Source organism: Alteromonas sp. OM2203 (assembly GCF_048517045.1).
GTDB classification, from domain to species: Bacteria; Pseudomonadota; Gammaproteobacteria; order Enterobacterales; family Alteromonadaceae; genus Alteromonas; species Alteromonas gracilis.
Genome location: NZ_CP183209.1, coordinates 403,701 through 461,371, shown reverse-complemented (window position 1 = coordinate 461,371; position 57,671 = coordinate 403,701). Strand labels below are relative to the sequence as shown.

General features: G+C 45.3%; 48 protein-coding genes (2 of these 48 cut by a window edge). 31 read left to right on the top strand and 17 right to left on the bottom strand.

Annotation, left to right across the window (positions count from 1 at the left end; genetic code table 11):
• The 8 genes from argB to ACM0P2_RS01975 form a co-directional block, all read left to right on the top strand.
• Window positions 1–136, top strand: the final stretch of a protein-coding gene (argB, locus tag ACM0P2_RS02010; RefSeq protein ID WP_159119685.1) for an acetylglutamate kinase. 695 nt of this gene lie to the left of the window's left edge; 136 of the gene's 831 nt are visible here — the last part of the coding sequence; the start codon falls outside the window, past its left edge; the stop codon is at window positions 134–136.
• Window positions 133–1,044, top strand: coding sequence for an ornithine carbamoyltransferase (locus ACM0P2_RS02005; protein ID WP_159119684.1), 912 nt, complete (start codon window positions 133–135; stop codon window positions 1,042–1,044). The genes argB and ACM0P2_RS02005 overlap by 4 nt, the downstream gene beginning before the upstream one ends.
• A gap of 38 nt (window positions 1,045–1,082) precedes the next feature.
• Window positions 1,083–2,288 (top strand): argininosuccinate synthase, encoded by a 1,206-nt coding sequence (locus ACM0P2_RS02000; protein WP_105930522.1) that lies wholly within the window; start codon window positions 1,083–1,085, stop codon window positions 2,286–2,288.
• A 74-nt stretch (window positions 2,289–2,362) separates the two neighbouring features.
• On the top strand, window positions 2,363–3,745 hold the full coding sequence (gene argH / locus ACM0P2_RS01995; RefSeq protein ID WP_014997128.1) for an argininosuccinate lyase: 1,383 nt from the start codon (window positions 2,363–2,365) through the stop codon (window positions 3,743–3,745).
• An 18-nt stretch (window positions 3,746–3,763) separates the two neighbouring features.
• On the top strand, window positions 3,764–5,074 hold the full coding sequence (gene argA, locus ACM0P2_RS01990; RefSeq protein ID WP_159119683.1) for an amino-acid N-acetyltransferase: 1,311 nt from the start codon (window positions 3,764–3,766) through the stop codon (window positions 5,072–5,074).
• 59 nt (window positions 5,075–5,133) lie between these two features.
• Window positions 5,134–5,436, top strand: a complete 303-nt coding sequence (locus tag ACM0P2_RS01985; protein WP_236547157.1) for a hypothetical protein — start codon at window positions 5,134–5,136, stop codon at window positions 5,434–5,436.
• Window positions 5,437–5,564: 128 nt separating this feature from the next.
• On the top strand, window positions 5,565–6,137 hold the full coding sequence (locus ACM0P2_RS01980; protein ID WP_159119682.1) for a TetR/AcrR family transcriptional regulator: 573 nt from the start codon (window positions 5,565–5,567) through the stop codon (window positions 6,135–6,137).
• 345 nt (window positions 6,138–6,482) lie between these two features.
• On the top strand, window positions 6,483–7,010 hold the full coding sequence (locus tag ACM0P2_RS01975) for a hypothetical protein (protein WP_159119681.1): 528 nt from the start codon (window positions 6,483–6,485) through the stop codon (window positions 7,008–7,010).
• Between the two features lie 122 nt (window positions 7,011–7,132).
• Here the strand turns inward: ACM0P2_RS01975 and yghU are convergent, their stop codons facing one another.
• The 4 genes from yghU to ACM0P2_RS01955 form a co-directional block, all read right to left on the bottom strand.
• Entirely contained in the window at window positions 7,133–7,990 is an 858-nt protein-coding gene (yghU, locus tag ACM0P2_RS01970; RefSeq protein WP_159119680.1) for a glutathione-dependent disulfide-bond oxidoreductase, read from the bottom strand.
• A gap of 200 nt (window positions 7,991–8,190) precedes the next feature.
• On the bottom strand, window positions 8,191–9,177 hold the full coding sequence (locus tag ACM0P2_RS01965) for a DUF4382 domain-containing protein (protein WP_419227201.1): 987 nt from the start codon (window positions 9,175–9,177) through the stop codon (window positions 8,191–8,193).
• 320 nt (window positions 9,178–9,497) lie between these two features.
• Complete coding sequence (locus ACM0P2_RS01960) at window positions 9,498–11,189, bottom strand: NAD-dependent malic enzyme (RefSeq protein ID WP_105930529.1); 1,692 nt, start codon at window positions 11,187–11,189, stop codon at window positions 9,498–9,500.
• Between the two features lie 80 nt (window positions 11,190–11,269).
• Window positions 11,270–13,933 carry a penicillin-binding protein 1A gene (locus ACM0P2_RS01955; protein WP_419227200.1) on the bottom strand — a complete coding sequence of 888 codons (2,664 nt, stop codon included), beginning with the start codon at window positions 13,931–13,933 and terminating at the stop codon, window positions 11,270–11,272.
• A gap of 135 nt (window positions 13,934–14,068) precedes the next feature.
• Here ACM0P2_RS01955 and pilM point away from each other — a divergent pair, with 135 nt between their 5' ends.
• The 9 genes from pilM (at window position 14,069) to ACM0P2_RS01910 (ending at window position 23,222) form a co-directional block, all read left to right on the top strand.
• On the top strand, window positions 14,069–15,136 hold the full coding sequence (gene pilM, locus ACM0P2_RS01950) for a type IV pilus assembly protein PilM (RefSeq protein WP_173360151.1): 1,068 nt from the start codon (window positions 14,069–14,071) through the stop codon (window positions 15,134–15,136).
• Window positions 15,124–15,705 (top strand): PilN domain-containing protein, encoded by a 582-nt coding sequence (locus tag ACM0P2_RS01945; protein ID WP_120963445.1) that lies wholly within the window; start codon window positions 15,124–15,126, stop codon window positions 15,703–15,705. Before pilM ends, ACM0P2_RS01945 begins: the two co-directional genes overlap by 13 nt.
• On the top strand, window positions 15,705–16,316 hold the full coding sequence (locus tag ACM0P2_RS01940; RefSeq protein ID WP_120963446.1) for a type 4a pilus biogenesis protein PilO: 612 nt from the start codon (window positions 15,705–15,707) through the stop codon (window positions 16,314–16,316). The genes ACM0P2_RS01945 and ACM0P2_RS01940 overlap by 1 nt, the downstream gene beginning before the upstream one ends.
• Complete coding sequence (locus ACM0P2_RS01935; protein WP_419227199.1) at window positions 16,313–16,840, top strand: pilus assembly protein PilP; 528 nt, start codon at window positions 16,313–16,315, stop codon at window positions 16,838–16,840. Before ACM0P2_RS01940 ends, ACM0P2_RS01935 begins: the two co-directional genes overlap by 4 nt.
• Before the next feature lie 2 nt (window positions 16,841–16,842).
• Window positions 16,843–18,615 carry a type IV pilus secretin PilQ gene (locus ACM0P2_RS01930; protein ID WP_159119674.1) on the top strand — a complete coding sequence of 591 codons (1,773 nt, stop codon included), beginning with the start codon at window positions 16,843–16,845 and terminating at the stop codon, window positions 18,613–18,615.
• Between the two features lie 271 nt (window positions 18,616–18,886).
• Window positions 18,887–19,402: a shikimate kinase AroK gene (gene aroK, locus ACM0P2_RS01925; RefSeq protein WP_105930536.1), complete on the top strand. Its 516-nt coding sequence runs from the start codon at window positions 18,887–18,889 to the stop codon at window positions 19,400–19,402.
• 30 nt (window positions 19,403–19,432) lie between these two features.
• Window positions 19,433–20,500 (top strand): 3-dehydroquinate synthase, encoded by a 1,068-nt coding sequence (gene aroB, locus ACM0P2_RS01920; protein WP_159119673.1) that lies wholly within the window; start codon window positions 19,433–19,435, stop codon window positions 20,498–20,500.
• A gap of 161 nt (window positions 20,501–20,661) precedes the next feature.
• On the top strand, window positions 20,662–22,125 hold the full coding sequence (locus ACM0P2_RS01915) for an SPOR domain-containing protein (protein WP_159119672.1): 1,464 nt from the start codon (window positions 20,662–20,664) through the stop codon (window positions 22,123–22,125).
• 215 nt (window positions 22,126–22,340) lie between these two features.
• Window positions 22,341–23,222: a Dam family site-specific DNA-(adenine-N6)-methyltransferase gene (locus ACM0P2_RS01910; RefSeq protein ID WP_159119671.1), complete on the top strand. Its 882-nt coding sequence runs from the start codon at window positions 22,341–22,343 to the stop codon at window positions 23,220–23,222.
• An 85-nt stretch (window positions 23,223–23,307) separates the two neighbouring features.
• On the opposite strand, the gene ACM0P2_RS01905 is transcribed toward ACM0P2_RS01910, so the two are convergent.
• The 3 genes from ACM0P2_RS01905 to ACM0P2_RS01895 all read right to left on the bottom strand — a co-directional run bounded on the left by ACM0P2_RS01905 (window position 23,308) and on the right by ACM0P2_RS01895 (window position 24,726).
• Window positions 23,308–23,508, bottom strand: a complete 201-nt coding sequence (locus ACM0P2_RS01905; RefSeq protein WP_159119670.1) for a DUF2970 domain-containing protein — start codon at window positions 23,506–23,508, stop codon at window positions 23,308–23,310.
• 9 nt (window positions 23,509–23,517) lie between these two features.
• Window positions 23,518–23,826, bottom strand: coding sequence for a hypothetical protein (locus ACM0P2_RS01900; RefSeq protein ID WP_105930541.1), 309 nt, complete (start codon window positions 23,824–23,826; stop codon window positions 23,518–23,520).
• Between the two features lie 171 nt (window positions 23,827–23,997).
• Window positions 23,998–24,726 carry a TorF family putative porin gene (locus ACM0P2_RS01895; RefSeq protein ID WP_159119669.1) on the bottom strand — a complete coding sequence of 243 codons (729 nt, stop codon included), beginning with the start codon at window positions 24,724–24,726 and terminating at the stop codon, window positions 23,998–24,000.
• Window positions 24,727–25,122: 396 nt separating this feature from the next.
• Here ACM0P2_RS01895 and rpe point away from each other — a divergent pair, with 396 nt between their 5' ends.
• The 8 genes from rpe (at window position 25,123) to ACM0P2_RS01855 (ending at window position 34,174) form a co-directional block, all read left to right on the top strand.
• Entirely contained in the window at window positions 25,123–25,800 is a 678-nt protein-coding gene (rpe, locus tag ACM0P2_RS01890; RefSeq protein WP_159119668.1) for a ribulose-phosphate 3-epimerase, read from the top strand.
• Window positions 25,801–25,865: 65 nt separating this feature from the next.
• Window positions 25,866–26,873 carry a tryptophan--tRNA ligase gene (trpS, locus tag ACM0P2_RS01885; protein WP_120963454.1) on the top strand — a complete coding sequence of 336 codons (1,008 nt, stop codon included), beginning with the start codon at window positions 25,866–25,868 and terminating at the stop codon, window positions 26,871–26,873.
• A 104-nt stretch (window positions 26,874–26,977) separates the two neighbouring features.
• A complete protein-coding gene (locus tag ACM0P2_RS01880; RefSeq protein WP_159119667.1) occupies window positions 26,978–27,562 on the top strand; it encodes an anthranilate synthase component II in 585 nt (194 codons plus the stop codon).
• Between the two features lie 290 nt (window positions 27,563–27,852).
• Window positions 27,853–29,019 carry an HDOD domain-containing protein gene (locus ACM0P2_RS01875; protein WP_419227198.1) on the top strand — a complete coding sequence of 389 codons (1,167 nt, stop codon included), beginning with the start codon at window positions 27,853–27,855 and terminating at the stop codon, window positions 29,017–29,019.
• Between the two features lie 462 nt (window positions 29,020–29,481).
• A complete protein-coding gene (locus tag ACM0P2_RS01870; protein ID WP_173360149.1) occupies window positions 29,482–30,690 on the top strand; it encodes an aspartate aminotransferase family protein in 1,209 nt (402 codons plus the stop codon).
• Window positions 30,691–30,710: 20 nt separating this feature from the next.
• The gene (astA, locus tag ACM0P2_RS01865) at window positions 30,711–31,748 is read left to right on the top strand and encodes an arginine N-succinyltransferase (RefSeq protein WP_120963458.1); all 1,038 of its coding nucleotides are present in this window, start codon (window positions 30,711–30,713) and stop codon (window positions 31,746–31,748) included.
• 14 nt (window positions 31,749–31,762) lie between these two features.
• Window positions 31,763–33,232, top strand: coding sequence for a succinylglutamate-semialdehyde dehydrogenase (gene astD / locus ACM0P2_RS01860; protein ID WP_159119665.1), 1,470 nt, complete (start codon window positions 31,763–31,765; stop codon window positions 33,230–33,232).
• Between the two features lie 135 nt (window positions 33,233–33,367).
• Window positions 33,368–34,174 carry a DUF1338 domain-containing protein gene (locus tag ACM0P2_RS01855; RefSeq protein WP_159119664.1) on the top strand — a complete coding sequence of 269 codons (807 nt, stop codon included), beginning with the start codon at window positions 33,368–33,370 and terminating at the stop codon, window positions 34,172–34,174.
• Window positions 34,175–34,288: 114 nt separating this feature from the next.
• Here ACM0P2_RS01855 and ACM0P2_RS01850 read toward each other — a convergent pair whose 3' ends face one another.
• From ACM0P2_RS01850 to parC, 3 genes are all read right to left on the bottom strand, one after another.
• Window positions 34,289–36,457, bottom strand: a complete 2,169-nt coding sequence (locus tag ACM0P2_RS01850; RefSeq protein ID WP_173360148.1) for a putative bifunctional diguanylate cyclase/phosphodiesterase — start codon at window positions 36,455–36,457, stop codon at window positions 34,289–34,291.
• Between the two features lie 11 nt (window positions 36,458–36,468).
• A complete protein-coding gene (locus ACM0P2_RS01845) occupies window positions 36,469–37,005 on the bottom strand; it encodes a heme NO-binding domain-containing protein (protein WP_120963462.1) in 537 nt (178 codons plus the stop codon).
• 63 nt (window positions 37,006–37,068) lie between these two features.
• A complete protein-coding gene (gene parC / locus ACM0P2_RS01840) occupies window positions 37,069–39,354 on the bottom strand; it encodes a DNA topoisomerase IV subunit A (protein WP_173360147.1) in 2,286 nt (761 codons plus the stop codon).
• A gap of 306 nt (window positions 39,355–39,660) precedes the next feature.
• Here parC and ACM0P2_RS01835 point away from each other — a divergent pair, with 306 nt between their 5' ends.
• Window positions 39,661–42,780 (top strand): hybrid sensor histidine kinase/response regulator, encoded by a 3,120-nt coding sequence (locus ACM0P2_RS01835; protein ID WP_159119661.1) that lies wholly within the window; start codon window positions 39,661–39,663, stop codon window positions 42,778–42,780.
• 4 nt (window positions 42,781–42,784) lie between these two features.
• On the opposite strand, the gene ACM0P2_RS01830 is transcribed toward ACM0P2_RS01835, so the two are convergent.
• From ACM0P2_RS01830 to ACM0P2_RS01820, 3 genes are all read right to left on the bottom strand, one after another.
• Entirely contained in the window at window positions 42,785–43,480 is a 696-nt protein-coding gene (locus tag ACM0P2_RS01830; protein WP_159119660.1) for a DUF2982 domain-containing protein, read from the bottom strand.
• A gap of 164 nt (window positions 43,481–43,644) precedes the next feature.
• Window positions 43,645–46,791 carry an efflux RND transporter permease subunit gene (locus tag ACM0P2_RS01825; protein WP_159119659.1) on the bottom strand — a complete coding sequence of 1,049 codons (3,147 nt, stop codon included), beginning with the start codon at window positions 46,789–46,791 and terminating at the stop codon, window positions 43,645–43,647.
• Window positions 46,791–47,933, bottom strand: coding sequence for an efflux RND transporter periplasmic adaptor subunit (locus ACM0P2_RS01820; protein ID WP_159119658.1), 1,143 nt, complete (start codon window positions 47,931–47,933; stop codon window positions 46,791–46,793). The genes ACM0P2_RS01825 and ACM0P2_RS01820 overlap by 1 nt, the downstream gene beginning before the upstream one ends.
• A 122-nt stretch (window positions 47,934–48,055) precedes the next feature.
• Here ACM0P2_RS01820 and ACM0P2_RS01815 point away from each other — a divergent pair, with 122 nt between their 5' ends.
• From ACM0P2_RS01815 to ACM0P2_RS01800, 4 genes are all read left to right on the top strand, one after another.
• A complete protein-coding gene (locus ACM0P2_RS01815) occupies window positions 48,056–48,697 on the top strand; it encodes a TetR/AcrR family transcriptional regulator (RefSeq protein WP_105930558.1) in 642 nt (213 codons plus the stop codon).
• 239 nt (window positions 48,698–48,936) lie between these two features.
• Window positions 48,937–49,950: an aspartate carbamoyltransferase gene (locus ACM0P2_RS01810; protein WP_105930597.1), complete on the top strand. Its 1,014-nt coding sequence runs from the start codon at window positions 48,937–48,939 to the stop codon at window positions 49,948–49,950.
• Between the two features lie 4 nt (window positions 49,951–49,954).
• On the top strand, window positions 49,955–51,235 hold the full coding sequence (gene hemL, locus ACM0P2_RS01805) for a glutamate-1-semialdehyde 2,1-aminomutase (RefSeq protein ID WP_120963467.1): 1,281 nt from the start codon (window positions 49,955–49,957) through the stop codon (window positions 51,233–51,235).
• 173 nt (window positions 51,236–51,408) lie between these two features.
• The gene (locus ACM0P2_RS01800) at window positions 51,409–52,485 is read left to right on the top strand and encodes an adenylate/guanylate cyclase domain-containing protein (RefSeq protein ID WP_105930560.1); all 1,077 of its coding nucleotides are present in this window, start codon (window positions 51,409–51,411) and stop codon (window positions 52,483–52,485) included.
• 33 nt (window positions 52,486–52,518) lie between these two features.
• On the opposite strand, the gene ACM0P2_RS01795 is transcribed toward ACM0P2_RS01800, so the two are convergent.
• The 4 genes from ACM0P2_RS01795 to glnK form a co-directional block, all read right to left on the bottom strand.
• The gene (locus ACM0P2_RS01795) at window positions 52,519–53,445 is read right to left on the bottom strand and encodes a Dyp-type peroxidase (RefSeq protein ID WP_159119657.1); all 927 of its coding nucleotides are present in this window, start codon (window positions 53,443–53,445) and stop codon (window positions 52,519–52,521) included.
• 184 nt (window positions 53,446–53,629) lie between these two features.
• Window positions 53,630–55,321 carry a gamma-glutamyltransferase gene (gene ggt / locus ACM0P2_RS01790; RefSeq protein ID WP_159119656.1) on the bottom strand — a complete coding sequence of 564 codons (1,692 nt, stop codon included), beginning with the start codon at window positions 55,319–55,321 and terminating at the stop codon, window positions 53,630–53,632.
• A gap of 216 nt (window positions 55,322–55,537) precedes the next feature.
• Window positions 55,538–56,785 (bottom strand): ammonium transporter, encoded by a 1,248-nt coding sequence (locus ACM0P2_RS01785; protein ID WP_159119655.1) that lies wholly within the window; start codon window positions 56,783–56,785, stop codon window positions 55,538–55,540.
• A 32-nt stretch (window positions 56,786–56,817) separates the two neighbouring features.
• Window positions 56,818–57,156 (bottom strand): P-II family nitrogen regulator, encoded by a 339-nt coding sequence (gene glnK, locus ACM0P2_RS01780; protein WP_105930564.1) that lies wholly within the window; start codon window positions 57,154–57,156, stop codon window positions 56,818–56,820.
• A gap of 281 nt (window positions 57,157–57,437) precedes the next feature.
• On the opposite strand from glnK, the gene ACM0P2_RS01775 reads away from it, so the two are divergent.
• Window positions 57,438–57,671, top strand: partial view of a hypothetical protein gene (locus tag ACM0P2_RS01775; protein WP_159119654.1) — the 5' end (the start) only. It continues 609 nt past the right edge of the window; 234 of the gene's 843 nt are visible here — the first part of the coding sequence; the start codon lies at window positions 57,438–57,440; the stop codon falls past the right edge of the window.

Sequence of the window (57,671 nt, the reverse complement as noted above, 5' to 3'; positions counted from 1 at the left end):
CATCGCAAGCTGGGCAGCTGATATCAACGACATTTTAAATAAAAAAACGGGTACACAAATTCTGCCCGCAGCGCTGGCAAACACAGAGTCCACAAACGCTGCTCTAACAAAAGGCAATGCCGGAGAAGTACAATGAAACAGGACCTACTCACCTTTGCAAACTGGACACCCGAGGCAATGAAAAACTTGCTGCAATTGGCTGTAGAAATTAAACAAGCGCCAGCAAGTTACAGTAATGTGCTAGCGGGAAAATCAATTGTTGCCCTGTTTGAAAAGCCATCTTTGCGAACACGCGTTAGTTTTGATATTGGTATCAACAAGCTTGGCGGCCATATGGTGTATTTAGATGTGCAGTCGGGCAACTTAGCAGGCCGTGAAGATGCAGTAGACACCGCTGCTAACCTTGCGTGCTGGGCCGACGCTATCGTGGCTCGCGTATTTTCTCACGAAACGCTAGAAACCTTTTCAAAGGCGGCGAAAGTGCCGGTTATTAACGCTCTGTGTGATAAATACCATCCGTGCCAAGGCCTTGCTGACTACCTTACTATGTTTGAACGCTTCGGCAAAACTGAAGGTCTTACCATGGCCTATGTAGGCGACGGCAACAATGTAACCCATTCTCTGTTAATTGTTGGGGCGCTTCTAGGTTGCAACCAAGTTGTAGTCACGCCAGAGGGGCACGAAGCGGCACCTGAAATTGTGGCGCAGGCAAAAGCGATTGCCGAGAAAACGGGTGTATCGATTGTTGAAAGCACAGAGCTTAGTGCTGCTAACGGTGCAGACGTTATCTATGCAGATACATGGCTTTCAATGGGTGACGAGACGCCACTTGAAGTGATCAAAGAAAAGTTCATGCCTTATCAGGTGAACGAAGCGTTGATGGAAGCAACCGGTGCTAGCTACGTTATGCACTGCCAACCTGCCCATCGCGATTTAGAAATTACCGGCTCGTTGATTGATAGCGATAAATCGCTATTAATGCAGCAAGCCGAAAATAGAATGCATGGCCAAAACGCCATTCTTACTCAATTACTTAACGCTTAATAAAGACGCCTAAAAAGACGCTTAGAAGGATTATTTAGATGCAAAACGTTAAAAAAATCGTGCTGGCCTATTCAGGCGGGCTTGATACATCAGCCATCATTCCATGGCTTAAAGAAAACTATGGCTGTGAAGTTGTCGCGTTTGCGGCAGATGTGGGCCAAGGTGATGAAGAACTAGAAGGGCTTCACGAGAAAGCTATCGCGTCTGGCGCAAGCGAATGCCACATTGTTGATTTGAAAGAAGAGTTCGTAAGCGAATATATCTTCCCAACTATTACTACAGGTGCAGTTTACGAAGGTGAATACCTACTGGGTACGTCAATGGCACGCCCGGTCATCGCTAAAGCGCAAGTTGAGATTGCGCGCAAAGTAGGTGCCGACGCACTATGCCACGGCTGTACAGGTAAAGGTAACGACCAGGTTCGTTTTGAAAGCACTTTTGCCGCCCTTGCTCCAGACCTTACTGTTATCGCGCCTTGGCGTGAGTGGGATATGGTAAGCCGCGAAGACTTACTTGCATACCTAGCTGAGCGCAATATTGCGACAACCGCCTCAGCGACAAAGATTTACAGCCGTGATGCAAACGCATGGCACATTTCACACGAAGGTGGCGAGCTTGAAGATCCATGGCAAGAGCCTACCAAGCAAGTGTGGACGCTAACGGTAGATCCAGAAGATGCGCCAGATACACCTGAGCGCGTAACCCTGTCTTTTGACGAAGGTAAGCTGACTCATGTTGATGGTGAGGCACTATCGCCTTATCAAGCGCTAGTTAAACTTAATACTGTAGCTGCGGCGCATGGTGTTGGACGTATCGACATTGTTGAGAACCGCCTTGTAGGTATGAAGTCTCGTGGCTGTTATGAAACACCAGGAGGCACCGTACTGCTTAAAGCGTATAAAGCCCTAGAAACTATGGTGCTAGATAAAGCTGCGCTTAAATACCGTGAGCAGATTGGTCTTGAGTTCTCACACGTGATGTACGACGGTCGTTGGTTTACGGCTCTTAACGATGCATTACTTGCAGGCGCTGCGTCTTTTGCCAAAAAAGTTACGGGCGATATCGTGGTTAAGCTTTACAAAGGCCAAGCTACGGTTACACAACGCCGCTCACCAAACAGCCTTTACTCTGAAGACTTTGCTACCTTTGGTGCTGATGATGTTTACGACCAGAAGCATGCTGAAGGCTTTATCCGCCTATTCAGCCTTTCAAGTCGTATTGAAGCACTAAAAAAACAAGGTTAGTCGCATACCGTGCGTAACTCTACCTAGTTACGCGCGGATAGCGATGGCATTAAACAGCATTTAAGGAGCATCACATGGCGTTGTGGGGTGGCCGGTTTGAATCCGGTGCAAGTAGTATGTTTAAACAGGTTAACGACTCGCTGCCGTTTGACCAGGTTATGGCAAGCCAAGATATTCAAGGCTCTATCAGCTGGTCGCGCGCACTGCAAAAAGCAGGCGTATTGACCGTTGACGAACAAGCCCAGCTTGAATCCGCACTGAGCGAGTTAAAAGCGAAAGCTGATGCAGGTGAATTAGACTTTAACGCATCTAGCGAAGAAGACATTCACAGCTTTGTTGAAGCTGCGCTTATAGAGAAGCTTGGCGACATTGGTCGTAAACTTCATACTGGGCGTAGCCGAAACGATCAGGTTGCTACCGACTTTCGCCTGTGGGTACGTGAACATATTGCCTCACTTCGCACTGATGTTTTGGGTGTAATAAAGTCGCTTCTTAATGCCGCTAGCCGTCATCAAGAAGCAATTATCCCAGGCTACACGCACTTACAGCGTGCACAGCCTATTCACTTTGCCCACTGGTGCTTAGCTTACGTTGAAATGCTAAAGCGTGACTTAAGCCGTTTAGACGACCTAAAAGTGCGCATGAATCAGTGCCCTTTAGGTTCAGGCGCATTGGCAGGCACTACTTTCCCTGTAGACCGTCATGCCATTGCTGAAGAGCTGGGCTTTGACTCTCCATGCCTTAACAGCCTAGACGCTGTGTCGGACAGAGATTTTGTGCTAGAGCTTTTGTTTGTAGCCAGCACCAGCATGATGCACTTGTCACGTCTTGCCGAAGACATGATTTTTTATAACTCTGGCGAAGCAGGATTCTTACAGCTTGGCGATAGCGTAACCTCTGGTTCATCGCTTATGCCGCAGAAGAAAAACCCTGATGCACTAGAGTTAATGCGTGGCAAATGTGGCCGTGTGTTTGGTTCTTTGCAGGCACTATTGGTTACCATGAAAGGCCTTCCTCTTGCGTACAACAAAGACATGCAAGAAGACAAAGAGGGCGCTATTGATACGGTAAATCAGTGGCACATTTGTTTATGCATTGCCAGCGAAGTGCTTGACTCACTGCAGCTAAACGAAGAACGCTGCCGCGTTGCAGCAACCCAAGGTTTTTCTAACGCCACTGAGCTTGCCGATTATTTGGTAGGTAAAGGTGTGCCGTTTAGAACAGGCCACGATATTGCAGGGCGCGTTGTACTTCAGGCCATCGACAAAGGCTGTGCCATTGAAGATTTGCCATTAAGCGACATGCAGGCGATTTGCGACAAAATTGAAGACGACGTATACCCAGTACTACAGCTAGAGTACGGCGTTAATCAACGCAATATCTTGGGCGGTACCAGCAAAGAAACGGTGACAAAAGCACTGTATCAGGAGCTGGAAGACTTGGACAAGCAAGGGTAGCGACAAGGAACTGCTTAGATGGTATTAGCGCATCATGACGGCATAAAACTGTTTCGCAGTTCACTGCCCTATATTAATGCTCACCAGGGAAAGACTTTCGTTTTGATGTTCGGTGGCGAAGCCATTGAACATCCTAATTTCCCTAATATTATTCACGACATTGCACTGCTTAACAGCTTAGGCGTGCGCGTAGTTGTAGTACACGGTGCCCGCCCGCAAATAGATCAGCGTGTTGCCCTACGCAATATTGAAGGTCGCTTTGACAGCGGCGTGCGCATTACCGACAAGCAAACCCTAGAGTGCGTAAAAGATGCCGCCGGTTCAGTTCGCTCTCAGGTTGAAGCCTTGCTTACTATGGGCTTGCCTAACTCACCTATGCATGGCTCGCAAATACGCGTGTGCTCGGGGAACTTGGTGGTTGCTAAGCCGATGGGCGTGCGAGGCGGTGTTGATTTTGAAAACACCGGTTTAGTGCGCCGCATCGATACCACGGGCATTAATGATCACCTAAACGATGGCTCAATTGTGCTGCTTTCGCCTATGGGCTATTCATCAACGGGGGAAGTGTTTAACCTGTCACATGAAGATGTAGCCACACAGGCGGCTATTGCCCTTAAAGCTGACAAGCTTATCGTGTTTTCAAACTTCGATGGCATATACAATCGCGAAGGTCGATTGCTTCGCACCATTGAACGTCCTCAGTTAGAGCAACTGATCATGGCGGGAGACATCACCACCGAAGATACCGTATTGAGCGCCCTTACCACCAGCGTTGCAGCTGGCGTGCCCCGCGCCCACTGTATCAGCTATGAAAAAGACGGCGCATTGCTGCAAGAGTTGTTCACGCGTGACGGTACCGGCTCTTTGGTAATGGAACACCACTACGAACAATTACGTGCAGCTACTATCGAAGATGTGGGCGGTATCTTAAAGCTGATAAAACCGCTAGAGGAAAGCGGTGTGTTAGTTAAGCGCTCTAGAGAGCGTTTAGAGAACGAAATCAACCAGTTTATCGTGATAGTGCGAGACGGCATGATCATCGCGTGCGCAGCTTTGTATTTATATCCTGAAGACGGCTGTGCCGAATTAGCTTGTGTGGCTACCCACCAAGACTATCGCGGCAAAAACCGTGGCGAACGGATTTTAGATGAAGTGCGCGCCCGTGCTAAAGAAGCAGGTATTGAGCGTATTTTTGTGCTTACAACCGTTACTGCCCATTGGTTTTTAGAGCAAGGCTTTGAGCCTGCTGACATCAGCGCGTTGCCGGCGGTGAAAAAAGAGCTGTATAACTTCCAGCGGAACTCGAAAGTATTCACGCTACCTGTTTGAGTCATTACTTTTTAAATCGCGAGTGCTATGGCTTATCTATCCCAGCTAAGCGTTAGCATTTGCGTACTAACAACTTATCTACTTGCCATTGCTTAGCCATTATCATTAGTAAAATAAACAATCGGCATCACTACGACACAATTCAGATACCTTCTAAGTGGCTACTCGCCAACGACGATGACATTGCTAATATTCGTAACGTTCACGATATGCTCAGCGTGTTCCCTAATATGGACTCTGAAATTGAAGCGCTTGAACCAAAAGCACTAAACGTAAATGAGATAGGCCATATGAAATTCTTTTCCAGAAAGTGTCAGCACTTGTGGCCCAAAGTAACAGACTATTTTAAGCGCTACATGTAGGCAGGCTTTCCTGAGTTTGCGCAAAAAAACAGAGCGATAAAAATGTAGAGACGGTTGCGCAACTCGTGAATTCTTAATCTATAGTTATAACTGCGTTATAGGCCATAACTTCTACTCGATAAAATAATATGAATAACAAAGAAAAAATACTGCAGGCGGCATCTGAACTCTTTAGCGAGGAGGGGTACGATGCTTTGAGCGTGCGCAACATTGCGAAGCACGCCAATTTATCAACCATTGGCATTTACAGTCACTTTAAGGGCAAACAGGGTATTCTTAACGCTTTGTGTCAACAAGCTTGCGAAGTGCTAACCCAAAGCATTTTGCGTGCTAATGGAAATACAGCCTCAGATAAGGTCCTTGATGCCTGCGAGAATATATTAAACTACGCCGAATTTAATACGGCACACTATCAATTAATATTTGGCGGCAGTACCTCATTTTTTTCGATGACCGAAGAGACGAGAGCAGCCAAATCAACATTAATCGTAGCAATGGCAGGGTTATGCAAAACGCTTCCCAAAAACCAGGTATCAAGTGACAAAGCCGTGACAATCGCAACACAAGTCATGGCCTTAACTCATGGTTATATTCAGTTTTTTCAAAGCAATCACTCACCAGAGATTACTCAGACCAATTGGAAAGATAAAGCACTCCAAGCTGCACGGCTTCATGTTTACGCAATAGTTGCTACCCAATAGCATATTGCGAAGATTGCAGTTATAGGCATGCCACCTGTAACCACACCGTACGTTTTGCTAGAACTTAGCTAGAACAATGGGGTTGGGTAGTTTTCCTAAAACTAACTCTGACCCCATTTGCTTTATCTACTGGCTACCGCCTTTCTGACACGAGCGCCATAGTCACTATCCGCCAAATCGTATTGCACCAACATGGCTTCTTGTACGTCTTGTGTCGCTTGGCTTAGTCGCTGAACGAACATTTACTTACTCGAAAAAGGTAACACCATTACTTTTTTGCAATTTAAGTCTGATAAATGTCCGCATACGTAAGAGACAGACAAAAGCTCTGCCAATAAGAAAACGATGACTAAGCTGCTGATATATATAACCGGGGCCGTGATGCTATGTATTATCGCCATAGCATCGTGGAAAACCTTTACTTTTTTGATGCAAATTGATGATAAGAATCATGAACTTACTTTTATGGGCAGTTCTGGTTGGCAGTGGCACGACAAAAAACAGGGTATTCAAATCAAACGTGTAGAAGCTCAGTTACCCGCGTTAAGAAAAGTGTCAGAAAATAAAGAATATGCATCTCTTGTAACCATTACGGAGAATGGAAACTATCGTGGCTTTGTATTTTTCAACGAGGCATGTGAGGAAGGTTCAATCGTTTCTGAACGACTCACCTATAATCAAACAGAGCAACCTAAGCTTGAAGTGTTACATTGCCTTCACGGTAAACTGGTGTATATGAAAACGTGGACGTCTGTACCTGCCATAAAATGGCAGGGCCGTGTGGGCAACTTTGAATTTGATGAAGATTTGAACGAATGGGATTTCACCCCACTCCAACAAGCATACTTAAAAAGTGTGGCAGAGCTTATCTGAAAATCAGGGTCAGAGTACTTTTCGTCGATGCCCTTTTTAGGCATTGTGATGCTAAGAAGATGATTAACATAACTTAAGTACACTGACCCCGTCATTTGAGTAATGTACTCTGACCCCATTATTTAGGTGTTGGCGAGCGCGTTGTCGATATCTTTGGGGCTGTGGCGGTTTTCTAACTGGCCATCATCGCCCCAAGTCTTGTTAACAATACGGCCACGCTTTACTCCTTCGCGCTGCTCTAGCTGCTTAGCCCAGCGAACTAAATTAGTATACTCATGCACCTGAAGAAACTTGGCTGCATCGTATAAGTTCCCCAGTACGAGGTTGCCGTACCATGGCCAGATCGCTATATCGGCAATGCTGTATTCGCTGCCTGCCATGAACTCATTGTTCGCTAAGTGTTTGTCTAGCACATCGAGTTGACGCTTGGTTTCCATGGTAAAGCGATTGATTGGGTATTCCATTGGATAAGGCGCATAGCTATAAAAGTGGCCGAACCCCCCGCCTAGGTATGGCGCTGAGCCCACCTGCCAGAATAGCCAGTTAAAGCATTCTGCTTTCGCGTGGGCGTCTTGCGGAATAAATTTTCCGAATTTTTCTGCCAGGTAGACCAAGATTGAACCTGACTCGAACAGCTTGGTTTCTGGCGACGTTGTTGTGTCGACCATCGCAGGGATCTTGCTGTTTGGGTTCACGTCCACAAACCCAGAGGAAAACTGATCGCCCTCGCCAATGTTTATTAGCCACGCATCGTATTCTGCTTCGCTGACACCGGCAGCCAACAGTTCTTCAAGCATAATAGTCACTTTCTGCCCGTTAGGTGTAGCTAACGAGTATAGCTGTAAACCATGTTCGCCAGTGGATCGCGCTTTTTCGTGGGTCGAACCTGACACGGGGCGGTTGATACTGGCCCACTTGTTGCCATCATCTTCAGCCTGCGTCCAAACGTCAGGGGGTGTGTAGTTACTTTCTGTCGACATAGCGATTCCCTTAAATGATTTTTAGGTGAAGGAGACATACTTCATATCTATAGAGAACGGCTTTTAAAGGCGTATGGCTCACTATGTCGACTAATAAACAGCACTGCGCGATTACTGACATAAAAAAGCCGCGCTATGCAATAAAACAGAGCGCGGCTTTGTGAATAAAAGGCGAGCAGTCCTTTGCCCGCAAACTGGTACTATTCGATAGTTACCGTAGTAGTGTCACCTGCTACAACAGTGGTGGTATCGATAGTTTGTAAAAAGAAACCGTCCTCTTCATCTTCATCCGTTTCCGGCTCGTCAAACAAAGCTACACATGAAAAGGCGAGTGAATAATCGCCTTGAGGCATGAAGCCCGCGGTAAAATTGAATGTTTCATCAGACTCGTCGTAGGTTACAGGCACCACAGTAAAAGGGCGTAACTCGGTATCATCGAAACCGACCTCTGCGTCGTCACCAAGAGTATCGAGAACATTTTGCTCACCTTCATAAATGTAAACCGCATTACCAGAAAACATGTCAGATTTAACAGCACACTTTTCGTTCATCACAAGCGTACTATCTACCGTGCCGTTAAGCGTTCCAACATCGTCGTTTAACACTAGGCGAACACCACGGGGTTTTAACATGATGACTTCTTGCCCTACTGGGTCGACTAAACTTTTTCTTAAATCGAACTCAACAGTATAGGCTGCGTCAAAGTTAGGCTGTGCAGTGAAACCGTCTAGCTTCAGCTCGCCACTTGGCACGCGAATAGGATATGTGCCTTCGTTAGTCACGATGTACGACTCGTCAGTGACGCTAAGGCGTAGTTGGTTGTAGTCACCTATCGGTATTTCAGTATCTTCAACAATCACTTCAAATTGTTCGCCAGGCAAAGACAGTAAGTCAATGCTTCGAGGATCACCGTTCTCATCTTCAACAGAAAACGTGATTGGTGAATCGTTACCAATTAATTCAACCTCATCGAAATACACTACCACTTCACTGGCGTTATCAACTGGGGCATCTGAAACCGAAAGAGAAAAAGTACTGGTAGTTGGTGTGGGCTGGTCGTCTACGCTATCACCAGAACCGCCACAAGCACTTAGTGTAGCAAGTGCGGCCATAACCATTGATGTTGAGAAGGAGCGCTTAAGAGCTCGTGAGTACAATGAATTAAATTGAGTTTTTGTTTTTTTCATTTATAACACCTACTTTTTCTTTTATATGCCAAGGGTAGTTATCAATGTTTATGCCAAAACAAAATAAGCATTATTTTTCATATATTTAGAACTAAAAAACCCATATTAACGATAGGGTAAAAATAGGAAATGTTGCGCATAAGCAACACCTTTTTACATAAAACAGGTTTGAATAAACTGAGATGCCGACATCAGAACAAGGGGCAAGGGGCAAGGGGCAAGGCTATTGTGAATAAATTATCTCAAACCGAGTATAAGGTTGACTTCTATGCCCACAAAAAAAGCAGGCAAGGCCTGCTTTTTTAAAACGTCAGCGTTAGTTAAATGCTAACCCGTTTATAAGGGCGGTACTCAGCTTTCCAGAAGTTTCGCTCTATACTTTCAAGCAAAGCGTCATCCGACATCTCAAGGGCAAGCCCCTGCTCCATCGCTACCCTACCCACTTCAAAGGCAATCTCGCGACTTATTTGAGCTATTGCAGATAGCGGCGGCAATAACGAACCTTGCCCCGTGTTGACTAATGGCGACGCTAAAGCAAGCGCGTTACTTGCAGCCATTAACATTTCGTCGCTAATTAGTTTGGCTTTAGAGGCGACAACGCCAAGACCAATACCGGGGAAAATGTACGAGTTGTTGCATTGTGCAATAGGGTAAATTTCACCTTTATACTCAACAGGTTTAAATGGGCTACCCGTCGCGATAATAACTTCACCGTCGGTCCATTCAATAACCTGCTCTGGTCTTGCCTCAACTTGGCGAGACGGGTTACTCAGTGGGAATATGATTGGTAACTCACATCCTTGCTTCATGGCGCGGATCACTTGCTCAGTAAACAAACCAGGCTGACCTGAAACGCCAATCAGTACGTCTGGCTGCGCGCAGTGCATCACGTCAAGTAGTGATGCGTAATCACCACTGAATGTCCAATCAGCTAAGTCTGCATTTTTTTGCTGAAGCTTTTGTTGGAAGTCACGTAAGCCTTCCATACCTTCAGTGACTAAGCCGAAACGGTCAATCATAAACACTTGCTTACGCGCTTGTTCGTCAGTAAGACCTTCAAAGACCATTTGTTGAATAAGCATTTCAGCAATACCACAACCTGCTGAGCCCGCGCCCACAAATACAACCTTCATGTCGCTAAGCTTTTGCTGCTTAGTTTTACATGCCGCGAGTATAGTGCCGAGCGTAACTGCAGCAGTACCTTGAATATCGTCGTTAAAGCAGCACACATCGTTTCGGTAGCGATTAAGTAACGGCATTGCATTGGGCTGCGCGAAGTCTTCAAACTGGATCATCACATCTGGCCAGCGTCGTTTCACCGCATTAATGAACATATCTACAAATTCATCGTATTCTTCTTGCCCAATACGAGGATGACGCGCGCCCATATACATAGGGTCGTTTAACAGTTTCTCGTTATTGGTGCCGACGTCTAGCATAACGGGTAGCGTGTAAGCAGGGCTAATTCCGCCACATGCGGTATAGAGCGACAGTTTACCGATAGGGATCCCCATACCGCCAATACCCTGGTCTCCCAACCCAAGAATACGCTCACCGTCAGTCACAACAATCACTTTTACTTTGCGTTTTGTGGCATTGCGAACAATGTCGTCTAGCTGATGACGCTCTTCATATGACACAAACAATCCACGGGAGCTACGGTAGATATCAGAAAACTGTTCACATGCATCTCCTACCGTTGGGGTGTAAATAATGGGCATCATCTCATCGATATGCTTTTGAATGAGACGATAGAACAAGGTTTCGTTGTTGTCTTGAATAGCTCGAAGGTAAATATGCTTATTTAACGCTTCGTCGAAGCTGCTATATTGCATATACGCTCGTTCAACTTGTTCCTCAATGGTTTCATATCGAGGCGGCACCAGACCGGTTAGGTTGAACGCCGCTCGCTCGCGGGCGGTAAAGGCACTGCCTTTATTCAGTAGGGGCGTTTCTAGCAATGAAGGGCCAGCGTGAGGGATATATAGATATCGTTGTGAGTCTTCTGACATTGTTTTTCCGAAAATGTGTTCAGGCAATTACATCGCTCAAGCCTAAAGAAGCGACACGTCAGCGACGTGTCTTCTTATAATTAGAATATTTCTTCTGGCTCTGGCGCAGTAGTTTCATCCTGCGTGGCGGGATCCAACACTTCGTCATCACGAACATAAGTTGTCGGTTCAGTGCCTTGCAGGAAATATTCAAATAGTGTCGTATGGTCTGTCCGTCGGGTCAACTTTCCACTGGTACGATCAATGCGAACTCGCACTATATTTTCTGGTACGGGCATTGGCGTATGCGGTTTACTTTCAAGCGCATATTCCATGAATCTGATCCATGCAGGCTGTGCTGCTTTCGCGCCATCTTCAATACCTATCATGGCATTGCCTATCCAATTAAATTTTTCAGGATCTTTGTTGATAAGATTTTGGTTGCGTGTTGCACGGCCGAGTTGTCTTCCCATATTGTCAAAGCCTACCCATGCAGTGGCAACAATATCCTTGTGAAAGCCGCTGAACCAGGTGTCTCGTGAATCGTTAGTGGTACCAGTTTTACCCGCAATATCCGTGCGCTGAAGTATATTACGAGCACGCCACCCGGTTCCCAACCAATAGGTTTTTTTGCTCCAATTACCGTTTGCTCGAACAGCGGTACGCATCATTTCACCGACTAAAAAGGCGTTTTGTGCCGTGATCACTTGAGGTGCTATCACTTTCTCGGTATTTTCATCGTCGCCGGAATCACCTAAGAGTATGTCTTGATTGAGCTCTGCGGCTAACAAGGCTTCAACATCGGCTTCCTCGTCTTCCGGTAATATGTCGGCATCACTTTGGCTTTCGCAACGATTACATGCCCAAACCGGATTGGCTTTCCATAGTTCATCGCCATTTTCATCCAGCACTTTGCTTATGAAGTGTGGATTTACCAGATATCCACCGTTAGCGATAACCGACATCCCTCTCACGACCTCTAGAGGAGTGTGCGAACTAGAACCCAACGATACGGTTTCATCCAATGGAATATCGTCTTTATTAAAGCCGAAGCGGGTTAAATAATCTGCGGTTTCTCTTAATCCAACCCCGCGAAGTAATCTAACCGAGACTACGTTTTTAGATTTCCCAAGGGCTTTTCGCATTCTGATAGGGCCATCGTACTCAGCGGGTGAGTTTTGAGGGCGCCACGCTACGCCCGTGGCTGCATTCCATTGGTTAATCGGCGCGTCATTGATAATAGATGCCAGTGTGTAACCGCTGTCTATAGCTGCTGAGTACACAAAAGGTTTGATGTTTGAACCAACCTGGCGCTTCGCTTGCGTCGCTCGGTTAAATTGACTTTGGTAGAAGCTATAACCACCAACCACCGCTTCGACCGCGCCGTTTTGTGGGTCAAGTGCGATAAAGGCTCCACTCACTTCGGGTATTTGCGAAATACGCCACTGATCATCTTGCTGCCTTATGTAGATTACCGCGCCTTCTTGCGTGACATCACTGGCTGTTTGCGGGTCGCTGCCTTGTCTGAAATCAGTAATGTAGCGACGGGCCCAATCCAGACCACCCCACTCTATCGTCCGCACTTGCTCATCAACTGACAACACTTCTATTGATTGTTCGTTGACCTTTGTTACGACAGAGGGAATAAGAGGCTTGATATGAGGAATCTCTGCTAACACTTGCAGCATTGAAGCCTCATCCCATTCGTCCCTTGAGCTTTTATTACTGACGTCGAAACTCAATGACAACTGAGGGATAACATCATCTTTACTTTCTGGCTTAGGAATATTCCATAAATATCCAAGAGCACCCTTGTAGCCGTGACGCTCATCGTAATCATGAAGGTTTCTTACCACCGCTCTTTGAGCAGCAAGCTGCATATCTGACGTTGCGGTTGCAAACACTTGATAGCCGCCTGTTTCAGCTTCTTCCTTACCATAAATTTCTACCATTTCATTATAAATGGTGTCAGCGAGATAAGGCGCATCCACTTCAATCTCTGCGCCGTGTTTTTTAGCGGAAACAGGAGCGCTTGCAGCCTCGTCGAACTGGGCTTTTGTGATGTAGTTTTCGTCAAGCATTCGAAGTAATACAACTCGTCTACGCTCAACAGAGCGTTCTGGGCTGCTAACTGGATTTAACACTGAAGGTGCTTTGGGAAGACCGGCAATCGTTGCAATTTGTGCCAGCGTGAGTTCATTTAGCGGTTTACCATAGTAAACTTGTGCAGCCGCACCGAAACCAAACGCTCTATGTCCTAACTCGATTTTATTGAGATACAGCTCCAAGATTTCTTGCTTTGATAGCTCCTGCTCCATATGAAGCGCAATGAAGATTTCTTTTACCTTTCTTACGTACGTTTTTTCACGGCTTAGGAAAAAGCCTCGCGCTAGCTGCATCGTTAGCGTACTTGCCCCCTGACGTTTTTCGCCAGTTAACACTAAACTTACTGCAGCACGCACAATACCAATTGGGTCAATACCGCGGTGTTCGTAGAAGCGACTGTCCTCGGTAGCAAGTATGGCATCGATCAATTCTTGAGGAACTTCCTCAAGTTTTACCGGGATCCGCCGTTTAACTCCATACTGCGAAATAAGTTTTCCGTCTTTGGTGTATATCTGCATGGGTGTTTGCAGCCGTACATCCTTAAGTACAGTAACACTTGGTAGGTCAGGTTTGATATAAAAGTAAATACCTACCAGCGCAGCGAAACCAAGAAGGCCTGATAGAAAACTAAATAGAATAAATGGTTTGATGTACTTCACTGTAACGGATACCAAGACATTTTGTTGAAATGACGTATATTTATACGTATGTGCTTACATTAGAACCATACGCATTATACTAATAGAGTAACATTGTACTTTAGAGCAACTACCTTTGAAACTGGACACTTAAACATGAAATCGCTGTTCAAAAAAAAGCTGCCGCCCATTGTGGGCTTAGACATAGGCACGCGTCAAATAAAAGCGGTGTGGCTAGAGCAATCGAAAGACGGATTCATCCTTCAAGGGTATGCCTGTGAGCCGATAAGCAAGATCGCGTTCTCAGAACGTGATATCAAAGACTATGAGTCTGTCAGTATCGCGCTTAAAAAGATTCGTAAATCTCTTAAAACGAAAATAAAGCTCGCCAACGTTGCCGTAGCGGGTACTTCGGTTATTAGCAAAATCGTATACATGGATCCCGAACAAAACGACTACGACTTGGAAAATCAAATTGAAATAGAAGCGGATAGCCTAATTCCCTACCCGCTTGAAGAAGTGTATTTAGATTTTGAAGAAATGGGCCCCAGTGCCACCCATACCGGAAAGGTAAATGTGCTTTTAACCGCGGCGCATAAAGATTTGGTTGATAGCAGATTACTACTTGCTAGAGAAGCCAACTTTGAGCCCAAAATTGTCGATATGGAAAATTTTGCTATTGGAAACGCGCTCGACTTTTTTTATACAGCCCATGAGGAAGATACGCCGCTTTGTTGTGTTAACGTTGGCGCGTCGCTGCTGCAAATATGCGTTGTTAAAAATGGCGAAGTAATCTACACAAAAGAGCATGCATTCGGCCTTAACCATTTAATCAATGATATCAGTGCTATTCACATGGTTGAACGGGAAAGCGCAGAGAGGCAGCTTCTTGACGGCACGCTTTCTGGCAATTGGGTAGAAGATACGTTGCCTATATTTGCCGCGAACCTTCAGCAAAACATCAATCGTGCAATACAAATGTATATGAGTACGCTACATGCAGATCGTCCCACGAAAATCCTATTCTGTGGTGGCGCAGCGACCATAGCACCTCTTGTCGATATTTTAAAACAAGACTTGGGGCTTGATGTAATTTGCTTCAATCCCTTTAGTAATATGACAATTAACCCTAAACTTGATACCACAAGACTTAACAAAATAGCGCCTCAACTTGCCATTGCCGCAGGATTGGCGAGCCGGAGCTTTACGCCATGGCACATGTAAACTTATTGCCCTGGCGTGAAAAGCAGCGTCAGCATCAGAAGCAACAATATCTTGCCGGCTTGGTGGCTGTTGCCGCCATCGTTGGCCTCATTTTTTGGTTTATCGGTCAAGCCATTGACCAGCAAATCAATAATCAAAACTCGCGCAATCAGTTCCTTGAACGAGAAATTGCTATCCTCGATGCGCAAATTGGCGAAATTAAAAAAGTAAAAGAAAGAAAGAGTGCCGTTGAACAGCGGATGGCGTTAATTGAACAACTTCAGGCCAGCCGCAATATTGCACCGATTGTTTTTGATGAGCTTGCAAAGCTAGTTCCGCCTGGTGTTGCTTTCGAGACAATGACGCGGAGCAATAATCGCATTGAGATAGAAGGAATTAGTGATTCTAATAACCGTCTGTCTGACTTCATGCGTGCGCTGGATAACTCGAAAGTTTTTGTTTCTGCCGAGCTATCGACGATAAAATCTGACAGCAGTGCCGCCAGAGCCATCAGCAATTTCACGCTTACTTTCTCAATAAATCCAAACGTCGCTCCTGTAGAGCTTGAAGTGAGTGAGGCACAGAAATAATGAAGTTTGATGTTTCAAAGCTAAAAGAACTCAATGAGCTCGATTTCGAACAGATAGCAATATGGCCAAACGAAGTACGTATTGTTGTAGCAGCTTTCCTCGCTATTTTAGTAGGCGCCTTAAGCTATTACATGTTAGTCAGCCCGAAGCTGCCAATAAAAGACGCAGTTGAATTAAAAGAGCAAGAGCTAAAGCTTCAGTTTGAAGCAAAATACCGCATTGCGGCCAATTTAGATGCCTACGAAGCGCAACTAAAACAGATTCAAGAAGACTTTTCCTCAATGCTAAAAAGTCTACCTACCAGTAATGAAACCCCTGGATTGCTAGACGACATTACCTATGTAGGAACGGCTTCAGGCCTCACATTTGAGCTGTTGAACTGGCAGCAAGAAGTGCCAAAAGAGTTCTATACTGAGCTTCCTATCGAAATGGAAGTAAGCGGCGGTTATCACAATTTTGGCGAATTTGTTTCGAAGGTCGCTGATTTACCTCGAATTGTGACCCTGCATGACTTCGAAATTAAGCGACAGGCCAATACCTTATCGCTTAAATTACAGGCTAAAACCTATCGCTCTGAAAGCGCATCAGATCTTGAAGGAGATGAACAATGATTCGTTCGTTTTTATCTCTGATTGTTCTATTTCTAATAGCCGGTTGTTCACCTAAACTTGACGACTTGCAAGCTTACACCCAAAGCGTAAAGGAGCGAGCTCAGCCGCAGGTTGAACCCTATCCAGAATTTAAAAGCCACCCTCCTTTTAATTACTCATCAAGCGAACTACGTAGCCCTTTTGACCGCCTACGGAACGAGACGGCACCAGTAACGACGTCACGAGTTGAAAACTGTTTACAGCCTGATTTTCAGCGCCGCAAAGAAGCATTGGAGGCTTACGGCATAGACGCATTGGCCCTAGCCGGTAGTTTCGTGGTTAGAGGAGAGAAATGGGCGCTTTTAAAAAGTAATGATGGCGTTCTACATAAAGCTAAAGTAGGGAGTCGTATCGGTTTGTTTTATGGCAAAATTATACAAATCGGCGCAGACTCGATTACTATTGAACAATTATTACCTGATGGCGCAGGCTGCTGGCAAAGGAAAACAACAACAATGACTACAGCATCGAAGGCGGGAGAGTAAGCATGGCCGAACGATACATATTCAATAAGTCTCTGAATCGTAGAGCCCCGAAATGGTACTGGCTAGCCTTCTTGGCAACAGCAGTACTTTCACTGACTTTACTTAGCTCGCCGGTCAAAGCACAAGAGCCGCTATTGGTAGACCCAAGCAATAAGCGCGATACTTCAACATTCAGTACCACGATTACGAATGTCGATTTTACCCAAGCTGCGGGTAATACGGCAGTGACGGTGGTGAACTTCGAAGGTCAGGCACCAAAAGTACAGCTAATAGAGTCGCAGGGTAAGGTATCGCTAACCCTTCCTGATACAGCTTTAGGCGAGGACCAATTATTAGAGCTCAACGTCGCAGACTTTGGCACCATGGTTTCTACGATAGAAACCTTCGTAGAAAAAGGTGGAGCCCGATTAGAAATCAACTACACCGGACAGGTTACGGTTAAAAATACAGTGAAAGATGGAGTGCTACGCGTTGCCATTTCACCTATGGACAGTGCACAACAAGAAGCACTTGAAGCGGAGAAAGTATACACTGGCGATCCTATCTCACTCGATTTTCAAGACGTACCAGTTAGACAAGTTTTACAAATCATTGCTCAGGTAAATGGTTTTAATCTTGTAACCACAGATACTGTGTCTGGGAATGTCACTATAAGTTTATCTGGCGTTCCGTGGGATCAAGCCTTAGACATGATTTTGCGCGTTAAAGGGCTAGATAAGCGTTTAGAAGGTAACATTTTGTTGATTGCCCCTGCTGAAGAACTTGCCGCCCGAGAAACCCAAGCTCTTCAGTCGAAAAAACAAGTGTCTGACCTTGCACCACTTCACACAGTAAACATATCGGTTAATTACGCCAAAGCAGCAGCACTTGCTACTATTTTAAAGTCTACAGAAGGCGGTATTCTTTCTGAAAGAGGCGGTGTAACGGTAGACGAGCGTACTAATACCTTGCTCATTCGCGACACGCTTGCTTCCATTGATGAAGCAAGAAAAACAATCAAAGCGTTAGACATTCCAGTTAAACAAGTTCTTATTGAAAGCCGCATGGTAACGGTGCTAGACGATGTTGACGAACAGCTTGGTGTGCGCTGGGGTTTCAGTGATCGTCAAGATGACAACGGCGTTTCTGGTAGCATTGAAGGGGCGGATACCATTGCTGGTGGCGTAGTACCAAGCATTGATAATCGTCTTAACGTGAACCTGCCTGTAAGCAGTGCTGCAGGTAGTATCGGGTTTCAAATTGCCAGTTTGGTCGATGGTACTATACTCGACTTAGAGCTCTCAGCGCTGGAGTCGGAAAACAAAGGGGAAATCATTGCTAGCCCACGCATAACGGTAGCAAACCAACATGAAGCTTACATCGAGCAAGGTACTGAAATACCGTATGTGCAGGCAACATCAAGTGGTGCCACCTCAGTAGAATTTAAAAAAGCAGTATTGTCACTGAAAGTAACGCCTCACATTACCCCTGACAATCGCATCATTCTTGATTTGGTTGTTACACAAGATACCCGTGGTGAGACAGTGTCAACGTCTACGGGTGATGCTGTGGCTATTGATACCCAAGAGATCAAAACACAGGTATTAGTTGAAAACGGTGAAACCATTGTACTTGGCGGTATTTTCCAACAAACCAGTTCTGATGGCGTGTCAAAAGTCCCTCTATTTGGAGACCTTCCGCTTGTAGGGGCACTTTTTAGAAACTCGTCACAGTTGCAGCAAAAACGAGAGCTTCTTATCTTCGTTACGCCAAAAATTGTAACCGAAAGACCCTAACGACTGTATTTACAGAGACGAAAATGCGCTTCTATAAGCGCATTTTTTTATTTTAAGGTCTTTTTTGTAACTAAATTTACAGGTATACACTATTTGTTGGTAACAAAACTTGCAACGCCTTGCATGAAACTGAGATAATCCCCGCCTCGAAATTTAAGCGAGGTTTAAGGAGTGGTGCTTATTGGACACTAAATAGGCACGAGTCAATGGGTAGGCTGGTAAGGCAACAGTGCACTGCCCCTAACATGATTAAGTTGTGATATAAGCAAATATGGCTGAAAAACGTAATATCTTTTTAGTTGGCCCAATGGGTGCTGGCAAAAGTACCATCGGTAGACATCTAGCAGACGAACTTCACCTAGACTTTTTTGATTCTGATCAGGAAATTGAGCGCCGCACAGGTGCTGATATCGCTTGGATCTTTGATCTTGAAGGCGAAGACGGCTTTCGCGTGCGCGAAGAGAACGTCATTAATGATTTGACAGACAAGCAAGGTATTGTGCTTGCCACAGGTGGCGGTTCTATTGTAACTAAAGCTGTGCGCAATCGTTTATCTGCCCGTGGTATTGTTGTTTACTTACAAACGACCATCGATAAGCAAGTTGCCCGTACACAACGCGACAAACGTCGTCCTTTGCTACAAAACGAAGATCCTGAACAAGTACTTCGGGATCTTGCAGAAATGCGCAACCCGCTTTACGAAGAAGTTGCTGATTACATTGTTGATACAGACGACCAAAGTGCGCGTGCTGTAGCAAATCAAATTATCAGTAAAATTGGTTTATAAATTAAAAATGTAATAGGAGGTGCTACGCCAATGTCAACCTTAACTGTGGAACTTGGAGAACGTAGCTATCCTATACAGATAGAGGCTGGGCTGCTTTCGCAACCTGGCCTTTTTAGTGCCTATATTAAAGGTCCGCTCGCCGTTATCGTAACCAATGAAACCGTCGCCCCTCTTTATCTAGAAACGGCGAAAGCCGCCTGCGGCGACGTTCGCGTTGAAACCATAATATTGCCTGACGGCGAACAGTATAAGAATTTAGAACAATTCGAAGTAGTCATGACCCGCCTCCTTGAGCTTAATGCAGCAAGAGATACAACGCTGATCGCACTTGGAGGTGGTGTAATAGGTGACCTTACCGGCTTCGTCGCAGCGACCTATCAGCGAGGCGTGCCTTTTATTCAGGTGCCTACTACCCTGCTTTCTCAAGTCGACTCATCGGTGGGTGGAAAAACTGCGGTTAATCACCCGCTCGGTAAAAACATGATTGGTGCGTTTTACCAACCCGTTTATGTCGCTATCGACACCGACTCTCTTGCTACTTTACCTCCCAGAGAGTTTGCGGCAGGCATGGCAGAAGTCATCAAATACGGCATTATTTACGACGCCCCATTTTTCGAGTGGCTTGAAAGTAATGTGGATTCACTTACCTCACTTGATACCCAAGTGCTTACTGAAGCTATCTCTCGCTGCTGTGAAATTAAAGCAGACGTGGTTGCAAAGGATGAGCGCGAGGGCGGTTTACGCGCCATTCTTAATCTTGGTCATACCTTTGGTCACGCTATCGAGGCTGAGCAAGGTTATGGAAACTGGCTTCACGGTGAAGCAGTAGCTGCTGGTACTATAATTGCTTGTAAAGCAGCAGAAGGTTTATCGTGGTTTACGCCGTCAGAAACACGACGTGTGTCCGCATTGTTTGAAGCGTTTGCATTGCCCGTTGCAGGGCCTGACAGTATGACGAAAGATGACTACGTTAAACATATGAAGCGCGATAAAAAAGTGGAAGCGGGCAGTATTCGATTTGTACTTCCCCAGGGGATTGGCAAAGCGGTTGTTACTAAGGATGTTACCGACGACATTCTAACCGACATCCTGTCCTAATTTACGCTATCGCGAAACACTCAAAGCGAACATTAACACGTTACGCAGCGGATATATGACTCGAGCATTTATAGGAGCCTGAGTTATTGCTTCTGGCATGTAAGGTGTAACGTGTAGTTGGCTTTAGGTTGAATAGCAACGGTTAATAAGGGCAAACTCCCATGCAAAGCGAACTGCATGATCGTTTGGAATACTTAGTCAATTACTCTTCTCAGCTGATTTTTGTCAGCGGAGAGTCTATTGCACAGCAACAAAAAACCCTCGAAGCCTTTGTTTTTCAACAGCACGATGATACTGAAATTGCCTATTTAACCGCCCAAGATAACATGGAGCCGTCAGATTACCGTCGCCAGCTTTGCAGGCAACTACTAGGGCAAGTCGTCGGCAGTTTTGTCAGACCGCTAAACGAACTACTTTCAGGCCTAAATAGTCATGAGGGGCCTATTCTTATAGCAATAACTCAAGCGCATAACCTTCCTGATGTTCTACTTCAAGAATTATGGGACTTGGTACTTCAAAGTCGATTTGCTGGAAATAAACAGCATTTAAATGTGCTTCTGTTTGCTAACAATGATTGGGCAGAACGCGCTAAGCAATGGCTTCCGGCTAAAAACACCGAAACGCCACTCATTATCAGCAGCCAGTCGGTTATGAGTGAACAGCCAAACTTTGCCTCAGAGCTAGACAAAATGATTGCTTCACGCCGTGAGGCGTTTCAAGCACATCTGGAAAACAGACAGCGTGAACACACTCAAACCTTTAGTAATCCACTAAAAACCACCTGGTTTTATGTGGCGGTAGCTTGTGTTTTTCTGATGACTTTTGCTGGTTTAGTATACTGGCAGTACGGTGATAAACTAGCGACCCTGTTCTCACCTATTGAACAACAAAGCCAAGAAACTCAGTCTCCTCAGGTTCAACCGGGCTCGGCCTACAGCACTTTGTTAAGTGACGATAATTCAAATAGTGACGATTCACAGCGCGGCGACGGTAAACCGCTAGATGAAATTGCCATTGAGGCAGCCAACGTTGAACTGGTCCTTGCTTCCAGAGAAGGTGAAGATACACAAACTAAGGCGACTGACGGCAATGTTCTTGTGACCGCTTGGGACGAAGCGGTAGCTGCACTTCCAGCAAGCACAGAAACGTCAGAGCAACAAGACGCCACGGCAGACACAGCCGATGAAGATAATTCTAGGGAAAGTTTGAGCAACCAAGGTAGCGCGGTTACTAACAATGAAGATGTTGACGCGTCCATCGTGGTTATATCAAAACCCGCTCAGACATCAAAGAGCACAATAAATGCCAAAGGAGTCGAAGACGCACCTTCAAAAAATGCTGAGTGGATCGCTGAAAATGACTATGCTATTCAAATGCTTGCCATGAAGGATAAATCTGTACTCAATGCGTTTCTCAGTGAAAATGACTTATTAACCCGCACTCGAATTTACAAAACGACGCGCTATGGCGGCGACTGGTTTGTGGTTGTAGACAAGCAGGTTTACACATCTATCTCTCAAGCTCAGCAAGGGCTTGCTGCTTTGCCAGAATACCCCGGAAAGCAGAATGCGTTTGTAAAACGCGGACGCCAAATTCTTTCAGAAATAAGTAAAGTTGAAAATTAAGGTGCTTACGCTGGTTATTAGCGCTAAATACGCAAAATTCCATTCTTACGACACTTGTTGGTTGTCCGTTTTACTGATGAAAGTTACAATCTACCTTTAGCGTGGTGATATCTGATACTGATCAGCATAAAAGTATAAAGACGACCCTTTCCCTTGGAACGGCGGCGCAAGGAAAAACCACCGTCTTCATTCCGTCTAGGTAGTAACGTTTAAGCATGATGCAGAAAAAAAACCGGGCTTTTTTAAAGTGGGCCGGTGGCAAATACAGCTTGGTTGAGCATATTCAGGCCAGATTACCGCAAGCTAACAAACTGATTGAACCGTTTGTTGGCGCAGGCTCTGTGTTTCTTAATACCCAATACAAACGCTATCTGCTTAATGACATTAACCCTGATCTCATCAATTTATACAATTTACTTAAGGCGCAACCAGACGCACTGATAAATGACGCACGCTCATTTTTTGACGGGAAGCGCAATCAAGAAAAAATGTACTACGCTTTACGTGAGGAGTTTAATACCACTGGAGACGAGTATTACCGCGCAATTCTTTTTCTGTATTTGAATCGCCACGGTTACAACGGGCTGTGTCGCTATAGCCTTCAAGGCCGCTTTAATGTGCCTTTTGGCCGTTACAAGAAACCTTATTTTCCTGAAGATGAGATGTTTGTATTCTCTGAGAAGTCTCAAAAGGCCACATTCACCTGCTTACCTTTTGAAAAAGTGTTCTCACGGGCGAGACGAGGTAATGTCATTTATTGTGACCCTCCTTATGCTCCGATCAGTAAAACCGCAGCTTTCACCAGTTATGCGGCGCGAAGTTTTGGCTTGGAATCACAAGAAAAACTCGCTGAACTTGCCAGCCGAGCGTCAAAAAAACGCGGTATACCAGTGTTGATATCTAATCACGACTTGCCGCTTACAAGGGCGTTGTATCAAGGTGCTGACTTCAGCATGCTGTCAGTTAAGCGTTCGATAAGTCAAAACGGCGCAAAGCGACAGCCAGTAGATGAAATATTGGCTTACTTTCCTCCAGCCACTGTGGTGACTAAGCGCAGTAGCCGCAATAACAAAGCAACAACACGCAACTTACCATAACGTAGATTCTTGAAAAAACTGACTAAGTAGAGCGTGCGATGTTAATGAGAAGATGCTTCATTTATCAATAGCGAAGGGTTGACCGCTAATCGCTGTAGCCCGTATACCATTTTACGAACATAAATAATGAAACCACAAAAAGTACAACTAAAATAACGCCGATCACTGCAAAACTGATGAAGGTCCCTTTGTTAAAGTCACGTTCATAATTTCGGTGGCTCTGAACCCCAAACAAACTCGCTATCACACTACCTAGAACTGACCAAAACCCAGTGCCAGACCGCATCGTATGACCTTAGCCGTCTTTCGAAGGTGAAGTGAAATCTCGATTACCTTCGTCGCTGTGCAACAACTCAAGTAGATCTAAAAAGTGAAACTGAAAAGAAAAAGATTTTCCCGCTATCCATGAAAGCCAGCTCACTTCTTCTACCCCCTCTTGATGACGGGCGCACTGGTTTTGAACATGGCTTGCTGGTAGCTTTGGATTAAATTCTGTGACCGGTTGAAAATCGCATACTGACGAGTGTGATTTAGGCGCAGTAGTAACCGCAACGCTAGCTAGCGCCACAGCTCCGCAAATCGCGAAAAAAGGAAGAACTTTCATCCTGAACACTCCTTACACTCGTTTAAAAATTAGTCTCATTATAGACAAAAGTAGGTTACGAACAAGTTAAAAATGCGTTGCTTTAAAAATGAAAAGCCTAATGATGTGACATTAGGCTTTTACTACTCAACGTTTTATTAAAAGGCCATCCGATGGCCTCTCGATTTAATTTTAAAGTTCGAAATCTACCGAGTAAGCTACAGTGAATTTAACAGCATCGTTGTCAAACTCGTCGTCGCCGCCCATATCATCAAGATCGGTACCCGTGATGGCAAAGCTGAAACCATCTTTTGCAATTGAAACGCCGTAGTCTACATAACCTTCTACGCCATTAAACGCTTCAGCAAAATCACCTTCATGGTAACCAACGTGAAAACCAAGTTCTGTGCCGTTTAAGATTTCCATGCTGTAATCAAGCGAGGTATACGACGCTTGTGCAAAGCCAAAGTCTTGAGTTTCACCCTCGTCAGCTTCGGTGTGCGCTAAAAGGTAAACAGTAAGGCTCAAGCCCCCCATTCCTACTGAGCCATAAACTTCTGCAAAATCGAAGTTCGCTTCGTCATCATAGTTGTAGTATAGGTAACCGAAGTCGTATGCAATACCGTCAGACTCACCCGAGAAACCAAAATACATGTCGTGCTCGTAAGAATAAACGTCGCCCGCGCCATAGTTCACATTAGATGCCCAAGTACCGGCATAAAAGCCACTTTCGTGAGCGTAATCAATACCGCCCTGCACAGCCGCTTCGTTAGTGGTCTGCGTAAGACCACGCCAAATGTAGTTGCTGGTCGCACTTGCATTGGCGGTAAATTCGCCTTCTGCATAGCTAGGCATTGCAGTTAGCAGACACGCTGAAGAAATAGCAGCGGCAAGTAAAGTTCTTTTTGTAGATGTTTTCATGTGTGTTCTCCAGTCAAATTCAAACTTGTTGTTATTCGTTTTTTCTGTCTGTGTTTTCTTTTTGAACTGGATAACGCAAAGTTGGTGCCCATTTATGGTTCAGTAAAAAAAAACACAAGAGCAATTGCAAAGCATTGATATATAGATAAATTTAAAGGGTTTGATTATTTTTTGGTGGGAACTGCTTTGGTTAAAGCAGAACAAAGACGCACCAGCATAACGCGCTCTCACCAAAACGGGGCATACCAGCAACAGCCACTGTTCAACGTAAACCCATGTGAAATTGCCACTCAATTATCCTTTACATAGTAAAGAGGTTCGGTTTTGGGTAAACTTTCGTAACTTAAAGCTTAAGCGGCGATGCATCTTGCTGTTTTTTGATTAGAGGGACTCGTAATGAAACCATTTTTAATTGCCCCATCGATACTATCTGCCGACTTTGCCCGACTGGGAGAAGACGTGGAAAAAGTATTAGCGGCCGGTGCCGACGTGGTACATTTCGATGTTATGGATAATCACTATGTGCCAAACCTTACGTTTGGGCCGATGATTTGTGAGGCTTTGAGAAAATACGGTATTACCGCACCTATTGATGTTCACCTGATGGTTAAACCCGTTGATGATTTGATAGAAAAGTTTGCCGATGCGGGAGCTAGCTTTATTAGCTTTCATCCAGAAGCCTCTGAGCATATAGACCGCTCTTTACAGCTTATTATTGACAAAGGGTGTAAGCCCGGCTTGGTGTTTAATCCAGCCACGTCGCTACATTACCTTGACCATGTCATGGACAAACTACACCACATTCTTATCATGTCGGTTAACCCTGGCTTTGGTGGTCAAAAATTTATACCCACCACATTAGATAAAGTTCGTGCAGTGAAGCAGCGCGTAGAAGAAAGCGGCTACGATATTCGAATTGAAATTGACGGGGGCGTAAAAGTCGATAACATTCGCGCCATCGCTGAGGCAGGGGCAGACATGTTTGTAGCTGGCTCGGCCATTTTTTCTCAAGACGATTACAGTGATGTTATTACGCAAATGCGTAATGAACTCGCCATGCTATCTAAAGCATAATTGTAGAAGCTAAGCTTTCTCTATCTTTATTAAAACAGTTTTTAACGTATTACAGGTAAAAAGAAATGAGCAATAAACCCGTTGTATTAAGTGGCTGTCAGCCTTCAGGACAACTTACCCTTGGCAACTATATGGGTGCACTTAAACAGTGGGTTTCCATGCAGGACGATCACGATTGCCTATATATGATTGTAGATTTGCATGCTATAACGGTAAGACAAGATCCAAAGCAGCTTGCCGAAGCATGTTTGGACGGTCTCTCTCTTTATCTTGCCTGCGGCATTGACCCTCAAAAGAGTACGCTATTTTTGCAGTCACACGTGCCAGAACACGCACAGCTATCTTGGGTACTTAATTGCTATGCTCAAATGGGTGAGCTAAATCGCATGACGCAGTTCAAAGATAAGTCAGCGAAAAATGAAAATAACATTAATGTAGGCCTATATAGCTACCCTGTACTACAAGCAGCAGACATTTTGCTTTACCAGGCGGACAAAGTGCCCGTAGGCGAAGATCAAAAGCAGCATCTTGAGTTAACACGTGATATCGCAACACGCGTAAATAACTTATACGGCGACGTTTTCCGCTTGCCCGATCCTTATATTCCAGAGTTTGGCGCGCGTATCATGAGCCTTCAAGAGCCAGAAAAGAAGATGTCAAAGTCAGACAACAATCCGAATAACTTCATTGGATTATTAGAAGACCCTAAAAAGCTGGCTAAGAAGATTAAACGCGCAGTGACCGACTCTGACGAACAGGCCAACATTTATTTCAACCCAACAGAGAAACCTGGCGTATCGAACTTGCTTACCCTTCTCTCTCTTGCAACGGGGAAATCGGTGAAAGCGCTTGAGCCTGAATATACGGATAAAATGTATGGTCACTTAAAAGGTGACGTTGCAGATGCAGTGGTTGCCCTGCTTGAACCTATTCAAAACCGCTACGCTGAAATTCGAGCAGATAGAGCATATCTTGATGATGTTATGCGCCAAGGTGCAGAAAAAGCGTCTGCACGAGCCGCTGAGACCCTGGCGAAAGTTTACAAAGCTGTGGGCTTTATTCCCAAGCCATAAACTTTTAGTTAAATGCAAAACGTTAACAAAAAGCATGAAGAGTTCTTAGAGCTCTTCATGAACATAACCCTCGCACGTTAGAAACACCAAGGATTAGCACTGCTGTGTTGCTGTTAATTGATAACTTCGATTCGTTTACCCATAACCTTGCTCGATACTTTAAAGAGCTTGGCGCTGACGTTGAAGTAGTGCGAAACAACGCGCTTAGCATTGACGATATCTCACGCATAGCGCCAACTCAGCTTGTCATCTCTCCGGGCCCATGCACGCCTAACGAGGCCGGTATCAGCTTAGCCGCAATCAGACACTTTGCCGGTAAAATCCCTACTCTTGGCGTTTGCCTGGGTCACCAAGCCATTGGGCAAGTATTTGGCGCTCAAGTGGTAGGCGCGCAAGAAATTAAGCATGGGAAAGTATCTTCGTTAACACATAACAATACCGGTCTATTTAAAGGGTTACCTGAAACATTCAACGTAACACGCTACCATTCGTTGGTTTTAGAACCCGCATCCGTACCTACTTCACTGCGTGTTGATGCTTGGTGTGAAACCGCCCACGGTACTAGAGAAATAATGGCAGTTTCTCATAAGTATCATCCTATTTGGGGGGTACAATATCACCCTGAGTCTTTACTCACTGAACACGGTCACAGCGTATTAAATGCGTTTTTACAGTTCAAAACGCCTTAAGAAAATTTCAATAAAGCCGATACACTTTCATAGTTTAAAAGGTTACGCTTGAAGGCCGGTAAAACTCGCAATTCACTGATTTTTCGTTTAACTTTCCCAAGTCTGTTTGGTATCGACTGTTTATTTAAACAATACATGTAAACAAATTATATTATCAGTGATTGCTACAAACCCTATTGCCTCTTAAGAAAACCGTTATTTAGCGTTTTGCTATTGCGAGAACGATAAGGTCCCTGATGTACGATAATATTTCCGTTCACCAAAAAGTTATGAGCAGGAGAGCTTTTACAATGACAATGGGGGCAACGACATCGCCCACGATAGATGATCGTTTCGAAAATTTGCTCATATCGCCTGAACGGGTGTTTGAAATGCTAGGAAAGCGTCGAGTTGGTGAGGTAAGTTTTGAGCAGTCTGAACAAGGGGATGCGCGCAGATTACTTCTAAACGTTGAAAAAATTGCGATTGAGAATAAACGCCTGCAAGAAAAAACGGAAGCGTCCTACCTAGAATCCGTTAGCCACCAGCTTCATGAAGTATTACTTGGTGAACTTACCGAACAATTAAGTGCCACCGACGAGCTCGTTCAAACCGTTCTCAATTTACCGGAAAACATCGGTGAACTGCTTGACGCCCTTGCTGTTAAAGCTTGTTCTGTTTCCAAATTAGAACCCATCGCAGCCACTATGCCGTGGCTTTACGATGAACTTATCGTCATTGTGAACACGCCTCAGTTCAGACGCAAAGACTCGCGCGGTCGCATTATTATCGTTGAAACGCTTCGCACTGCACTCAGCTTTTTAGGCATTGAGAACCTGCGCACGTTAATTCCTTCGCTTATATTGAAACGCGCGATGCCACAAATTACCGATCCGCACCCGCTTATCAAACAAAAGCTGACCCAATACGCCACGGGTGTTGCCCTAACGGCAAAGCGGATAGCCAGTATAAGTGGAGGCAGCAGAAATGAGGCCTACACATTAGGCGTATTGAGCAACTTGGGTCGCTGTGCGGTAACGCGGCTTTATTTCAAACTATTCGATAAAATTCAACTTCATCTTTTACAAGAATGCCAAAAAGATAAAGAGCAGAAACGCCATGAAACCTTGCTCAAAATCGTTCCCTCAGCCAACCATCTCATCGCTATGCAACAAGAGTTTGCCGACGCTGTGAGTGCTGACATACTAGAATGGATGCATTTAAAACGGTTGCCAATAGCTTCTGCCATGCGCGCATGTGCAAACAAAACGCCCGCAGAGCGGGGAACGCTTTGTAAAGCGCTATATCAATCGCGTACGTTTACGCAAATAAGAATGTTGCACCAGCTTAAACTGGTAGAAATGAAAGACGTTAAGCCACTTTTCAACGAGCAAAAATTCCCTAATGGCGCCCTCGAAAAACTCAAATCAATTGATATTTTCACTTTGCCATTAGTTAAAAATGAAGAAAATCATTAAAAATTTAGTGGATATTCATGCAGTCATTATGCAATCACGTATCCACTTATTCCTTTTAAAGTAAAAATACGCGTTTTCTTATACTATTGCCTGCTCGAGGCTAATGGATTCGATGACTCACTGGTCGCTGACGCCTATGATTTGCCTACTCAACAGCCTGCTAAAGCCCGCATGTCACCCTTTTCATAAGCTGATTAACGATTATTACTAAATGATATAGCCCAGTAGTTAATAGTTATTCACTTTTCCTGCAAATTAAGCCACAGTCCTTATAAATAAAGGGCTGCAGCCTTTTTGAAAGAAGACAAATGTTAAAAGAAATGGCATACTGTAAACCAAATCCGATTAGTTTTTACGCGCTGAAACAATGTTTCGAGAATAAGATCAGGTCGAAATCAACGGCTATTCTTGACGAGCACGCTGACATAGTGTGATTTAGCGCCCAATGCAGAGGTAACAAAGATGAACGTAACTCGCGCTACATTTGATGATGTAATGGTTCCTAACTATAACCCAGCAGACATGGTGCCTGTTCGCGGAGAAGGTTCTCGAGTATGGGACCAAGATGGGGCCGAGTACATCGACTTTGCAGGCGGTATTGCAGTAAACGTTCTTGGGCATTGCCACCCTGAGCTCGTTAACGCACTTAATGAACAAGGCAATAAGCTTTGGCATCTTAGTAATGTATTTACGAATGAACCCGCCCTTCGTCTGGCCAAAAAGCTAAACGATGCTACCTTTTCTGACAAAGTTTATTTCGCTAATTCGGGCGCAGAAGCCAACGAAGCTGCATTAAAACTAGCCCGTCGTTGGGCACTTGATAAGCACGGTGAAGACAAGAACCAAATCATTGCGTTCAACAAAGGTTTTCACGGTCGTACTTTCTTTACCGTAACAGTAGGTGGTCAAGCCGCTTATTCTGATGGCTTTGGTCCGAAACCTGGCGCAGTTGACCACTGTGACTATAACGATCTAGCAGCCTTTGAAGCACTTATCTCTGACAAAACCTGTGCTGTTATGATGGAGCCTCTTCAAGGTGAAGGCGGTATTATTCCGCCTGATGTAGATTTCGTGAAAGGTGTACGCGAACTTTGTGACAAGCATAACGCATTACTTATTTTTGACGAAGTTCAGTCGGGGGTTGGTCGTACAGGTCACCTATACGCGTATATGGGTCTTGGCGTAACACCTGATATCTTGACCACTGCGAAATCTCTTGGTGGTGGCTTCCCAATTGGCGCTATGCTTACCACAGCTGACATTGCGGCGCACCTTAAACCCGGCACGCACGGCAGCACGTATGGCGGTAATCCACTGGCATGTGCAGTTGCAGAGAAAGCCCTAGATATTATTAATCAGCCAGAAGTACTTGAAGGCGTGCTTAAAAAAGAAGCGCTTTTCCGTGAGCTTCTAGGTGCAATTAACGATAAATACAACGTATTTGAAGAAGTTCGTGGTCAAGGTATGCTCCTTGGTTGCGCGTTAAATGAAAAATACCAAGGCCGCGCTCGCGATTTCATGATGGCGGCGACAAAAGAGCACCTTATGTGCCTGGTAGCCGGCATGAATGTTATTCGTTTTGCGCCTTCATTAGTGATTCCTGATGAGGATATCAAAGAAGGTCTTGCACGTTTTGAGCGCGCCGTTGCTGCCGTTGTAAACGCCGAATAATTACAACACGAGTAGCGAACATGAATATCATTCGCCCTATCACGAAGGCCGACTATAACGCGCTAAAAGAAATTGCCGTTGAATCGGGTATTGGCTTCACGTCTTTGCCCGTTAACGACGAACTTTTACAGCGTAAAATTGATCGTGCAGAAACTGCGTTCAACAAACCTAACGTAACTGAACCTGGCGATGAGTCGTACCTGTTTGTTATGGAAGATACCACTACCGGCACGGTAGTAGGGACAACCGGTATTGAAGCTGCTGTTGGCATTGAAGACGCGTTTTATCACTATCACCTTAGTAAGGTCGTACATGCATCTCGCGAACTAAACATTCACAACACGGTAGACATTCTTACGTTTTGTAATGACTACACCGGGGTGACTGAAATATGCACGCTATTCCTTCGCGAACAAGCCCGAGGCGGCATTAACGGCCGCTTTCTTTCAAAGGTACGCTTTTTGTTCATGATGGAGCATCGCGAGCGCTTTTCTGAAACAGTGATTGCAGAGATGCGCGGTGTAAGTGATGAAGAGGGTCGCTCTCCGTTTTGGGAATGGCTAGAAACCCACTTTTTCTCTATGGACTTCCCCACTGCTGACTATCTAACGGGTATTGGCAATAAAGTATTTATTGCTGAGCTAATGCCGAAATATCCGATTTACGTGAACCTGCTTAGCAAAGAAGCGCAAGAAGTCATTGGTGAGGTGCACGAAAAAACTCGCCCTGCTCTTCAGCTCCTTGAAGAGGAAGGCTTTTCTTGCCGTGGATATGTAGATATTTTCGATGCGGGCCCAACGGTTGAAGCGAACTTAAGCCATATCCGCACCGCTCAGGCGAGTTTAAAACTTCCTGTTGTCATTGATGATAGTGCGGCTGCACAAGGCCAGACTCACTATATAATCAACACGTCAATATCCGATTTTCGTGCAGTAGCTACCGAGATGACGGTGAGCGAAGAGAAGCAAGTTGCCGTGCTATCTCGCCAAGCGGCTGCTGCATTGAATGTCAAAGAGGGCGAGTACGTTCGCTTTGCCCCGGTTACATTCAGAGACTAAAAAGGACACCCACTATGCTACATACACATTTTATCAACGGTGAATGGGTTGCCGGACAGGGTCACGACTTAGCGTCAATTGATCCTGCAAAAAACGAAGTAATTTGGGAAGGTAAGTCTGCGACTGCCGCTCAAATCGATGATGCGATTAAGGCCGCTCGTGCCGCGCTTGTAGCGTGGAGCATGAAAACCGTGGAAGAGCGCCTTGAAGTCATCAAGGTTTACGGCACCAAGCTAGAAGAAGCTAAAGCGCATCTTGCGAAGGTAATGGCAAAAGAAACCGGCAAGCCAGAGTGGGAAACTGCCACTGAGGTGGGTGCCATGATGGGTAAAATTGGCATCTCAGAAAAGGCCTACTTTGAGCGTACTGGCAACGTAGAAAACCCAATGCCCGTGGGTAAAGCATTCATTCGTCACAAGCCTCACGGTGTTGTCGCAGTTTTCGGCCCTTACAATTTCCCGGGTCACCTGCCTAATGGACACATTGTTCCCGCGCTTATTGCTGGCAATACTGTTGTATTCAAGCCAAGCGATTTGACCCCTATGGTTGCACAAGAAATGGTGAAACTGTGGGATGCGGCAGGTCTTCCGGCAGGCGTACTCAACCTGGTACAAGGTGAAGTGGAAACGGGTAAAGCGTTGGCGTCGCATAACGACATCGATGGCCTTTTCTTTACGGGTAGCTCACGCACAGGAAGAATTTTACACGAGCAGTTTGCTGGTCACCCTGGCAAAATTTTGGCTTTGGAAATGGGCGGCAACAACCCGCTAATCGTAAAAGATGTCGCCGATGTAGATGCAGCGGTTCACGATATTGTTCAATCTGCTTTCATAACATCAGGTCAGCGCTGTACTTGTGCTCGCCGCTTGTTCTTGCCAGCCGACGCCCAAGGTGATGCTATCCTTGCTCGCCTAATTGAGGTTACGAAAAATATCAAAGTTGGCGACTATGATGCTGAAGATCAGCCTTTTATGGGCGCTATGATTTCGAGCAACGCTGCAGCACTTATGGTGAAAGCGCAGCAAGAGCTTGAAAACCTTGGCGGTAAAGTATTGGTTCGCCTTGAGCAACACGACGAAAACAAAGGCTTCGCGACTCCAGGTATTATCGATGTTACTGACATGCTTGCGTCACTGCCAGATGAAGAACATTTCGGCCCACTGCTTAAAGTGGTCCGCTACAGCGACTTTGATGCTGCCATTGAAGAGGCGAACAACACCAGCTTTGGTTTGTCGGCAGGCCTTTTAGGTGACAATGAAGAAGACTATCGCTACTTCTTTGCCCGTATTCGCGCTGGTATTGTAAACTGGAACAGACCTATAACAGGTGCAAGCAGTGCTGCACCATTTGGTGGTGTAGGCGACAGCGGCAACCACAGAGCAAGTGCGTTTTATGCGGCGGACTACTGTGCGTACCCTGTTGCATCGGTTGAGCTTGATAAAGTCACCATGCCTGGCAAATTAAGCCCAGGCTTGTCGATGTAATCAATCTTAAACGTTTCGCGAGCGTTTTTTACAATACACGAAAGGCCGATGCTGCTTACGTATCGGCCCCTTTAGTACCAACCCTATACGAACTATTCATCTAAAATAGTCAACGACAGAAAGGACCCTACCGCCATGCATAGCAACATTGATACGTTGTTTAGCAACATGTGGGACGATTACGTTAGTATCACTCCCTCTGCGCACAAAATTCATGCTCTTCTTGCCGGTGAAGAAAACACCAGTGACATCGTTAACGATCATGTAGCTTTTCGAACTTTTGCGCTTGATAAAACCCGCTTAGATAAGCTTGCTGCACACTTCTTAGCGCTTGGTTACGAAGCGAAAGGCGACTATGACTTTGAAGCGAAAAAACTGACTGCGAAACACTTTGAACACCCAGACGATACTAAGCCAAAAGTATTTATTAGCGAGCTGCGCGTAGACGAACTGTCTGAAACCGCACAGCACATTATTAAAAAGCTAGTGGAGCAAATGCCCGAATCTGTGGTGGAAGCGGATAACTTTTTATATTCAGGTAAGCATTGGGAAGTGTCTAAGTCGGAATACGACACATTACTTAACGAATCTGAATACGCGGCGTGGATGGCAGCATGGGGCTTTCGCGCGAACCACTTTACCGTAAGTGTGAATCACTTAAGCCGTACCGACGAACTTACTGACGTAAATATGTTGCTAAAAGAAGCAGGCTTTGTGCTTAACACTTCAGGTGGCGAAATTAAGGGCGGCCCAGATGTATTCTTAGCACAATCGTCAACAATGGCTGATCGTGCTGACGTAGCATTTAGCGACGAAACACTCTCGATCCCAAGCTGCTTTTATGAGTTTGCACAACGCTATGAAATGCCTGACGGAAAGCTCTACACGGGTTTTGTTGCCGCATCGGCTGACAAAATCTTTGAAAGTACGAATGCTAAATAACGGAAATGCCTAGATAAAAAAAGCCCATTGCTGGGCTTTTTTTGTATCTGCTGTTCCGGGCTAATAGATAATTTTGGGCTTAGGCCAAAATCTACAAATGCTTCTTACGTCCACTTACCGCTTTGGCTCAGTAGTATGCCTTGCGAGAAATTGATCATAAGGCATGGGCTTATCAAAATAGAACCCCTGCATCAGTTGAACTTCGGCGTGTTCCATAAAAGGTAGATAAGATTCCAGCTCAATTCCCTCAGCTACTATCTCTATCTTGAGGCTTCTCAGCATCGCAACTATCCCCATGAATAGTGCATTTGCTTTACTGTCTTGATGAATACCCTGCACCAAGCTTTTATCCACTTTAACCACTTCAAACTGAAAGCTTCGCAAATAGCTCAGCGAAGAAAAGCCGCAGCCAAAATCATCGAGGGAAAGCCTGAAGCCGTAATCACGTAAACGGTTTAATGCTCCCAGTGCTTTTTTTTCATCTTTTACAAAAACCGACTCAGTGAGCTCCAACTCAATATATTCGGGGGATACGTGATTGTTTTCACAGATAGACGCCGCTTGTTCTGGAAATAGCGGGTCGAGCATCTGATTAGCACTAACATTGACCGACAGCGGGATGGCGTCTCCCTGTTGAGATTCCATGATCGAAATATAGTCGCAGGCCGCATCAAGGGCTTGCAAGCCTATTGCGCTATCTAGTTTGTACTCTTCAGCAATCGGGATGAAAATGGCGGGTGATACCACACCATGTAGACCCGATATCCAACGGCATAGCACTTCCCCACCTTTCAGCTCACCTTGAAGATCATATTTTCCCTGGATATAGAAATCTAACAGGTGGTTTTCTATAGTTCTGCGCAGATCATTTACCATACTTACTTGTTGGGTCATACTTTCATATAGCCCCACTTCATAAATGAATGCCTGCCCTTTACCAAGCTCTTTGGCCCTGTACATGGCGGCATCTGCACACTGTAGAAGGCTCTCTATATTGTCGCTGTGTTCTGGGAACTCAGCTATACCTACACTGGCCGATAGCCTAAGCTGTGAAGATTTTGCTCGTACAAGGTTCTCTTCAATTTTCTGAATAAGCTGCGTAGATTTGTCTGCCGCGTTTTTAACTGTTTGACCAGGCAGCACTGCGATAAACTCGTCGCCCCCCCACCGGCCGACATTGCCAGTTTTGTCGAACATATCAGTCAATAATGTGCCAACGCGCTTTAATTCGATGTCACCTTGATCATGTCCCGCTGTATCGTTAATCGCCTTAAAACCATCTAAGTCGATAAAAACTAGTACAAATTGCTGCTTCTTTTTAACCAGCGTTGAAATAAACTCTCGCAGGGCGTTTCTATTTGAAAGGCCCGTTAATTCATCATTAAGGGCCAGCTGACGCAGCTTCGCCTCATTGCGCTTCCTATCCGTGATATCCCGCATTGTCGCAATCAAATAAGATGACGTTTGCTGATACGTTTCAAACAAAGCTATCGAGATATCGACACTTTTAACCTGCTCACCTTTTGCTTTTATTGAAGATTCAAAGCGTAATTGTTTGTTTATTGCCAGCAGTTCTCTGTTCACTTTCTCGGAAATGAATATCCGATTAAAGTCCATTCCAATGCACTGTTCTTTTACCGATGCGCCGATTAATTGAATAAACGCATCGTTGCACTCTGTGATAACAAGTTCTGGCGATAGGACGAGCATAGGCTCTCTTGAGCTGGCAAAGGCCGACGCCATCAGATGAAAGGATTGTTCCGCCTTACGCTGAGGGGTGATGTCTTTGGTGGTACCTACAATATGCAAGGCCTCACCATTTTGACCCCGTTTGAGTACACGTCCTCTCAACCGCACCCACTGATATTCACTCTCTAGTTTTAATCGAAAGGAAAATTCAATGCGATCGCGGTTTCCGTGTAGCGCCATGGTCCAGTGAAATTGAAGACCATCGAGGTCATCCTCATGCACGCGCTCCATCATATGAATTAGGGTTCCAGACCACGTTAACTCGCTCTCGCTATGCAGTGAGAATGAACGAATTTCCATTATATCCGTGTTGGCTTTCCAGCTCCAAAACGATTCTTGAGACGCCCATAACGCTAGCTCTAAATCCTTTTGAACAGCTTGGCTTTCTTTGAGAGTTTCATAGAGGCTTTGGGTTTTTTCTCGTAATAGCTGCTCCGCCTGTTCTCTTGAATGGCGTTCACGCTTTAAACGCCGTTCTAGAATTTCAGTGCGGTCTTTCTGCTTAACAGAGTTGTGCGAAGTGTCATGCGCCATTACGCCTCCAGCTAAACGATAGAGATACTAAACTCGTAGGTGTGAGGAATATCGAGCTGGTGGGTTTCTCTTTCTAACTTGCAGTTATAATACTCTGCTGCCGCGTCCATCAAGCCTTCAGCTAGCGGATATAGCTCTCTTTCGGAGTAATACTGTAAGCGCATAGTCGTGTCTGTGCGTGAGAGCACTTTAAATCGCGGCAAATCGGCATCGGGATAAAGCTTTTTGACCTGAACATGAATATCGCCATCTAAATGCTCTAACATTTGCAATATGTCAGTGGTGTTTGCAAGCACATCTCCATGCACTGCACCAAGCTTTCCGAACAGGTAATGGCCAAAGTCATATAACAACTCATTGGCCGATTTACCCGTTTTTTCTACCAGCACACCTACCAAACGTTCCATCTGTTCAAATGGATAATAGCCAACAGCGGTATAAGCACCGTCATTTTCTAATTCAGCTTCCATGATAACGTCGTCTGCGAAATCAGGAGACACTTTCTCCTCCAGCATATCGATTAACGACGTAAAAACTATTCCTAGCATAAAAAATCCTCAGCAAATCCTATTATGAGTCTAGTTCAACCAGGCTTAAGAACAAACTAAACTTTATGACAAATCTTCGGGCGTCTCATCCTTATTTGGCAGCACTACTTCAACAGAGTCTACCCGTTGGAGCCCTCGTGGTAGCTTGTTACCGCGCCGGCCTCTTTCACCGTGATAGTGCGTTAGGTCAGCCGCGCTGAGTGTCATATTACGTTTTCCTGCACCAACCTTAATAGCAGCGCCATCAGGAACAACCGCAAGCACTTTCACATACTCCTCACGAGACTGGGATTTAGCTGAAGGAATATTAATTAGCTTATTTCCCTTACCCTTACCCAAGCTTGGCAAGTCGCGCAGCGGGAACATCAACATACGCCCTTCGTTAGAAATACTTAAGCACCAATCTGAGTCAGGGTTAGTAACAGGCGTTGGCTTCATTACTTTCGCCGCAGTGGGTAACGACAAGTAGGCTTTACCCGCTTTATTTTTACTCACCATGTCTTTAAAGGTACCAACAAAGCCATAGCCAGCGTCAGAGCCAACCAAAAACTTACTTTCGTCTTGAGCCATGATGACATGCTGAAACGATTCTCCACCAACAATACTAAAACGACCTGTTAGTGGCTCGCCCTGACTTCTTGCAGAAGGGAGTCCGTGAGCATCGCAAGAGAAAGTACGACCCGAGCTATCCATAAAGACCGCGGGCTGATTGCTCTTTCCTTCTGCACTTGATAAATAGCCATCGCCAGCTTTATAACTGAGACCTTCTGCATCTACATCGTGGCCCTTCGCGCATCGCGCCCAGCCTTTTTCTGAAAGCACTACTGTTACTGACTCCGCAGGAACCAACTCTTTTTCAGACAGTGCTTTAGCCTCACCACGTTCAACGATAGGGGAGCGCCTGTCATCGCCATACTTTTCGGCATCAGCAAGAATTTCTTTTTTGATGAGAGTTTTAAGGCGGCGATCTGACCCCAACAGCTGCTGAAGCTTGTCCCGCTCTTCGGCAAGCTCGTCCTGCTCGCCTTTAATTTTCATTTCTTCTAGCTTAGCTAAATGCCTTAGCTTAAGTTCTAAAATGGCTTCTGCTTGCTTGTCGCTCAACCCGAATCTCGACATCAATTCCGGCTTGGGTTTGTCGTAAGTTCGAATAATATCGATAACTTCATCGATATTTAAAAATGCGATGAGTAAACCTTCAAGAATATGAAGGCGCGCCAGTACTTTATCGAGTCGATATTGCAAGCGACGAGTGACCGTCTCTTTTCGGTATTGCAACCACTCAGATAATATAGTGCGCAGATCCTTAACCTGAGGACGGCCGTCTAGCCCAATCATGTTTAAGTTAACGCGATAATTTTTTTCAAGATCAGTGGTCGCAAACAAGTGCTGCATCAATTGAGTCACATCAATGCGATTTGAACGTGGCGTAATGACTAAGCGCGTTGGATTTTCGTGGTCAGATTCATCGCGAAGGTCACTTACCATCGGCAGCTTTTTAGCCTGCATTTGCGCTGCAATTTGCTCCAGAATTTTTGCACCAGACGCTTGGTGTGGCAGTGCTGTAATCACTACATCACCATTTTCTTCTGTATATACCGCTCGCATTTTGATGGAGCCTCGCCCCGTCTCATACAGCTTTTGAATATCAGACTTTGGCGTAATTATTTCCGCTTCCGTCGGATAATCTGGCCCATTCACGTGCTCTAATACATCGCTCAGTTCGGCTTTACTATTATCCAACAGCATAGCGCAGGCATTGGCCAACTCTCTTACATTGTGAGGCGGAATATCAGTGGCCATCCCCACCGCGATTCCGGTAACACCATTAAGTAAGATATGCGGTAAGCGCGCTGGAAGCACACTCGGTTCTTCGAGTGTTCCATCGAAGTTTGGCACCCAATCCACTGTGCCTTGGCCCAGCTCATTGAGCAGGACTTCTGCGAAACGAGAGAGCTTAGCTTCGGTATAACGCATGGCAGCAAAGGATTTAGGATCATCTGGCGCTCCCCAGTTTCCTTGTCCGTCAACCAGCGGATAGCGGTAAGAAAACGGCTGCGCCATAAGTACCATTGCTTCATAACACGCTGAGTCGCCGTGAGGATGAAACTTACCTAAAACATCCCCCACGGTTCTGGCTGACTTTTTATATTTGGCGTTAGCGCTTAGCCCTAAGTCAGACATCGCGTAAATAATACGGCGCTGAACTGGCTTTAAGCCGTCAGAAATGTGCGGCAATGCGCGGTCCATGATGACGTACATGGAATAGTTAAGATAAGCGTCTTCGGTGAAACGTCGAAGAGGAAGTTGCTCTACCCCATCGCGATTAATAATGATCTCGTCACTCATGATAATTTTTTCGTTTTGTTATTAATACCAATTCGCTCGTGATAGTACGGCAGTCGTTGTCGGATATTAGCGCACGACTTAAAAGAAGCACGTGAACGTTACAAGCTATTGTGGGGTAAACCGCTATTGTGTGCAATCTTTGAAAATCATTGCGGTATGTTTGTTTGGCGATTTAGCGCCCTAAGCGTTTGTTTTGTTATTCTTCAAAGACAGTGGTTAAATAGAGTAGATTGAATACTACCACTTATTATTCAGTTGCGATTAAAACAGTAGACCTTACCTAAACAATAAAAAGTACAGATATATATGGCTATCTTTCGCGTATTCTTTTTTCTATTTTGTCTTTTAGGCAGCTGCCTAGGGTCGAATGCCCAAGCTCAGCATATCGAACAGCTTTTCGATGAAAAGAGTACGCTAGATTTATCTGATTCTCTATTTTATCTATTCGAAACCGATTACCAACTGACCATCAGTGATGTATCAAGAAGGCGAAATGACTTTCTAATGCATCCTCATCACAATCCAAACTTTGGTTTTCGCAATAACGGCATGTGGCTGCTAACCAGTGTCGCTAATGTTTCTAACGAGACGAATTGGGTCTTTTCGATAAACTTTAGCCAGCTTGATAACGTCGATTTTTACTTGGTGCAAGACGGCAAGGTGTTGGCACAGAGTCATCAAGGTAAAGCACAAAAAGAGCAAAGGTTTCGCGTACCCACTTTTCGCGTAGAGCTGCTAGATAGCAAGCCTGCTGACCTCTACGTACGCATAGAAAGCCAATCATCCAGCCTCATCGCCCCTCTTCGTATTCAAGCTGAACCAGTTCACGACCTCGCTTATCAAGTCGATAGTCTGTTGTGGGGCCTCTTTTACGGTGGCTTACTTATTCTCGCTATTTATAATTTAGTGCTGTTTTTTGGCGTAAGAGAAAAAAGTCTTCTCGCCTATGTGGGCTATATTTTTGCGGTCATCTTATGGCAATTTGTATGGGGCGGTCATACACAATTATTGTTTAGCGAGGGTATACCCTCATGGATAGTGGGTCACTCAGAGCTTATTTTTGTGATTATTGGTCTTAGCTCGGGCCTCTTTACTATCATGTTTTTAGAGACCAGGAAAAACTCGCCTACCGCCCACCCTGTGATAAAACTACTCATGATTGGCCAAGGGTTAACTGGCCTTATCTGTTTTGCTGATGTCTTGCCGTCAATGTGGAAGAACAACCTGGTTTATGGGCTGGGGCTAGTTGCAATATTAAGTTATATTTACGCGGGTTTCGAAGCTTTCATCAACAAGTTTAAGCCCGCGCGCTACTTTATTTTTGCATGGGGCATGCTGGCTAGCGGCGCAATAATCGGCATGCTTAGCTTGGTTGGTATATTGCCAACCAATGATTTCACCACATACTGTTTCCAGGTAGGCGTCTTTCTTGAAGCTGGGTTGTTCTCGTTTGCGCTTATGGAGAAAAGCAGAAGACAGCTTGAAAGCGAAGTAGAACAAGCGACAAATGATTTGCGCAACAACGTTGAACTGATTGAAGAGCAAAACGCGCGATTAGATATCGCCAGAAAAGACGCCATTAAAGCAAGTAACGTGAAATCACAGTTTCTTGCAAACATGAGTCATGAAATTCGTACTCCACTTAACGCCATTTTAGGTTTTAGCCGCGAACTAGACAACGCTTCACTGCCAAGCGATCAGCAGGAGCAAGTAAGAATTGTTAATACTGCCGCTGACAACCTGCTAACCATTGTTAACGACATACTGGATTTTTCAAAGATTGAAGCGGGTAAGCTACAAATAAATAACCAGCCCTTTTCGCCCAACAAACTGCTAGAAGAAATGGTCACCATAATGGCTAAATCTTCCCATAGTAAACGCATTGAATTCGTTTTCGATTTAAATCCCTTGCCTGAAAAGTTAATCGGCGACGTGTTTCGCATAAAGCAAGTGCTGAACAATCTTCTTAGCAATGCTTTAAAATTTACATCTAGCGGCACCATCACACTTGCAGTAAGCGGGCGCTCCCTATCCCACGGTATTCATGAGGTGAATATAACGGTAGAAGATACGGGAATTGGTATCAGCCGACATGACAGGAAAAAATTGTTTAACGCGTTTTCTCAGGTAGATGATGCTCTCAATCGCAACTATCAAGGGACAGGATTGGGGCTCGTCATTAGCCGTGAATTGGTGCGATTAATGAACGGCGACTTATCGCTTAAAAGTGTCGTTGGCCAAGGCTCGACCTTTAACGTGTCGTTGAGGATGAACCAGTTAAGCCAAAAGTTTTCACTTTCACCTTCAGAAGAGTGGGCGGGCAAGAGCGTAGTCATTTTCGACCCGGTTCCAACAACCCGCCGTTCAAGCGCAAAAATTATGGCAACACTTGGCGCGGCCGTTACATCTGTTGAATCCTTAGCGTACCTTTCTACACTTACAGAACAGGTTGATTTCTTTATGGCGACTGTACCTGTGAGTAAAATGGCGGATCGAGACACGTTTCTTAGCCAATTTGTACAGTTTCCTGCCAAAAAACGTATTCTCTGGTATTCAGGCCCAGAACCATTTGCCCAATATCCAAGCTTATCTCAGCACTTCCATTCTCAAATACGTATGCCGATGACACTCACCAAGCTCGACAGCTTAGTGCACAACCAAATGAAGCCGGTGAAAAATGCAATACATGAGAAAATAGCAAGCCTGCCAAAAATCAAAGTGTTAGCGGTAGATGATATGGAAATGAACCTTAAGCTATTACATACCTGGCTTGATCAATCTCCGGTCAATTTGGTCACCACTATTAGCGGTCAGGATGCCGTTAATCAATGTCAAACCCAAGAGTTTGACCTAATCCTGATGGACGTGCAGATGCCGGGTATGGACGGTTTACAAGCGACCCGAGAAATCCGTAAATCACCATTGAACATGGGCACACCAATTGTGGCGGTTACCGCTCACGCTTTTAAAGAAGAACAGGAGCGACTGCTCGCGTCAGGAATGGACGACTACCTGCCTAAACCCATAGAAGTTGAACAACTTATTAATTTAGTTAAGTCGTGGTGTATTAATATCGAGCCAGGAGAGATTGCGCTCCCGTCTATTGATTGGCAGCTTGCACTGAAACGGGCTAATCAAAATCAAGATACGGCAGAAGAAATGCTTCAAAGTTTCGTTGACTTGCTGCCAGAAACGATTGAGCTTCTCACTACACTTTGGGAACTAAAAGATTATAACGAACTCAAATCTGAGGTGCATAAGCTGCATGGCGCATGTTGTTACACTGGCCTACCGAGATTTCAGCATTTGGCCAACGAGACAGAAAGCGCCCTTAAATTAGGTCAACACGAGTTAGTTAAAGAGCACTTACCCGCGCTTATCGAAGAAGCGAAGAAAGTGGTAAAAGAGAGTGAGCATAAGAAATAACTACTCACTGAGCCTCGTCTATTTGTCGTGCTCGTTGGCATTGCGCGATAAGAGCAGCAAACTCACTGGCGTCACGATCTAACTCTGAACTCGCTATAAAAATGTCATAGCCAAGTCGTTTCCTCAGCTCTACCATACGGTGAGCTAACATTGCTTTAATGCCTTTTATGACGGTGCCATCTTCCATCACATATTGCTTGTCGTCGAACATTGATTGCTCATAACAGCTCCCTGATGCGCAATTCCCATCTGTGTTTTGCATCAGAAGCGGACGCTGTTCCATCAATAGATGTGTGGCAAGTCGTGGCGAAATAGTGTGTAGAAAGTCGGTGTAACTTTTAAGTTTAAACCCTATTGTTTCAAGAGGAACATGGTCCAGACCATGACGTACACGCGGACAGTCTGCTCGCTGAAGATTATCCCAGTGTATACGCCAGCTTCCTAATCGATGACGATAGGTAATGAAGTCTTTGGCTATCTCTAGGCTAAAGTCTGGCTCACGAATTTTAAAATAACCCACCAACAAACAAACTAATGCGGCGCTGGTAAGAAAAATGCCGGCTAAAAAAAGCCAGTCTGGTAAAAACACCAACCACAAAGCAGACACTATTAGCCCAACGCCCCCCAGTATCAAACTGGTAATGCCATTACTTTTTGACGCAGCTCGAATAAAAATAGGTTCGACATTAGTGCCAGACATAAAGATACACCACCAACATAATTAGGGCCCAAACAATATAGAGTCGCGTGTGCTTGCACTTAACGCAGTCAGTATGCCACCAGCGCATTAATGGGTTTGTTTTTCGCATACGCTAACTAGCTCGATTGATACGTTTATTAAAAGGGGATAGTTTACCCTTAAAATTATGCCATGGCGTGATTTCTATATCGATATCGCTGAAAAGCTGCCACTAACGTGGGCGTAAATACCAACGACAATATAACTGAGAACCCCACCCCTCCAGCTAAAACAACGGCGAGCGGAGGCCAAAAGCTTCCTTCACTAAAGAGTAAAAGGGGTATCAAGCCCCCAACAGTAGTGAAAGTTGTTGATAGGATATGGCGGCTACAGCTCATGGTTTCTTCAACAATGGCTTTGGTGTCGCCCTGTTTTGCTTTGGGATTCGCGTTGATTGCGGCAATGACAACAATTGAGCCGTTAATAGCTACACCAATAAGACCGGCACAGCCCAGTAAAGGGTTAAAGCCCACCGGCAATCCGGATATCCATAAACTGAACATGCCCAGCCCTACCGAAAGAATAGCGACAAGACCAATAACGCCAGCCATGCGTAAGCTGGTAAAAGTTAGAATTAGCGTTGTCACCATCAAGACTAAAAGTACAGGCGCATAAGTAGCCAGTTGTCCTAACGCCTGCTGCTGTTCATCAGCATCACCTGCTAAGTGAATGCGATAACCTTCGGGTAAAATCAAACGGGATTCCAGTAAGTCTCTTAAGTGATTACTTGCATCTATGGGGGGGACGCCTGGCAGTAGGAAAGCCTGGATCCGGTTAAGTCGTTCACCGTCAACTCTTGTGATACTGCTCGTTGCAGGCTCAAGTGTTAAGTTGGTCACCGCTGCAAGTGGCGACCAAGAAATAGCATTATCACCCGCTACAGGAATAGGCATGGCGTCCACACCTGTTACATTTTGTCTGAAGGCTTCATCTAATCTGACGCGAACCGGAATCTCCTCTGTGCTCTCTAGCACCGAGCCGCCCGTTATACCGGAAAAGTTAATCTGCATTTGATTAGCTAATTCTGAAAGGGTCAAACCTAAATAGGATAAGCTGTCACTGTCTGCGTTAATCTTTAACTCTGGCTCTCCCATAGAGATACTGGTGATTGACTGTGATATGCCATCTACTTCAGACATTAACATACGCACTTGATCGCCAAGTTCGTTTAAAATATTTAAATCTGGACCGAAAATCTCGACTTCGACGGGTGCCGCAATTGGCGGCCCCTGTCCGAATGCCCGTACTACTATCTGAACTTCTGGGTAACTGATATCGAGCTTTCGCTGGAGTTTACCGACAAGAGAGGCAGCATTTTCTACCGTGGTAGTGGATACTACGGCATTGGCAAAGTAAGGCATGTTGTCTCGGGTCATCATTTGATTGTAATACACCGAGGGGGCGGAGCCTCCTACAAGCCAACTCACTTGCTCAACCCCTTCTTCACTGCGTATCGCACTATCAATTTTCCGCACATATTCGGTCGTGTTGTCGATACTGCTCCCTTCCTTTGTCCATAAATAAACCTCGAACTGATCTCTATCTGCGCTTGGGAAGAACACGTTAGCAAGTGTGGTAGATAGGACAAAGCCTGATAAGCAGAGCAGAGCGATAACAGGCAATACAAGAATAGGCTGTTTAATCCATCGTCCTAATTGCTTTTTAAACGCAAGACTGAGCTCTGGCGCTTGAAGACCAACTTTCCACCATGATTGTGAACCTATGCTTTGTTGTGAAGTCCCGTCGTTTTTCGGCAAAAAGCGAGCGGCTAATGCCGCTATTATGGTTAACGAAATAAACAGTGAACCAATGAGCGCCATGACCACGCTTATCGCAATAGGCCCTACAAAATCACCGATGTTTCCGTTTAGCAAAAAGATTGGCATAAAGCCTAAGATGGTTGTCAGCGTTGATGCCAAAAGCGGGGCAAATAAATGAGAAACACTCTTTGCCATCGCGCCCACCCGCGTTAAGTCTGGATCCTGAAGGTTGATTCGAATTTCATCGGTAATTACGATTGCATTGTCTATGAGTAGGCCAATGGCGATGATCATGCCAAAGATAGACATTTGATGAATTTGCTCGTTATAGAAACTCAACGAAAAAAGGGCAAAAGCGGCACACAAAGGTAAAGCTAAACCAACTATCCATGCTGCGCGAAAACCCATAAACAGCAATATAACCATCATAACCACGGCGCACCCCATTAAAAGGTTTATGGATAAATCGGCAAGCCGTGTAGTGGTATACTCATTCTGTTCAAACGCAATCGTTGCTGTCAGCGTACCGCTAAAGTCTTGGTTGAATTGCTCCACTACCTTGAGGGCGTTTTTTGTCCAAACATCGGAACGAAGAGATGGCTGCATGCGAGCGGCTACAAAAATAGACTCTTCGCCATTTAAATACGCCACTTCAGTTCGAGGGGTTGTGAAACTCCTTTCTACCGATGCTACGTCTTCAACCCGCAAATAGCGCCCCTCGATATTTACGAGCGGGATGGAGGCAATCATGTTGACACCGTTAAGTCCTTCGCCGACCGTAAAACGCAGGTTGCTTTGTTTTGAGTTCAGCATACCTGCAGGTAATTTGGGATCTGCACTACTAATCAGATTACTCACTTGCTGCAGATTAAGGCCCGTTGCCGCCAGTTTAACGGGGTCAATATTAACGCTTATCTCTTCCTGCGGTGCACCGTAAACCCGCACTAATTCAGTACCATTTACGTTTCGCAATCTGTCGGTTAATTCCTGGGCCAAGCGCGCGGTAAGGGTTATAGGGGTATTTTCGAAATGGTCTGCACGAACAGAGAGCAATAAAGTAAACGCAGTAGCGCCCCGTTTTTCGTCGAAAATTGGCGCCATTGCACCTTCTGGAAACAGCTCTGCTGCCGCGCCAATAGCATCGCGTATTTCGCTGAACAGCTGCTCGTTACTGGTGTTATCAATCCAATCTTGTGTCTCAATTAGAATAATAGAGATACCGGCACGCGATGTAGACTTAACTTCTTTGATCTCAAAAATTTCTCTTAGCCTATCTTCGAGTACATCGCTTACTAACGCTTCAACCCGTTCAGCAGATGCGCCTGGGTACTGCGTAATAATTAACGCGTTGCGCGTATCTATTCGGGGGTCTTCTATTCGAGGCAGTGAACCTAAAGCGGAAAGGCCAGCGGTGATCAGAATAAGCAGACTTAATACAAGCAGGTGCCCTCTTCTATAAAAGAGTGTGTACCAAGGGTACGGCTTATCATTATCAAAATTGAACGTCTTCACTAGCGCGCTCCGGCTTGATGTTGACTGGGCACTGATACCATTTGCCCAGGGGCCAATTTATGGGTGCCTTCACTCACATACATTTCACCGTCTTTAAGTGCACCACGAACAAATGCTTTGTTTCCGTCGGTATACACCACCTCAACAACCCGAGCCTCAAGCTGGGCGTTCTGCTGATTGGTTAGCACAAATACGCGCCACAACCCACGTAAACCGTTACTTAACGCGTTAACAGGGAGCCAAGCTCCGGTCTCTGTATGAGAGCGAAAGCCAGATAAAATAGCCATATCGCCCGGTCGGACACGTTCGTTACTGTTCAATGTAACAAGAATATCAATGGTACGGGTTTGTACATTACGAACAGGAAGGCGCTGAGTGACGGTGCCTGCTACGTTTATGTCGCCGACTTTTACAAGAACAGGTTCGTTTATATCGAACTGCTCGACCACGTCAGCGGGCACAGCAAAACGAGCTTGGTAGTTGTCTATACTTGTAATGCCAAAAACTGGGCTGCCTGCACTCACTACACTCCCTTCATCGAAAAAGCGACGATTTACAACGCCTTCAAACGGAGCAATTAGCGTAGCTTTTTCTATTTCTACATCTAGGGAATTAAGTGCAGCCTTAATTTCGCTCACCTGCGCTTTCGACACATTCAAGCTTGCTTTTGCCTCATCGAGACGTTGTGCAGACTCAAGTTTTTTCTCAACCAAGGAAATAGTGCGTTCGTTATTCACTTTGGCAAGCGCCAGATCAGCATTAGCCCGTTCAAGTGAAGCCTGAAGTTCTCGCTGTCTTGCGCTCAGTCTTTTAACGTCTTGATAGGCAAGTTTATCGCCTTGGCGAACCACGTCCCCTTCCTCAACAAGAAGGGTTGTGACCTGTCCTGCCACATCAAAAGAAAGTGTGGTGGCCTTTGGCGATTCAATGAGACCAAAAACATTTACTGGCGTTTCAAAGCCCGACTGTATGCTAATAGTCCCTGTAGACACTGCAACGGGGAGTCTTGCCTCTGGGCTTTGCGTCGCATTGCCGAGGCCTGCGGTGGTTAACAGAATGATTAAAGCCGCGGTAAAACCAACAATTGAAATAATAAGCGTGAGTTTGCCACTTTTTGTTGAGGCCGACGCTGAAGCTGTCATAACGAGTCCCTTTACCGTTCTAGAGCGCACCCTAGGCTATATTTGCATACTTATTGTGCTATGCTAGTATATAAATACTAGACCGTCCAGTTTGATATATCTATTTTTAAGCGAGAGTTCATTTGGCTACTACAAAAAAACAAGGCCGTCCAAAAAGCGAGGAGAAATATCACTTGATCTTGCACGCGGCGTCTTGTCTCTTTTTAAAAGAAGGGTTTGCTAATACGTCAATGGACACTGTGGCAAAAGCATCTGGCGTGTCTAAACAAACCGTCTATTCACACTTTGATAGTAAAGATGCACTATTCAAGGCAGCAATCACGTCAAAATGTCGTTCATATCAACTTGATACTCAGCAACTTGTTAGCTCAACGGCGCACGCGCTTTCACTCACTGATTGTTTAATAAAAGTTGGTAGCCAGTTCATGCGCTTGTTACAAGACCCTGAAGCCATCGCCATTTTTCGGGTTATTATTGCAGAGGCTGTGCATAGCCCTCATGTGGCAACACTGTTTTACCAAGCTGGTCCCGAAGCGTCACTCGAAACTTTAAGCAATGTCATTGAAAAATTTGGCGAAGGCAACTTAGACCGACACATAGCGCAGCAACTCGCGGTAGATTACTGTGCACTGCTGAAAGGTGAATTTCATACTATGATGCTTTGTGGCATACAGTCACCACTTTCAGATATAGAAATTGATGCACATGTGAGGCGCGCTGCAGAAAAGATACTGTTACTCTTTACCCATTACTCTCGAAGGTAAACCCAGCCTTTACGTTCAGCCGGCACAAGCCAGAACGCTATGGTGGTTACCGCTGCAAAATATCATTAAGTAGGTTGCTTTGCGGTATGTAAGAATTGCCGCAAGCGTGCTTTCCAGAAGAAACGTAGCTATCAACCGGTAACCTTACAAAAACGTAGTGCAAAGTTCATCTTGTTCTAATGACTTAAATGAAGCGGTATTATACACTAGCGCCGTTTTCGTTGATGATTGAGAAGCGTATGTCTGACTTTACCGGTAACCACATTCTTTCGGTTAATCAATTCGAGCGCGAGGCTATCGAGAAAGTATTCTCCGTCGCCAACTCCATGAAGCCCTATGCCAGGCGCCAGAAGCGAACCACGGTGCTTGATGGTGCTATTCTCGGTAATTTATTTTTTGAGCCAAGTACTCGTACACGGGTCAGCTTTGGCACTGCCTTTAACCTTCTCGGTGGCGAAGTGAGAGAAACCACGGGAATGTCTAGCTCAGCACTTGCTAAAGGCGAGTCCTTATACGACACAGCACGTGTGTTAAGTGGCTATTCAGACATAATTGCGATGCGTCACCCCGCGGCGGGATCTGTCGCCGAGTTTGCAGAGGGAAGCCGAGTTCCGGTAATAAATGGTGGCGACGGTGCAAACGAGCACCCAACGCAAGCATTGCTCGACCTGTTCACTATCAAAAGCGAACTTGAATACAATGGCCAAGGTATTGATGGGCTCCACATCGCAATGATTGGTGATTTGCGCTACGGACGAACCGTGCATTCCCTGTCACGCCTTCTTTGTTTGTTTAAAAACATTCGATTTACGCTGATCTCGCCCAAAGAATTAGCCATGCCACAGCCCATTATTGATGCGATAGAAAACGCGGGCCATCAGCTTACCATTACTGAAACCCTTGAAGGCAATATGGATGCGGATATCTGCTATCAAACTCGCATTCAAGAAGAACGCTTCCCATCACAAGAAGAAGCCAATAAGTATCGTGGTAAATTCAGACTTAATCAGTCGATTTACACTAAACACTTTCAGTCGAAGACCGTTATCATGCATCCACTTCCAAGAGATTCACGTATGGAAGCCAACGAATTGGATAACGATCTAAACCTTAACCCGAACCTCGCTATTTTCAGACAAACCGATAATGGTGTGTTGGTTAGAATGGCTTTATTCGCGCTAACCCTTGGGGTAGAAAATCTATTGACCAAGTATGAGCGTGATGTGGTTTGGTTCAGCAATAAGAGTAAGTAATTACATGCAAAAATCTGAAGCCCTTTTTACCCGCGCCCAAAAAACCATTCCAGGTGGCGTAAATTCACCAGTTCGCGCATTTAAAGCGGTTGGCGGTACGCCACGCTTTATCACTAAAGCGGACGGCGCTTATATGTGGGATGCGGATGGAAAGCAATACATCGACTATATCCAATCTTGGGGGCCGATGGTTCTGGGTCACAATAATGCGAAGATCCGCGAAGCGGTTATTGAGGCTTCGTACAACGGCCTTTCTTTTGGCGCGCCAACAGAAGCCGAAGTTATTATGGCTGAGTTGGTAAGCGAAATCGTACCGTCAATGGAAATGGTACGTATGGTGAACTCTGGAACCGAAGCCACCATGTCGGCAATACGTCTTGCCCGTGGCTACACCGGTAGAGATAAAATCGTTAAATTTGAGGGTTGTTACCACGGCCATGCAGACTCATTACTTGTAAAGGCAGGGTCTGGTGCACTAACACTTGGTGTACCTAGTTCGCCTGGTGTACCGGCTAATGTGGCAGAACACACACTTACTGTCGAATACAATAATATTGAGAGTGTAAAAGAGGTTTTCGAAGCTCACGGTGATGATATTGCATGTATTATCGTAGAGCCGGTTGCAGGTAATATGAACTGCATACCTCCTGTAGAAGGCTTCTTAGAAGGGCTTCGTGCCGTCTGTGACCAATACGGCAGTGTATTGATCTTCGATGAAGTAATGACGGGCTTTCGCGTATCTCGCGGTGGTGCACAAGAGCGTTATAACGTAAAACCTGATTTAACGTGTCTTGGAAAAGTGATTGGTGGCGGTATGCCTGTGGGTTGCTTTGGTGGCAGACGAGATATTATTACGCATATCGCGCCAACTGGCCCTATATATCAAGCGGGCACCTTATCGGGTAATCCTGTAGCCATGGCTGCAGGCCTTGCTGCATTAACGCAAATTAAAGAACCGGGCCTCTACGATTCAATTTTTGAAAATACTCAAGCGTTGGTCGACGGATTTCAATCTCTTGCCAACAAACACAATATTAGCCTAACTACTAATATTGCGGGCAGCATGTTTGGGATATTCTTTACTGACGTTGAGAAAGTTACCAATTATAAGCAAGCGATTAATTGTAATACCGAGCAGTTCAATAAGTTTTATCACGGTATGTTAGAGCAAGGTGTTTATTTAGCTCCCGCTTCTTATGAAGCTGGCTTTGTTTCAAAAGCGCATAATGCTGACGTCATTGAAAAGACACTTGCAGCGGCCGATAAAGTGTTCTCAACTTTATAGGCTGATGTCCATTAATTGCTAATTAACGTTCGGCACTCACATATTTGTAAATGTAATTAAAAGTAATGTGTTAGTGCCGCCATCTCCTTTAAACTTTCTCACACGTATCTGGAAATTCTCTTTGGCTAGATAAATAGCCTTAAAAACAAAGACGTTGAAAGGTGTGATTCACAATGGATTGGCAAACAGGCGCATTGGGCGCGCTCTTCATCTATAGCGCTGTCATTACGATTCTTTACGTTAGGCGTAGTCGACGTCTAAAGTACCGATTTAGAAAGGCTCTCTCACGTCGTGTGGACGTTCACCGCTCTGCATTGAAAACAGAGGACGATGCACGCTTTCAAGCTGCCGCTGACGAAGCTCTCCGATTAACTCAAACCTTTCAAAAGTTCGTACCCCGACAATTCGTTGAACACATGGCAAACTCGGATGTGGATTCCCTGGGTCTTGGCTATGCTGCTGAAAACAATGTGGCTATTATGTTTTGCGATATACGCGGCTTCGCAGGCTTTTCTGAGCGTATTACGCCACAGGAGTTAATGAACTTTCTTAACTCTTATTTCACCAGGATGAATGACCCTATTCATCAAAACAATGGTTTTATCGATAAGTTCATGGGTGACGCTATTATGTCGCTTTTTGATCATCCCGGCGGTACGCCTCAGCAGAAAGCGATGGATGCCGTAAATGCAGCCCTAGATTTACGCAAAGCCCTCGTTATATACAACGGTCACAGAAAAAACAGTAATTACGAAGCAATCAATATGGGCATCGGTATCCATTTTGGACCAGTGATTATGGGGACTGTAGGTTCGGAAGACCGGATGGATACTACCGTTATCGGCGATAGCGTAAACATAGCATCAAGACTTGAAGCATTGTGCCCTAAATATAAAGCTGACATTATTGTTAGCGCCCAGGTACTTAAAACCATCGGCTCAGGATACCCTATCAAAACGCGATTACTTGACTGGGTAAGAGTAAAAGGACGAAAAACACCCATTGAGATTTATGAAGTGCTTAGCCATCTTTCCCAGGAAGAGCAAGAGCGCAGACTTGCATCACAAGCTAAAATTGCAGCAGGTGTAGCCTGCCGAATTAATCAGCAGTGGGACGATGCCATTTCTTTCTTTGAAGCGGCTATTGCGATAAGTCCAGATGACCCCCTTGCCCACCATCATTTAGATGTATGTAGGATCTATCAGAATCGGGACCTCGAAGACGATTGGGACGGCGCATTAATTTATTAGTAAGTCGCTGATTTATTGCACCTAACTTAAAAATCAGCTTCCTGATAGCTTAGCTTGCTGGCGAATAAAGTTGATGGAAGGTGCGAAAAACGCGGCGCCAGTTTCAGCACTGGTAAAATCTAACCAGCGATCATAGTCACCTTCTCCATTGCCATAAATTTGGCTATGAAGCATTTGCTTAAAAGGGCGTGAACTTGCGCTACAGCTTACAAAAAACAATCCCTGACAGACCATGTCACCGTAGGGCATTCCTTGCTTAATTAGCCTTGGTTCGTCACCATCTGGCGCTACGCTGCTTGCTCGAACGTTATGAGACGAAGGGGATTGTTCACTGCTAATTAAGTTATGTTCTTGGGTCGTACCCATCACCTGCTCTTGCTGTCGGTTAGACAGGCTGTTCCAGCGTCGCAGGTCATGCCGATAACGTTGAATGTGAACATAACTACCGCCGCTAAAATCAGGGTCATCCTCTCCTACTATGCCCACTTGACGGCGTTTCATGCCGCGAGGGTTATCGGCACCGTAGAGGAAGCCATTAAGATCACGACCATCTAAATATCTAAACCCTCTAATCTGCTCAACAAGCTCTACGTGAATGCGCAGAAGGTCCATAACTTCAATTCCCACTGCATGACAAATATCAAGACGGTCGGCGCGAATTTGAATGAAGAGATCGCACGGCATAGTAGGCGCACTTCTATCTTCACACTGCATGTCTGGAAAAGGGGCGAGCTCTACGGGTATTAAGCCAGGGTATACCTCAGGCCAATAGCTCGTGCCGATTGCAATAACACCGGTCACCATCGCTTCGTAATGTTCGTTTTCGAAATGTTCAAAAATATCCAGTACTCGCGATAGTTTAGCGCGTACCGCTTCACTATCGTCGTCAATCACATTCAGTAATAAATACTGTGCATGTAAGTTTGGCTCAGCGCAGAGGCCTTTTTGTGGTTGTGTCATTGCCGCTCTTGTTGTTATTAACGCCTTGTTATGACGTTTCGCTAAGGGCGTTCATACGCCGCGATTTGCGTTGCGAATCTTTCTACAAATTGTAGCAACTACTTCAAGCTTAAAAACCTTTTCAAGCGAAGCTGCTTTTAATAACTCTGGTTAATTACACCGTTCATTATTTGCTCTAGTGTGCTTAATAGCCTGCTGCTTGTCCATCTTTTCGACTTTCAGAGGCACCAAAATATACTCCTTTTTGCTCATCCCATGCGATAGCTTGATATCCGCCGAATGCCCCAACAACCCGCTGAAGCTTGTGACCCCGCTCCATTAGCTCGCGCTGGACGGTCTCGCTGAAACCCGACTCTAAGCTTACATAGCCGCCATCTGTCATCAATGCACCTGTTGGACTGCTTGAGCCGCTGTGAAGTATTCTTGGGGCGTCACCTGCCTCTTGCAGATTCATTCCAAAATCTAAAATATTTACAATAATTTGCGCATGCATTTGTGGCTGCGTACCGCCGCCCATCACACCAAAGCTCATCACTGGTTTACCATTTCTGGTAACAAAAGCAGGAATAATAGTGTGAAAAGGTCGCTTGCCAGGGCGATACTCATTGAAATGCCCTTCTTCGAGAGTGAACATCTCGCCTCGGTTTTGCAGAATAAACCCCAACCCCGGCGGCGTCATTCCTGACCCCATTCCGCGATAATTACTTTGAATTAACGACACCATGTTGCCATCTTTATCAGCAACGGTCAGATAGATGGTATCCCCCTCATAAATGCCAGCGTCTACCCGGTTCGCCGCGCGTTCGCTATCAATAAGCTTTTGGCGTTTGGCTGCGTATTCTTTTGATATTAGCCAATCGACAGGAATGTCGTTGAACTCTGGGTCAGCATAGAACTTGGCGCGATCTTCAAAGGCAAGCTTTTTCGCTTCAACAAAAGTGTGAATATAGTCAGCCGAATTAAAACCCATTCCTTCAATATCATAGTGCTCTAGAACGTTAAGGATTTGCAGTGCTGCTATACCTTGGCCGTTCGGCGGAAGTTCCCACACATCGTACCCGCGATAATTAGCGGCAACCGGTTCGACCCACTCAGAGGTATGTGACGATAAATCCTGATATGACAAAAAGCCGCCTTGAGACTTCATGTAGGCATCGATAGTGCGCGCAATATCGCCTTTGTAAAAAGCATCACGTCCTCCGGTTGCGATTTTTTCATACGTCACCGCTAATCCGGGATTTTTAAAGATATCGCCTTTTTGCGGTACTTTATCATCGATAAGGAAGGTCTCGGCGAAGCCATCATAATGACCAATTCGCTCGTAATTCATTTGCCAGTAATAGGCGATAACTTCTGAAACAGGGAACCCTTCGCGGGCATATTTGATAGACGGCGTAAGCAACGCTGACATGGGCAGCTTGCCAAATTTTTCGTGTAGCGCAAACCAGCCATCGACAGCGCCAGGAACTGAAACGGGGAGCGGACCAAATTTAGGAATTTGATGCAAGCCACGCTCGGCAAACACCGCTTTCGTTAATTGTCTAGGCGAGCGACCCGAGGCGTTTAAGCCCACTAGCTTTTCTTCTTTTGCATCCCACACTATGGCAAATAAGTCACCGCCTATACCGCTACCTGTAGGCTCAACTAAACCTAACATTGCATTGGCTGCAATGGCGGCATCGACCGCACTGCCTCCCTGCTTTAAGATATCTAACGCGGCTTGTGTGGCTAATGGCTGACTCGTGGCTACCATGCCATTTTTAGCAATCACTTCTGAGCGACTTGCAAATGTATGCCCGGTAATTCTGTCATAACTTAAACAATTGACACTAAATAAGATGAGTATCAATGGGAGAAGTCGCGCATTTGCAATCATAGTGTTCCTTTTATCTCAAACGTTATATGGCGTTAATGTACAGAGCTACAATATTCTCTAGTGTAGCTTCATTGTCACATTACGCCTAGGCTTCTTTCCTTAACGCTCTTGTTTGTAAACACCGATAAAGATAACGAAAAAAGCCCCGCTAGGCGGGGCTTAAACATGGTAACAAGGCATTATTATTATTGCTTTATTCTGCCTAATCGGACTTTATTACGAACGGCTGCTTGTGAAATCTGGGTATGCTTCCAAACCACACTCGCTCATGTCTACGCCGTCGAATTCTTCTTCTTCGCTTACACGTACACCCATTACCGCTTTAATCACTAGCCATACCACTAGGCTCACTACAAATACCCATACAAAGATAGTCGCGGCGCCAATTAGCTGACCAGAAATACTTGAACCATCGTTTGTGAAAGGAACAAGGATTAAACCTAAAAGACCAACAACACCGTGAACTGAGATAGCGCCCACTGGGTCGTCAATTTTTACTTTATCTAGTGCAACAATGCTAAGTACTACTAAGATACCACCTAGGCCGCCGAATAGCGTAGCTTGTAGTGGCGTTGGTGTTGATGGCTCTGCAGTGATTGCAACAAGACCAGCTAACGCACCATTAAGTACCATTGTAAGGTCTGCTTTACCAAACAAAATACGTGCAACGATAAGTGCAGCAATAGCACCACCAGCAGCGGCAGCATTAGTGTTCATAAATACGATAGCCACTGAGTTTGCACTTTCAACCGTAGCGGTTGCTAGTACAGAACCACCGTTGAAGCCAAACCAACCCATCCAAAGGATGAATGTGCCTAAAGTCGCAAGCGGTAAGTTTGCACCAGGGATAGCATTTACTTTACCGTCTGCTGTGTATTTGCCTTTACGGGCACCTAGCACAATTACACCAGCAAGGGCAGCGGCTGCACCGGCCATATGAACAATACCAGAACCGGCAAAGTCAGAGAAACCTAAGTCGCCTAGGGTATACATGCCGAATACCGCTTCACCGCCCCATGTCCAAGCACCTTCCATCGGATAGATGAAGCCCGTCATAACAACAGCGAATGCAAGGAATGCCCAAAGCTTCATACGCTCAGCAACCGCACCAGATACGATAGACATCGCAGTAGCAACGAATACTACTTGGAAGAAGAAATCTGCAGAAGGCGCGTAAGTAGCAGGCTCTTCAGCAACACCGGTTGCACCGTCAGCCATGATACCGCTAAGAAAAGGACCCCAATCGCCACCGCCATACATAATGCCGTAGCCACAAATCATGTACATGGTGCAAGCGATAGCGAACAGTGCCACGTTTTTAGTTAGGATTTCTGTGGTATTTTTCGCTCGAACAAGACCTGCTTCAAGCATTGCAAAACCTGCAGCCATCCACATAACCAATGCACCGCAAATTAGAAAATAAAAGGTATCTAGCGCATACCCAAGTTCAAAAGTGATTTCCATTATGGTTTTCTCCGCAAATATATCGTTGTGGCTTAAAGCGCGTCGCTATCCAACTCACCAGTTCGAATACGAACGGCGTGTTCAAGGTCGTAAACAAACACCTTGCCGTCTCCAATTTTGCCTGTTTTGGCAGCGCCAACGATGGCTTCAACCAAGCGTTCTACTTGATCATCCTGAACAGCAATTTCCAGTTTGACTTTAGGTAGAAAATCCACCTGATACTCTGCTCCGCGGTATAGTTCAGTGTGTCCTTTTTGACGTCCAAAGCCTTTCACCTCGGTCACGGTCAAGCCGTCGATACCGATTTCTGAAATGGCTTCACGAACATCATCTAGCTTAAACGGCTTGATGATCGCTGTGACTAGTTTCATGTGTTGCTCCCAGTTCGTTTTTATTAATCTGTGATTTATGGTTGTGTTTCCAACTGTACAAAGACATACCAAGAGCCATGCCACAAATCTTTTTATATATATTTCAATAACATAAAACAAAAATCATCATGTTAGACCAAAATTAACGCACAATTTTGGTGCATAGCTAAAGAAATGCCCTCGAATGAAGCGAAGATGTCCAACGTTGAGGTGAGGCGACTAATAAGTACGATGAAATTAGAAGGGAACTATTCGTTTGAGTGCATGGTCTGTTGTTTACTATGACGACTCTCACCCCAGCTTTTTTTGCGCCCGACAGGCTAAACGAGCACCATGCTGCTAAGAAAACCGCATGGCGCCCTCTAATCGTTTCAGCCTTGATTCACGTGCTCGGGGTAGCGTTAGTTATTGTTCTTTCTCAGCTAAATATTGATAATCAAAAGACGCGACATAAAGCCACTATGCCAATGCCTGAAATTAGCGCGAGGCTATACTTCCCACCGATATCACGATCT

Excerpts from the sequence above, each read along its gene's own strand:
- ACM0P2_RS01930 (WP_159119674.1), top strand. The coding sequence starts at position 16,843 with ATGGCCGAACGATACATATTCAATAAGTCTCTGAATCGTAGAGCCCCG.
- ACM0P2_RS01830 (WP_159119660.1), bottom strand. The coding sequence starts at position 43,480 with ATGTCTGGCACTAATGTCGAACCTATTTTTATTCGAGCTGCGTCAAAA.
- ACM0P2_RS01935 (WP_419227199.1), top strand. The coding sequence starts at position 16,313 with ATGATTCGTTCGTTTTTATCTCTGATTGTTCTATTTCTAATAGCCGGT.
- ggt (WP_159119656.1), bottom strand. The coding sequence starts at position 55,321 with ATGATTGCAAATGCGCGACTTCTCCCATTGATACTCATCTTATTTAGT.
- ACM0P2_RS01960 (WP_105930529.1), bottom strand. The coding sequence starts at position 11,189 with ATGTCAGAAGACTCACAACGATATCTATATATCCCTCACGCTGGCCCT.
- ACM0P2_RS01895 (WP_159119669.1), bottom strand. The coding sequence starts at position 24,726 with ATGAAAACATCTACAAAAAGAACTTTACTTGCCGCTGCTATTTCTTCA.
- ACM0P2_RS01845 (WP_120963462.1), bottom strand. The coding sequence starts at position 37,005 with ATGCTAGGAATAGTTTTTACGTCGTTAATCGATATGCTGGAGGAGAAA.
- aroK (WP_105930536.1), top strand. The coding sequence starts at position 18,887 with ATGGCTGAAAAACGTAATATCTTTTTAGTTGGCCCAATGGGTGCTGGC.
- ACM0P2_RS02005 (WP_159119684.1), top strand. The coding sequence starts at position 133 with ATGAAACAGGACCTACTCACCTTTGCAAACTGGACACCCGAGGCAATG.
- aroB (WP_159119673.1), top strand. The coding sequence starts at position 19,433 with ATGTCAACCTTAACTGTGGAACTTGGAGAACGTAGCTATCCTATACAG.
- ACM0P2_RS01810 (WP_105930597.1), top strand. The coding sequence starts at position 48,937 with ATGTCTGACTTTACCGGTAACCACATTCTTTCGGTTAATCAATTCGAG.
- ACM0P2_RS01820 (WP_159119658.1), bottom strand. The coding sequence starts at position 47,933 with ATGACAGCTTCAGCGTCGGCCTCAACAAAAAGTGGCAAACTCACGCTT.
- ACM0P2_RS01915 (WP_159119672.1), top strand. The coding sequence starts at position 20,662 with ATGCAAAGCGAACTGCATGATCGTTTGGAATACTTAGTCAATTACTCT.
- astA (WP_120963458.1), top strand. The coding sequence starts at position 30,711 with ATGAATATCATTCGCCCTATCACGAAGGCCGACTATAACGCGCTAAAA.
- ACM0P2_RS01870 (WP_173360149.1), top strand. The coding sequence starts at position 29,482 with ATGAACGTAACTCGCGCTACATTTGATGATGTAATGGTTCCTAACTAT.
- pilM (WP_173360151.1), top strand. The coding sequence starts at position 14,069 with ATGAAATCGCTGTTCAAAAAAAAGCTGCCGCCCATTGTGGGCTTAGAC.
- ACM0P2_RS01945 (WP_120963445.1), top strand. The coding sequence starts at position 15,124 with ATGGCACATGTAAACTTATTGCCCTGGCGTGAAAAGCAGCGTCAGCAT.
- ACM0P2_RS01940 (WP_120963446.1), top strand. The coding sequence starts at position 15,705 with ATGAAGTTTGATGTTTCAAAGCTAAAAGAACTCAATGAGCTCGATTTC.
- hemL (WP_120963467.1), top strand. The coding sequence starts at position 49,955 with ATGCAAAAATCTGAAGCCCTTTTTACCCGCGCCCAAAAAACCATTCCA.
- ACM0P2_RS01875 (WP_419227198.1), top strand. The coding sequence starts at position 27,853 with ATGACAATGGGGGCAACGACATCGCCCACGATAGATGATCGTTTCGAA.
- glnK (WP_105930564.1), bottom strand. The coding sequence starts at position 57,156 with ATGAAACTAGTCACAGCGATCATCAAGCCGTTTAAGCTAGATGATGTT.
- ACM0P2_RS01795 (WP_159119657.1), bottom strand. The coding sequence starts at position 53,445 with ATGACACAACCACAAAAAGGCCTCTGCGCTGAGCCAAACTTACATGCA.
- yghU (WP_159119680.1), bottom strand. The coding sequence starts at position 7,990 with ATGTCGACAGAAAGTAACTACACACCCCCTGACGTTTGGACGCAGGCT.
- ACM0P2_RS01800 (WP_105930560.1), top strand. The coding sequence starts at position 51,409 with ATGGATTGGCAAACAGGCGCATTGGGCGCGCTCTTCATCTATAGCGCT.
- ACM0P2_RS01980 (WP_159119682.1), top strand. The coding sequence starts at position 5,565 with ATGAATAACAAAGAAAAAATACTGCAGGCGGCATCTGAACTCTTTAGC.
- argA (WP_159119683.1), top strand. The coding sequence starts at position 3,764 with ATGGTATTAGCGCATCATGACGGCATAAAACTGTTTCGCAGTTCACTG.
- ACM0P2_RS01850 (WP_173360148.1), bottom strand. The coding sequence starts at position 36,457 with ATGGCGCATGACACTTCGCACAACTCTGTTAAGCAGAAAGACCGCACT.
- ACM0P2_RS01900 (WP_105930541.1), bottom strand. The coding sequence starts at position 23,826 with ATGAAAGTTCTTCCTTTTTTCGCGATTTGCGGAGCTGTGGCGCTAGCT.
- astD (WP_159119665.1), top strand. The coding sequence starts at position 31,763 with ATGCTACATACACATTTTATCAACGGTGAATGGGTTGCCGGACAGGGT.
- ACM0P2_RS01835 (WP_159119661.1), top strand. The coding sequence starts at position 39,661 with ATGGCTATCTTTCGCGTATTCTTTTTTCTATTTTGTCTTTTAGGCAGC.
- ACM0P2_RS02000 (WP_105930522.1), top strand. The coding sequence starts at position 1,083 with ATGCAAAACGTTAAAAAAATCGTGCTGGCCTATTCAGGCGGGCTTGAT.
- ACM0P2_RS01965 (WP_419227201.1), bottom strand. The coding sequence starts at position 9,177 with ATGAAAAAAACAAAAACTCAATTTAATTCATTGTACTCACGAGCTCTT.
- ACM0P2_RS01785 (WP_159119655.1), bottom strand. The coding sequence starts at position 56,785 with ATGGAAATCACTTTTGAACTTGGGTATGCGCTAGATACCTTTTATTTT.
- ACM0P2_RS01905 (WP_159119670.1), bottom strand. The coding sequence starts at position 23,508 with ATGCGGTCTGGCACTGGGTTTTGGTCAGTTCTAGGTAGTGTGATAGCG.
- parC (WP_173360147.1), bottom strand. The coding sequence starts at position 39,354 with ATGAGTGACGAGATCATTATTAATCGCGATGGGGTAGAGCAACTTCCT.
- argH (WP_014997128.1), top strand. The coding sequence starts at position 2,363 with ATGGCGTTGTGGGGTGGCCGGTTTGAATCCGGTGCAAGTAGTATGTTT.
- trpS (WP_120963454.1), top strand. The coding sequence starts at position 25,866 with ATGAGCAATAAACCCGTTGTATTAAGTGGCTGTCAGCCTTCAGGACAA.
- ACM0P2_RS01855 (WP_159119664.1), top strand. The coding sequence starts at position 33,368 with ATGCATAGCAACATTGATACGTTGTTTAGCAACATGTGGGACGATTAC.
- rpe (WP_159119668.1), top strand. The coding sequence starts at position 25,123 with ATGAAACCATTTTTAATTGCCCCATCGATACTATCTGCCGACTTTGCC.
- ACM0P2_RS01975 (WP_159119681.1), top strand. The coding sequence starts at position 6,483 with ATGACTAAGCTGCTGATATATATAACCGGGGCCGTGATGCTATGTATT.
- ACM0P2_RS01910 (WP_159119671.1), top strand. The coding sequence starts at position 22,341 with ATGATGCAGAAAAAAAACCGGGCTTTTTTAAAGTGGGCCGGTGGCAAA.